At 46.4% G+C, this 57,671-nt stretch carries 52 protein-coding genes (1 of these 52 running past the window's edge); 29 read left to right on the forward strand and 23 right to left on the reverse strand.

Going from position 1 to position 57,671, the window contains the following annotated elements; translation table 11 throughout:
• Positions 1–265: 265 nt before the first annotated feature.
• The 8 genes from B2X65_RS16670 to tsaA form a co-directional block, all read right to left on the reverse strand.
• A complete protein-coding gene (locus tag B2X65_RS16670; protein WP_290614566.1) occupies positions 266–1,657 on the reverse strand; it encodes a GAF domain-containing sensor histidine kinase in 1,392 nt (463 codons plus the stop codon).
• A gap of 129 nt (positions 1,658–1,786) precedes the next feature.
• Positions 1,787–2,200, reverse strand: coding sequence for a DUF6691 family protein (locus B2X65_RS16675; protein ID WP_290614568.1), 414 nt, complete (start codon positions 2,198–2,200; stop codon positions 1,787–1,789).
• A 14-nt stretch (positions 2,201–2,214) separates the two neighbouring features.
• Positions 2,215–2,616: a YeeE/YedE family protein gene (locus tag B2X65_RS16680; protein WP_290614570.1), complete on the reverse strand. Its 402-nt coding sequence runs from the start codon at positions 2,614–2,616 to the stop codon at positions 2,215–2,217.
• A 9-nt stretch (positions 2,617–2,625) separates the two neighbouring features.
• Positions 2,626–3,039 (reverse strand): rhodanese-like domain-containing protein, encoded by a 414-nt coding sequence (locus B2X65_RS16685; protein WP_290614572.1) that lies wholly within the window; start codon positions 3,037–3,039, stop codon positions 2,626–2,628.
• A gap of 30 nt (positions 3,040–3,069) precedes the next feature.
• Complete coding sequence (locus B2X65_RS16690; RefSeq protein ID WP_290614574.1) at positions 3,070–3,819, reverse strand: sulfite exporter TauE/SafE family protein; 750 nt, start codon at positions 3,817–3,819, stop codon at positions 3,070–3,072.
• A gap of 206 nt (positions 3,820–4,025) precedes the next feature.
• The gene (locus B2X65_RS16695; RefSeq protein WP_290614576.1) at positions 4,026–5,750 is read right to left on the reverse strand and encodes a proline--tRNA ligase; all 1,725 of its coding nucleotides are present in this window, start codon (positions 5,748–5,750) and stop codon (positions 4,026–4,028) included.
• A gap of 50 nt (positions 5,751–5,800) precedes the next feature.
• Positions 5,801–6,859, reverse strand: coding sequence for a Kelch repeat-containing protein (locus B2X65_RS16700; protein ID WP_290614578.1), 1,059 nt, complete (start codon positions 6,857–6,859; stop codon positions 5,801–5,803).
• Positions 6,831–7,538 carry a tRNA (N6-threonylcarbamoyladenosine(37)-N6)-methyltransferase TrmO gene (tsaA, locus tag B2X65_RS16705; protein ID WP_290614580.1) on the reverse strand — a complete coding sequence of 236 codons (708 nt, stop codon included), beginning with the start codon at positions 7,536–7,538 and terminating at the stop codon, positions 6,831–6,833. The genes B2X65_RS16700 and tsaA overlap by 29 nt, the downstream gene beginning before the upstream one ends.
• Before the next feature lie 150 nt (positions 7,539–7,688).
• Here tsaA and purU point away from each other — a divergent pair, with 150 nt between their 5' ends.
• Together purU and B2X65_RS16715 are read left to right on the forward strand one after the other, a co-directional pair.
• Entirely contained in the window at positions 7,689–8,522 is an 834-nt protein-coding gene (purU, locus tag B2X65_RS16710; RefSeq protein WP_290614582.1) for a formyltetrahydrofolate deformylase, read from the forward strand.
• A 93-nt stretch (positions 8,523–8,615) separates the two neighbouring features.
• Positions 8,616–9,149, forward strand: coding sequence for a hypothetical protein (locus B2X65_RS16715; protein WP_290614584.1), 534 nt, complete (start codon positions 8,616–8,618; stop codon positions 9,147–9,149).
• Between the two features lie 19 nt (positions 9,150–9,168).
• Here the strand turns inward: B2X65_RS16715 and can are convergent, their stop codons facing one another.
• On the reverse strand, positions 9,169–9,810 hold the full coding sequence (gene can / locus B2X65_RS16720) for a carbonate dehydratase (protein WP_290614586.1): 642 nt from the start codon (positions 9,808–9,810) through the stop codon (positions 9,169–9,171).
• Between the two features lie 202 nt (positions 9,811–10,012).
• On the opposite strand from can, the gene B2X65_RS16725 reads away from it, so the two are divergent.
• From B2X65_RS16725 to B2X65_RS16735, 3 genes are all read left to right on the forward strand, one after another.
• Positions 10,013–11,437 carry a mannose-1-phosphate guanylyltransferase/mannose-6-phosphate isomerase gene (locus B2X65_RS16725; protein WP_290614588.1) on the forward strand — a complete coding sequence of 475 codons (1,425 nt, stop codon included), beginning with the start codon at positions 10,013–10,015 and terminating at the stop codon, positions 11,435–11,437.
• A gap of 1 nt (position 11,438) precedes the next feature.
• Positions 11,439–12,875 carry a phosphomannomutase CpsG gene (locus B2X65_RS16730; protein ID WP_290614590.1) on the forward strand — a complete coding sequence of 479 codons (1,437 nt, stop codon included), beginning with the start codon at positions 11,439–11,441 and terminating at the stop codon, positions 12,873–12,875.
• Positions 12,876–12,980: 105 nt separating this feature from the next.
• On the forward strand, positions 12,981–13,505 hold the full coding sequence (locus tag B2X65_RS16735; RefSeq protein ID WP_290614592.1) for an H-NS histone family protein: 525 nt from the start codon (positions 12,981–12,983) through the stop codon (positions 13,503–13,505).
• A 114-nt stretch (positions 13,506–13,619) separates the two neighbouring features.
• Here B2X65_RS16735 and B2X65_RS16740 read toward each other — a convergent pair whose 3' ends face one another.
• The gene (locus tag B2X65_RS16740; RefSeq protein ID WP_290614594.1) at positions 13,620–14,363 is read right to left on the reverse strand and encodes a YciK family oxidoreductase; all 744 of its coding nucleotides are present in this window, start codon (positions 14,361–14,363) and stop codon (positions 13,620–13,622) included.
• Positions 14,364–14,602: 239 nt separating this feature from the next.
• Here B2X65_RS16740 and B2X65_RS16745 point away from each other — a divergent pair, with 239 nt between their 5' ends.
• Both B2X65_RS16745 and sohB read left to right on the forward strand, forming a co-directional pair.
• Positions 14,603–17,008: a VolA/Pla-1 family phospholipase gene (locus tag B2X65_RS16745; RefSeq protein ID WP_290614596.1), complete on the forward strand. Its 2,406-nt coding sequence runs from the start codon at positions 14,603–14,605 to the stop codon at positions 17,006–17,008.
• Between the two features lie 101 nt (positions 17,009–17,109).
• On the forward strand, positions 17,110–18,111 hold the full coding sequence (gene sohB / locus B2X65_RS16750) for a protease SohB (RefSeq protein WP_290614598.1): 1,002 nt from the start codon (positions 17,110–17,112) through the stop codon (positions 18,109–18,111).
• A gap of 57 nt (positions 18,112–18,168) precedes the next feature.
• On the opposite strand, the gene B2X65_RS16755 is transcribed toward sohB, so the two are convergent.
• Positions 18,169–19,506, reverse strand: a complete 1,338-nt coding sequence (locus tag B2X65_RS16755; protein WP_290614600.1) for a dicarboxylate/amino acid:cation symporter — start codon at positions 19,504–19,506, stop codon at positions 18,169–18,171.
• Between the two features lie 170 nt (positions 19,507–19,676).
• On the opposite strand from B2X65_RS16755, the gene B2X65_RS16760 reads away from it, so the two are divergent.
• Complete coding sequence (locus B2X65_RS16760) at positions 19,677–21,905, forward strand: Ig-like domain-containing protein (protein ID WP_290614602.1); 2,229 nt, start codon at positions 19,677–19,679, stop codon at positions 21,903–21,905.
• Between the two features lie 86 nt (positions 21,906–21,991).
• Here B2X65_RS16760 and astB read toward each other — a convergent pair whose 3' ends face one another.
• On the reverse strand, positions 21,992–23,332 hold the full coding sequence (gene astB / locus B2X65_RS16765; protein ID WP_290614604.1) for an N-succinylarginine dihydrolase: 1,341 nt from the start codon (positions 23,330–23,332) through the stop codon (positions 21,992–21,994).
• 232 nt (positions 23,333–23,564) lie between these two features.
• Between astB and topA the strand changes: the two genes are divergently transcribed.
• A complete protein-coding gene (gene topA, locus B2X65_RS16770; protein WP_290614606.1) occupies positions 23,565–26,171 on the forward strand; it encodes a type I DNA topoisomerase in 2,607 nt (868 codons plus the stop codon).
• Positions 26,172–26,235: 64 nt separating this feature from the next.
• Here topA and B2X65_RS16775 read toward each other — a convergent pair whose 3' ends face one another.
• Both B2X65_RS16775 and B2X65_RS16780 read right to left on the reverse strand, forming a co-directional pair.
• Positions 26,236–27,000 (reverse strand): hypothetical protein, encoded by a 765-nt coding sequence (locus tag B2X65_RS16775; RefSeq protein ID WP_290614608.1) that lies wholly within the window; start codon positions 26,998–27,000, stop codon positions 26,236–26,238.
• Between the two features lie 74 nt (positions 27,001–27,074).
• Positions 27,075–27,764 carry a sensor histidine kinase gene (locus tag B2X65_RS16780; RefSeq protein ID WP_290614610.1) on the reverse strand — a complete coding sequence of 230 codons (690 nt, stop codon included), beginning with the start codon at positions 27,762–27,764 and terminating at the stop codon, positions 27,075–27,077.
• Between the two features lie 154 nt (positions 27,765–27,918).
• Between B2X65_RS16780 and cysB the strand changes: the two genes are divergently transcribed.
• The 3 genes from cysB to B2X65_RS16795 all read left to right on the forward strand — a co-directional run bounded on the left by cysB (position 27,919) and on the right by B2X65_RS16795 (position 30,671).
• On the forward strand, positions 27,919–28,896 hold the full coding sequence (gene cysB / locus B2X65_RS16785; protein ID WP_290614612.1) for an HTH-type transcriptional regulator CysB: 978 nt from the start codon (positions 27,919–27,921) through the stop codon (positions 28,894–28,896).
• Positions 28,897–28,918: 22 nt separating this feature from the next.
• Positions 28,919–29,773, forward strand: coding sequence for a sterol desaturase family protein (locus tag B2X65_RS16790; RefSeq protein ID WP_290614614.1), 855 nt, complete (start codon positions 28,919–28,921; stop codon positions 29,771–29,773).
• A gap of 73 nt (positions 29,774–29,846) precedes the next feature.
• Positions 29,847–30,671 (forward strand): substrate-binding periplasmic protein, encoded by an 825-nt coding sequence (locus B2X65_RS16795; protein ID WP_290614616.1) that lies wholly within the window; start codon positions 29,847–29,849, stop codon positions 30,669–30,671.
• A 24-nt stretch (positions 30,672–30,695) separates the two neighbouring features.
• On the opposite strand, the gene mutH is transcribed toward B2X65_RS16795, so the two are convergent.
• Positions 30,696–31,412, reverse strand: coding sequence for a DNA mismatch repair endonuclease MutH (gene mutH / locus B2X65_RS16800; protein ID WP_290614618.1), 717 nt, complete (start codon positions 31,410–31,412; stop codon positions 30,696–30,698).
• 368 nt (positions 31,413–31,780) lie between these two features.
• On the opposite strand from mutH, the gene rppH reads away from it, so the two are divergent.
• The 8 genes from rppH to B2X65_RS16840 all read left to right on the forward strand — a co-directional run bounded on the left by rppH (position 31,781) and on the right by B2X65_RS16840 (position 39,269).
• Complete coding sequence (rppH, locus tag B2X65_RS16805; protein WP_290614620.1) at positions 31,781–32,284, forward strand: RNA pyrophosphohydrolase; 504 nt, start codon at positions 31,781–31,783, stop codon at positions 32,282–32,284.
• A 46-nt stretch (positions 32,285–32,330) separates the two neighbouring features.
• Positions 32,331–34,589 carry a phosphoenolpyruvate--protein phosphotransferase gene (gene ptsP / locus B2X65_RS16810; RefSeq protein WP_290614622.1) on the forward strand — a complete coding sequence of 753 codons (2,259 nt, stop codon included), beginning with the start codon at positions 32,331–32,333 and terminating at the stop codon, positions 34,587–34,589.
• A 67-nt stretch (positions 34,590–34,656) separates the two neighbouring features.
• Complete coding sequence (locus B2X65_RS16815; RefSeq protein WP_290614624.1) at positions 34,657–35,451, forward strand: sulfite exporter TauE/SafE family protein; 795 nt, start codon at positions 34,657–34,659, stop codon at positions 35,449–35,451.
• Between the two features lie 53 nt (positions 35,452–35,504).
• On the forward strand, positions 35,505–36,338 hold the full coding sequence (gene lgt, locus B2X65_RS16820; RefSeq protein ID WP_290614625.1) for a prolipoprotein diacylglyceryl transferase: 834 nt from the start codon (positions 35,505–35,507) through the stop codon (positions 36,336–36,338).
• Entirely contained in the window at positions 36,335–37,168 is an 834-nt protein-coding gene (locus B2X65_RS16825; protein ID WP_290614627.1) for a thymidylate synthase, read from the forward strand. The genes lgt and B2X65_RS16825 overlap by 4 nt, the downstream gene beginning before the upstream one ends.
• Before the next feature lie 81 nt (positions 37,169–37,249).
• Positions 37,250–37,873 carry a FlgO family outer membrane protein gene (locus B2X65_RS16830; protein WP_290614629.1) on the forward strand — a complete coding sequence of 208 codons (624 nt, stop codon included), beginning with the start codon at positions 37,250–37,252 and terminating at the stop codon, positions 37,871–37,873.
• On the forward strand, positions 37,870–38,529 hold the full coding sequence (locus tag B2X65_RS16835) for a FlgO family outer membrane protein (RefSeq protein WP_290614631.1): 660 nt from the start codon (positions 37,870–37,872) through the stop codon (positions 38,527–38,529). The genes B2X65_RS16830 and B2X65_RS16835 overlap by 4 nt, the downstream gene beginning before the upstream one ends.
• A 158-nt stretch (positions 38,530–38,687) precedes the next feature.
• Positions 38,688–39,269 (forward strand): FlgO family outer membrane protein, encoded by a 582-nt coding sequence (locus B2X65_RS16840; RefSeq protein ID WP_290614633.1) that lies wholly within the window; start codon positions 38,688–38,690, stop codon positions 39,267–39,269.
• 33 nt (positions 39,270–39,302) lie between these two features.
• Here the strand turns inward: B2X65_RS16840 and B2X65_RS16845 are convergent, their stop codons facing one another.
• Genes B2X65_RS16845 through B2X65_RS16855 form a run of 3 tightly spaced genes read right to left on the reverse strand, consistent with a single transcriptional unit; the run spans position 39,303 to position 43,547 of the window.
• Positions 39,303–40,364, reverse strand: a complete 1,062-nt coding sequence (locus B2X65_RS16845; protein WP_290614634.1) for a lipocalin-like domain-containing protein — start codon at positions 40,362–40,364, stop codon at positions 39,303–39,305.
• A complete protein-coding gene (locus B2X65_RS16850; RefSeq protein WP_290614636.1) occupies positions 40,354–42,894 on the reverse strand; it encodes an FtsX-like permease family protein in 2,541 nt (846 codons plus the stop codon). The genes B2X65_RS16845 and B2X65_RS16850 overlap by 11 nt, the downstream gene beginning before the upstream one ends.
• Positions 42,894–43,547 carry an ABC transporter ATP-binding protein gene (locus B2X65_RS16855; RefSeq protein WP_290614638.1) on the reverse strand — a complete coding sequence of 218 codons (654 nt, stop codon included), beginning with the start codon at positions 43,545–43,547 and terminating at the stop codon, positions 42,894–42,896. The genes B2X65_RS16850 and B2X65_RS16855 overlap by 1 nt, the downstream gene beginning before the upstream one ends.
• A 146-nt stretch (positions 43,548–43,693) precedes the next feature.
• Between B2X65_RS16855 and B2X65_RS16860 the strand changes: the two genes are divergently transcribed.
• The 3 genes from B2X65_RS16860 (at position 43,694) to B2X65_RS16870 (ending at position 46,144) form a co-directional block, all read left to right on the forward strand.
• A complete protein-coding gene (locus tag B2X65_RS16860) occupies positions 43,694–44,479 on the forward strand; it encodes an ankyrin repeat domain-containing protein (RefSeq protein ID WP_290614640.1) in 786 nt (261 codons plus the stop codon).
• Between the two features lie 248 nt (positions 44,480–44,727).
• On the forward strand, positions 44,728–45,252 hold the full coding sequence (abiEi, locus tag B2X65_RS16865; RefSeq protein ID WP_414631431.1) for a type IV toxin-antitoxin system AbiEi family antitoxin: 525 nt from the start codon (positions 44,728–44,730) through the stop codon (positions 45,250–45,252).
• 1 nt (position 45,253) lies between these two features.
• Positions 45,254–46,144, forward strand: a complete 891-nt coding sequence (locus B2X65_RS16870; RefSeq protein WP_290614644.1) for a nucleotidyl transferase AbiEii/AbiGii toxin family protein — start codon at positions 45,254–45,256, stop codon at positions 46,142–46,144.
• Positions 46,145–46,185: 41 nt separating this feature from the next.
• Here B2X65_RS16870 and B2X65_RS16875 read toward each other — a convergent pair whose 3' ends face one another.
• Both B2X65_RS16875 and B2X65_RS16880 read right to left on the reverse strand, forming a co-directional pair.
• The gene (locus B2X65_RS16875) at positions 46,186–46,464 is read right to left on the reverse strand and encodes a hypothetical protein (RefSeq protein WP_290614646.1); all 279 of its coding nucleotides are present in this window, start codon (positions 46,462–46,464) and stop codon (positions 46,186–46,188) included.
• Between the two features lie 135 nt (positions 46,465–46,599).
• Positions 46,600–47,487 (reverse strand): WYL domain-containing protein, encoded by an 888-nt coding sequence (locus B2X65_RS16880; RefSeq protein ID WP_290614648.1) that lies wholly within the window; start codon positions 47,485–47,487, stop codon positions 46,600–46,602.
• A 283-nt stretch (positions 47,488–47,770) separates the two neighbouring features.
• On the opposite strand from B2X65_RS16880, the gene B2X65_RS16885 reads away from it, so the two are divergent.
• The 6 genes from B2X65_RS16885 (at position 47,771) to B2X65_RS16910 (ending at position 54,992) form a co-directional block, all read left to right on the forward strand.
• The gene (locus B2X65_RS16885) at positions 47,771–48,082 is read left to right on the forward strand and encodes a hypothetical protein (RefSeq protein WP_290614650.1); all 312 of its coding nucleotides are present in this window, start codon (positions 47,771–47,773) and stop codon (positions 48,080–48,082) included.
• A gap of 205 nt (positions 48,083–48,287) precedes the next feature.
• Complete coding sequence (locus tag B2X65_RS16890) at positions 48,288–49,115, forward strand: restriction endonuclease (RefSeq protein ID WP_290614652.1); 828 nt, start codon at positions 48,288–48,290, stop codon at positions 49,113–49,115.
• 13 nt (positions 49,116–49,128) lie between these two features.
• A complete protein-coding gene (locus B2X65_RS16895; protein WP_290614654.1) occupies positions 49,129–49,566 on the forward strand; it encodes a group I intron-associated PD-(D/E)XK endonuclease in 438 nt (145 codons plus the stop codon).
• Entirely contained in the window at positions 49,563–50,918 is a 1,356-nt protein-coding gene (locus B2X65_RS16900; protein ID WP_290614656.1) for a Shedu immune nuclease family protein, read from the forward strand. Before B2X65_RS16895 ends, B2X65_RS16900 begins: the two co-directional genes overlap by 4 nt.
• Before the next feature lie 3 nt (positions 50,919–50,921).
• The gene (locus tag B2X65_RS16905) at positions 50,922–52,484 is read left to right on the forward strand and encodes a FeoB-associated Cys-rich membrane protein (RefSeq protein WP_290614658.1); all 1,563 of its coding nucleotides are present in this window, start codon (positions 50,922–50,924) and stop codon (positions 52,482–52,484) included.
• A 420-nt stretch (positions 52,485–52,904) separates the two neighbouring features.
• Complete coding sequence (locus B2X65_RS16910; protein WP_290614660.1) at positions 52,905–54,992, forward strand: hypothetical protein; 2,088 nt, start codon at positions 52,905–52,907, stop codon at positions 54,990–54,992.
• Between the two features lie 323 nt (positions 54,993–55,315).
• Here B2X65_RS16910 and B2X65_RS16915 read toward each other — a convergent pair whose 3' ends face one another.
• From B2X65_RS16915 to B2X65_RS16925, 3 genes are all read right to left on the reverse strand, one after another.
• Complete coding sequence (locus tag B2X65_RS16915; protein ID WP_290614662.1) at positions 55,316–56,857, reverse strand: HNH endonuclease; 1,542 nt, start codon at positions 56,855–56,857, stop codon at positions 55,316–55,318.
• A 2-nt stretch (positions 56,858–56,859) separates the two neighbouring features.
• Positions 56,860–57,456, reverse strand: a complete 597-nt coding sequence (locus tag B2X65_RS16920) for a class I SAM-dependent methyltransferase (protein WP_290614664.1) — start codon at positions 57,454–57,456, stop codon at positions 56,860–56,862.
• A gap of 210 nt (positions 57,457–57,666) precedes the next feature.
• A protein-coding gene (locus tag B2X65_RS16925) for an SOS response-associated peptidase family protein (protein ID WP_290614666.1) crosses the window boundary here: on the reverse strand, positions 57,667–57,671 show its end. Its footprint extends 694 nt past the window's final position; 5 of the gene's 699 nt are visible here — the last part of the coding sequence; its start codon lies beyond the right edge, outside the window; the stop codon is at positions 57,667–57,669.

Here is a 57,671-nt window from a genome sequence, read left to right on the forward strand (position 1 = left end):
TATGCTCGCGGGTTCGAGTCCCGGCAGCGAAGCCATTTATTACTTTTCAAGAACATCAGCTCAAATAATGTAAGCTTACTTAAATACTACGCGGTAGTTCAGTCGGTTGCTCTTAGCGACAAGCTTAGCCGGCCTGTCACGCCCGATCCAGTTATGCTCGCGGGTTCGAGTCCCGGTAGCTCCGCCATTTATTCCTTTTCAACAACATCAGCTCAAATAATGTAAGCTTACTTAAATACTACGCGGTAGTTCAGTCGGTTGCGTGTTACTTTGGTTGCTTTGCGCCCGGACATTTTTCAGGTAAGGTTAAGCGAAAACTGGTTCCTTTACCCATTATAGAATCTACGCTGATAGCGCCACCTAGTGTACTTGCCATCAAATTGTAAACAATAGCCAGCCCCAGACCACTGCCGCCATTACTTCTTTTTGTGGTGTAAAATGGCTCAAAAATACGTTTTTGCTCAGCTTTCTCTATCCCTTTGCCACTGTCCTTTACCGTCAGTTCAACACTGTTTTTCAGGTTTTTAGTAATAGAAAAGACAATTTGGTTGTCACTCTGTCCTGGTTCAAAAGCATGAATACACGCATTGATAACCAGATTGGTAATCACCTGGGCAATGGCACCGGGGTAGGTGGTGATGTTCACCGGTTGGTCACACTCAATAATATGATTTACATTATAGGCTTTAGTATAAGGTTTAAGGGTCGTGACCAGCGTATGAAGATAGTCTGCCAGATTAATGGTCTGAATATCGTAGCTTGATTGATCAACGGCGGTTTTTTTAAAATTAACCACCAGCTCGGCAGAGCGGTTCAGCGTGCGCTCAATCACGCCGTGACTATCACGCAACGCCATAATAGTCGTTTCCAGTTTACTGCGACTCAAAGTATTGCTAATCAGTAACGCCTGAAGTTTATCAGCAAGCTCTATACAGTGTGAGTTGGCGGTAATAGCAATGCCCAGCGGTGTATTGACTTCATGGGCTACGCCAGCGACCAACGTGCCTAAAGACGCCATTTTTTCTGATTCAACCAGTTGAGCCTGAGTGTGCTCTAATTCATGGATATGTTGTTCAAGCTGCTGGGTGCGCTCGACAACTCTTTGTTCAAGTTGTTGATTTAAAACCTCCAGCTGCTGCTGATATTTCTTTTTCTGGTTGGCAGTAAGTGCCCGGCCATACAAATCCGCCAGCGCAGCAACAAAGTGCGTTTCATCATCAGTCCAATGTTTTAACGTGTCTTTTTGTTCACAACAAATGATACCGATCATCTTGCCGCCAAAGCGGATGGGTACATCCAGCATTGACAGAATATTGGCTGGGATAAGGTAATTTTCGGTAAACTCTTTGGTCGCAGGATGGTTGCAAGCATCGTCGGCGCGAATAACACGCTGATGGTCCAGAGCGTTAAAGTAAACGGGTAAATCCTGACGATGAAAGATTGATTTTTCAGTACTTAAGGGTAAGTCGATATCAATCAATTGCTCGCAGGTAATCAGTTCGCGGTTGTCGTCAAAACACCAGAGGCTGACCCGGGAGATTTTCAGCCCGTTTAAGCAGGCTTGCAGTAGCAGCAATTCTGCTGCCTGGCTGTCGCCACTGTCGAGCACCGGGCTTAATGACACATGCAGCAGAATATTTTCAAGCGTTGTATCCACGTCAACCAACTTATTGGTTATGGCAGAGTAAACTGCCTGCTTTATTCAATGTAATCAGTTTTATAGTTACTATAGCAATGAATTAAGCCGGTGACGAACCAGCATCCTATTAATATGCCTGTTGGGATGTTATTTTTTAAGCGGTACTTTTCCTGCGATAAACCAACCAATAATCATCATCGCAACAAAACCAGCGGTGCCACTGCCGGCGGCAGGTAGGGCGGCAATCGCCGGACCAGGGCAATAACCTGCTAAACCCCAGCCAACACCAAAAATAGCCGCCCCGATCAGTAGCGACCTATCCAGCTGTTGTTTCGATGGCAGAGCAAAACCAGTGCTTAGCAGTGGCGCGCCCTTTTTTAACGATAATTTGTAGCCGATGGTATAGACTACCAACGCTGCAGCCATCACAAGCGCCAGGCTGGGATCCCAGTTACCGGTTAAATCTAAAAAGCCCAGTACTTTTTGCGGGTCAATCATTTTTGACACAGCAATACCTGCTGAGATAAGTAAGCCGGACAACAATGCAAAAAACAGTTGCATATAAACCTCACAAATTAAAAGAAACTGGCGACGACGACACCGGTGGCCATAAACATCATGGTTGCAGCAATAGAGCGTGGTGAAAAGCGACCAATTCCGCAAATACCGTGACCGGAAGTACAACCGCTGCCCCATGCCGTGCCAAGACCAACCAGTAAGCCGGCAATCAGGGTTCTGCTGTTAAGGTCGGGCGTACTAAAGCTAAAATCACTGATGGCCAAGCCGACCAATAAAGGGCCGAGTAGCAAGCCCGCTACAAAAGCCAGTCGCCAGCTACGTCCATCACGCTGAAACAGAGCCTGGCTGGCAATGCCTGAAATGCCGGCTATCCGGCCTAAAGTTACCAGCAGTAACAAGGTGCCCAGACCGATAAGGCTGCCGCCAACTAACGCTGATATCGGGGTGAAATTATCCATGCGGCGCCTCTACTTCTGCTGATTACTTTGCGTTGCTAAGTTAGCATCAAGCCAACCTTGCATACCACCGGCTACTGAGTAAACGTCATTAAACCCCATACGCTGCAATGATTCAGCTGCCAGGGCTGAGCGACCTCCGGAGCGGCAAATTAAATATAAGGGCTGTCTGGCTAACTCCGTCAGTGCAACATCGGCGGCACAGCCACTGGCAGCAACTGCAGGATGATTTGCCAGTTGCATTTCCAGTACGCCTCTTGGGTAATTAATGGCTCCGGCAATATGGCCCTGGGCAAACTCAGCGGGCTCCCGCACATCAATCAGTCGTGGCTCAGGGTTTTGCTCCAGGTAGGTTGCCAGTTCAGCAACCGTTACTTCGTTGATATTGTGCTTTGCTTCACTTATAAGTTGCTGTGCTGTTTTCATAACATGCTCCTGTAATAAAATTGACCATCTTTAAAGCACCGACTGGCTCACAACGACGATGGCCATCACCACTAAAAAAAGGGCGAAGCCACGCTGCAGGTTTTCTTTAGGCAGGCGCCGACCTATCCAGCCACCAACATAGCTGCCGACAATGCCGGCGACAATCATTAATGCAATAACAGACCAGTCAAACTGTAGTCCCTTAGCGCTGTAAACCATAAAATACTTAGTGAAGCCAACGAATGATTTCATTGCAATAATGAGCAAGCTGGTCGCAACACTGATAGCAATGGGCAGGCCTCCCATGAATACTAAAGCCGGCACGATAAGAAAGCCGCCACCAACACCAACAAAACCGGTAATAGCGCCGACCACAAGGCCATCGGCAATTACTTTGGCTTTATTAAAAACGTGCTTGCCAGCATTATCTTTGAGTTTGCTGTGCCACATGAACCACGCTGCGATAAGCATCAATAGCGCAAATACCAGCAGCTGCCAACGGCTATCAACGAGGGTGCCTACCCAGGCGCCACCATAGGTGCCCAGCATACCCGGTACGCCAAACCATAGAACATGACGCCAGCTAATCAGTCTTTTCATACCGTTGTGCACTGAACCAAATAAACTGATGCCGGCAACGATAAGTAAGGAAGAAGCTATAGCCAGCTCTGCCGACATGCCAACGAGGTACAATAGTACTGGTACTGTCAGAATAGAGCCGCCCGAGCCAAACAGGCCAAGGCTTAAACCAATAATCAATGCTCCAAATAAAGCCAGCACATCGCCCCCATATAGCAAAAAAGAATAAACATATAACTGAATTTAATTCTAAAGGGTTTTAAGGCATTCAGCAATTAAAATTTAGTATAATCTAATTTAATGGCTATGCAGAATTTTTTACAGCGGCAGAATATGGAAGGAATAAGGGAGAAGCAGACTGAGCTTAGCGTATAAAGTTAAGCGCAGTCTGTTTTAGGGTATAAGTATCAGCGACTTAATTTTTGCTGAATTTCAGTAATAACATTTGCGATATCAAGCATCATTTTTTCACCGCTGCGGCGGTTTTTATATTCAACCTGTTGGTTATCCAGATTTCGCTCACCTATTACGATAGTATGAGGTATGCCAACCAGTTCCATGTCAGCAAACATGACTCCGGGACGCTCCCGGCGATCATCAAATAAAACCTCAATGCCTGCCTCGGTTAACTGCTGATATAGCTGTTCAGTAACTTCAGCGATGCGCACTGATTTGTGCATATTCATTGGGATCAGGGCGACCTGAAATGGCGCTATGGCATCAGGCCAGATAATGCCAAAGTCATCGTGATTTTGTTCAATGGCAGCGGCAACAATCCGGGATACACCGACACCATAGCAGCCCATCGTCATGGTTTGATGTTTGCCTTCTTCGTTCAATACTCCGGCCTTAAGTGCTTTTGAGTATTTTTCACCCAATTGAAAAATATGGCCAACTTCAATACCGCGTTTAATGATGAGCTTACCCGCACCGCAGGGGCTGGGATCGCCAGCCACAATGTTACGAATATCTGCAATCTCATATTCAGTGATATCACGCGCCCAGTTAACACCGCTAAGATGATAACCATCTTTATTGGCACCGGTAACAAAATCGGCAAGATGGGCGGCGCTGCGATCCGCCACAACGCGGATGTTTAACCCTACCGGGCCCACGGAACCCGGACCCGCGCCGCACAGTGACCGGATTTGCTCATCGGTCGCAAATTGCAGCGGGCTGGCAACACCTGCCAGCTTTTCGGCTTTAAGCTCGTTTAATTCATGATCGCCACGCACCACTAATGCAATCAGTTGCTGCTTGCCATGCTCATCCGCTTTTGCAAGTACAAACAACGTTTTAGCAATGGTTGCCGCTGCAATATTTAATAGTGCAGCAACCTCGGCTACCGTACCTGCTGCCGGAGTTTCAATTTTAGTTAATGCTTTTTCAGCCGCCGGTTTGCTGCCTTCTGGTGCCAATGCTTCAGCCATTTCAATATTGGCGGCATAGTCGCTGCTGTCAGAAAATGCGATGGCATCTTCACCTGATTCAGCCAACACATGAAACTCATGTGAAACGCTGCCACCAATAGCACCGCTGTCTGCCTGCACGGGCCGGTAATCCAGGCCCAGCCGATTAAAAATATTGCAGTATGCACGGTACATGGCATCGTAAGTTTGTTGCAAACTATCCTGACCCAGGTGGAAAGAATAAGCATCCTTCATCAAAAATTCACGGGCCCGCATTACACCAAAACGCGGCCGGCGTTCGTCCCGGAATTTTGTTTGGATCTGATACACATTCAGCGGCAATTGTTTATAGCTGGTAATTTCGCGACGAACCAGATCAGTAATGACTTCTTCATGAGTCGGACCTAACACATAATCGCGTTGATGACGGTCTTTAAATCGCAACAATTCGGCGTCCATTGTTTCCCAGCGACCAGACTCCTGCCACAGCTCAGCAGGTTGCACCATTGGCAGTAATACCTCTATTGCCCCGGCTTTATTCATTTCCTGACGTACAATTTCTTCAACTTTACGCAACACGCGGACACCTGTCGGCAGATAGCTGAACATACCGGTGCCAAGCCGGCGGATCATGCCGGCTCTTAACATCAGTTTATGACTGATAATTTCGGCGTCGGAAGGCGTTTCCTTTACCGTTGATAATAAATACTGGCTGGTGCGCATGCTGCTCTCAAAAAAGTAGTCAAAAAATTGCCATCATTCTAGCAAGTCATTTAGTCAGGCAGAAGTTGAATCTGATGTTTTATTGGCTTATTTGTCACTTGCTGGTCTTCGAGCATGCCACCTATCGTATAAAGGACGCCGTCAATATTCAGCAAAGTTCGGCTATCCATGATGGCACGGCTCTGTGCTGCCGTGTGCCACTGTTGCCGGCTAACCGAATATATCCAAACCTCCGCACTGGGTGCCGTAGGGCGGCCCTGATAACTAATCCCGTTGAAAATATAGGCAGACTGGCTACCGCCAACAAATACGATAACCTGCTCGCCATTTAACTCAGTACCGGTAGCTGCCATCCTAAAGCGCGCCTTGCCGGTAGGATGGGGTACTTGCTGCCAGGCTATTTCATTCGCTTTAACGCCAATAATGCCTTGCCAGCAGGCGGGTTCCATCACAAAGGTACGTGGTGTAGCGACTGGGTATTCTACGGCAACGCCATCGCACAGCAGCAGGGTATTGCCAACAATACCTCCCGCTAAGCCCGAGACGGGTTTACCCGGATACGGAGTCGCCTGTGACCAGCGCTGAGTAAAATTATCGAACAGTTGCATCAGATTGATATTACCATGGTCACTCCAGCCGCTTGCCAGGTAGATGTAGCGGTTCTGATACGGCAATGCGACGGCATCATCTACCGGTACCGGTATATCATTAATCCGGGTGTAACGCCGGGTAACCGGGTCAAGCCGATAACTGTCAGCTGCAGTTTGCTTGCTGCCATCAGCATTAATGGTAAAACCACCGAACAGGAAAAAATTATTATTTAGTGCCACCATACTGGCACCGGCACGACCCGTAAGCCGCTGCTGGCTTGGCACTGCCGGTAATTCGGTCCAGCCAAATTCATCCAGGGTATGCATCCATACTTTGTTATGCAGATCAGTGCTTTGTTTGCCAGGACCCATGCCCAGAGCACTGACGATATAGGTTTTGCCTCGTACGGTGGTGCTTGCCACACTATTATTGCTTACCGGCTCAGGTAAGTCGGGTATCGCAATGCTACTGGCTGTAGCCGTCAGCAAACTAAGGTAGCTGAGAGATTTCAGTAACATGGTTGTGGTCTCCATTGACAGTCCATTTAATATTAAAGTGGTACAGCGTCATACCGTAATGTTGTTCAGCATCGCGTTGTTTTTTATAGGATGGCCGGGGATCCTGTTTTAATACTTTTTCTATAAGTAACGCTAATTCCGGATGCTTTTTCTGAGCCAGGCAAAATGCGTTGGCTTGCTCACTAAAAGTAACCGCCATCCCGGTTTGTGGTGCGCTGTCAGCAAAGCCACCAGCCGCTTCAGGCAGGGCATCAGCATAGGGTAAATACGGTTTAATGTCTAAAATGGGCGTACCATCCAGCAAATCTATACCGCTAAGCTCCAGCACCAGATTACTATTACGCCGGTAAACCCTTTCCAGTTTAACGACGGACAGGCCAATTGGATTAGGTCTGAACGTTGCCCGGGTGGCAAAAACGCCTTTTCGGGCGTTGCCCCCCAGCCGCGGCGGTCTGACTAAAGGCGACCAGCCCTTGCTGGCGGTTTCATGAAATACGAAAACCAGCCACAAATGACTGAATGCCTCAATGCCGCGCACAATATCATCTTCTGCATAGGGCGGCGCCAGTACCAGTCTGCCTCTTGCTTCGGCAATTAAACCGGGTTGACGGGGAATCGCAAACTTTTGTTTATAAGGCGACTCGACAGTACCTATTACCTGAAACTGAAAAGAACTCATTTTGGTCTACACACCGCCAGCATGATCAATCGGGCATTATGCAGTTGCAATTGCGAAACAACAAGCGCAAGCAAAGACGTCTGAATATCTTTGACGCTAGATGGTTATTGCGCAAGAATAACGTAGCCAATGTTAATTTAAGAGTAAAAGATGGAACGAAAAACCCTGTTAACAGAATGCCCTGACTCAAAAGGGCTTATCGCTCAAATTACCAATATTTGTTACAAGCATCAGCTTAATATTATTCGCAATACCGAATATGTTGACCCGGTAACAGGCCAGTTTTATATGCGAACCGTGCTGGAAGGAGTATTCAATGACACCACGTTACTATTCGATCTGGACCGTGCATTACCGCCCGGCAGTCGCCGCAGCTTGTTAAGTGATGGTGCCAAAAAAGTGGTAATACTCGTTACCAGAGAAGCGCACTGCCTGGGCGATATTTTAATTAAGGTATTTGATGGCTCGCTGGCGTTAGATATCGCCGCAATTGTCGGTAATTATCCACAGCTGAGCAGCCTGGCTGACAAGTTTGAGATCCCTTATCACTATATCAGCCATCAGGGGCTTGGTCGCGCCGAGCATGAACAGCAGCTTCTGGCAACCATAGCACCCTATCAACCCGATTATTTAGTGCTTGCCAAGTTTATGCGAATTCTGACTGCCGATTTTGTCGCACAGTACCGCAACAGAATTATCAATATACATCATAGCTTTTTACCGGCCTTTATTGGTGCAAACCCTTATCAGCAAGCGTTTGAACGTGGGGTGAAAATTATTGGCGCCACCGCGCATTTTGTGAATGAACAGTTAGATGAAGGCCCGATTATTGAACAGATGGTTCGCACTGTCGATCATAACTTCAGTGCTGACGATATGGCCAAAGCGGGTCGGGATGTTGAAAAAGCGGCCTTAAGCAGAGCCTTGCAGCTGGTGGTTGAAAATCGGGTGCTGGTGCATGGCAATAAAACGGTGGTGCTGTAACGGGCGTTTACATTGTGCATATTATCTTTAATACTGGAGCAAATCGTTACACGTTAGCCAAGTCGTTACACGATAACAAAAAGGAACATGGTTATGAAAATACTGCTGTTGTTGTGCAGCATGCTATTTACAGCAGCTATTGGGGCTGCAGAAACCGGCGCACTGCACCCTAAATTAGAGGTATTCAGACCTTATCTTGGTCAATACTGGCAAGGTAACCTTGCCGAGCCTGGCAGCACTAAGGCGGTTATTGATCGCTCTCACTGGTTCCGGGCATTAAATGGCCAGGCAATAAAAACGGTGCACTCTATTAATCATGGTGAGTATGGTGGCGAGTCTTTTATTTTTTGGGACGAAGCTAAAAACAGTCTGGCGTACTATTATTTTACAACGGCTGGATTTTATACCTATGGCACGATGCAATTTAATCCGCAAAGTGGCGAAATTACCGCGCTGGAAAATGTTGAGAACAACCAGAACGGCATTACACAGGTTAAATCACACAGTAAAATTATGCCTGATGGTACTCTGGAGGTTCGCTCGACCTATTTACAGAATGAGCAATGGGTGCAAGGACACAGTGCGGTATATCAACCCGTTGCACCTCAGGAAATCATTTTTAAATAGCTGGCTACGCAGCTTACTATCAGCTTTCAAGCGGGTCCATAGCATAGATGTCGTCTATTTTATCGGCACAAGAGTGACTGACCCGCAGATCTTTAACTCTGCCATTGCGCAAACTGTATACCCAGCCATGGATAGCCAGAGGTTGTCCCCGTTCCCAGGCTTCCTGCACAAAGCTGGTATGACATAAATTGCGTACCTGCTCCATCACATTCAGTTCAATTAAACGGTTAAGTCGTTCATTGTCATCGGCATAACTGTCAACTTCTTCGCGATGCATGGCGTAAACGTCTTTCACATTGCGCAACCAGTTGTCTACAAAGCCAACCCGTTGTTTCATCATGGCCGCTTTAACACCACCACAGCCATAATGTCCCACGACCAAAATATGTTTTACTTTTAAAATATCAATCGCATACTGCAAAACCGATAAGCAGTTCATATCAGAATGCAACACTAAATTGGCGACATTTCGGTGAACAAACAGCTCGCCAGGCAACAGACCGACAATTTCATTGGCCGGAACTCTACTGTCAGAGCAGCCAATCCATAAATACTCCGGTGCCTGTTGTTCTGATAGTTGTTTAAAAAAACCCGGTTGCTCACGTTCGATCCGATCGGCCCAGTTTTTATTGTTAATAAATAAATCTTTAAATTTTGGCATAACACTGATCCTGCTAAAAAGTTCGCGTTAAGATAGCCGATTCTACCTTATTTAAGAGCACCGACCACCCTAATTTAGTTCTGATGGTTCAGGTTGTCATTGATATTAACGGTCATATTCGGGGTGACGTTTGCTAAAAAAGCTGGCTATACTAAGCGCTGTCAGTCATTTTTTCTTATGGAAAGTATCGCAAGGAGTTGCAATGATCCCGGTAATCTTATCTGGCGGGTCGGGTACCCGGCTCTGGCCTTTGTCACGTGCAAAAAAACCTAAACAATTTCTGTCCTTGGTTAACGAAAAAAGTATGCTGCAAAATACCTTGCTGCGCTTGAGGGGCCTTGAACAGCTGGCACCACCCATAGTAGTTTGCAATGAAGATCATCGGTTTATGGTAGCTGAGCAGCTGCGCGAGCTGAAGATTGGTGACGCCTGCATTATGCTTGAGCCGGTGGGCCGTAATACGGCGCCTGCTATTGCGATAGCGGCTATTCAGGCCATGCAGTTGCAGCAACAGCAACAAGATCCGGTGTTACTTGTGTTGGCGGCTGATCATGTTATTCAGGATATTCCTGCATTTCAGCAAGCGGTAATGGAAGCTCAGCTGGCAGCTGAAGCGGGAAAATTAGTCACCTTTGGCATCGTGCCGGTGTCAGCACATACCGGGTATGGCTATATCAGACATAGTCAGCAAAATATTGATCAGATACCTAATACTTATCAGGTCACTGAGTTTAAAGAAAAGCCCGACAGAAAAACGGCAGAACATTATCTGGCATCAGGCGAATACTGCTGGAACAGCGGCATGTTTATGTTCAAAGCCAGCAGCTTGTTGGCTGAGCTTGAAAAATTTGCACCAGAGATTGTAAAAGCATGTCGGTTAGCGGTGACCACTGCCAGTCAGGATTTAGATTTCGTCAGGGTAGACAATGAAGCATTTAGCACCAGCCCGGCCGACTCGCTGGATTATGCCGTGCTGGAGAAGTCTGACAATACCGTAATGGTGCCACTTAACGCGGGCTGGAGTGATGTTGGCAGTTATGACGCGCTTTGGGATGTGATGGCAAAAGATGCCGAGGGCAATGCCTGTCGGGGTGATGTAATGCTGGAGGCAACCCGCAACAGTTATATCAACGCCGAAGAGAAACTGGTCGCCGTTATTGGTTTAGACAATGTGATAGTAGTAGAAACCAAAGACGCGGTTTTGGTGGCAAACAAAAATGATATTCAACAAGTAAAAAGTATTGTGCAACGACTACAAAGTTATGGCCGCAGCGAAGTGGATTTGCATCGGGAAGTGTTCCGGCCCTGGGGCAAATATGACTCAGTTGATCAGGGAAAGCGCTACCAGGTAAAACATATTACGGTAAAACCCGGCGCAAAATTGTCGGTACAAAAACATCATCATCGGGCAGAGCACTGGGTAGTGGTAAGTGGCACTGCGTTGGTTAGAAACGGTGATGAAGAATTTATGGTTACTGAGAATGAGTCGACCTTTATACCGATTGGGGTTGTTCATTCGCTGGAAAATCCCGGTAAAATTCCACTGGAATTAATTGAAGTTCAGTCTGGCAGTTACCTTGGGGAAGACGACATAGTACGTTTTGCCGATAAGTATGGCCGGGAGTAATATGAACTCACTATCCTGCTTTAAAGCATATGACATTCGGGGCAAACTGGGTGAGGAGTTAAATGAGCAAATTGCCTACAGCATTGGTCGTGCCTATGCCAGAGTCATTAAACCGGCTACGGTTGCAGTCGGGGGCGACATACGCCATAGCTCAGAGTCGCTTAAATTAGCGCTGACGCTGGGCTTACTTACCGAAGGTGTTGATGTCCTTGATTTAGGCATGACCGGGACTGAAGAAATCTATTTCGCCGCACAACATCTGGCTATTGATGGCGCCATTGAAGTGACCGCCAGCCATAACCCTATTGACTACAACGGCATGAAGTTAGTCAAAGCTCAGTCCAGGCCAATAAGCGGTGACAGTGGGCTTTTTGCTATTCGTGATGAAACTGCGCGGTTACAATCGGAATTATTTTCGCCATCGGCGTTGGCGACATTAACCCTGCAAAGTAAAACACTGGCAGCTAATGAAAAATGGCATTCTGGCAACGCGAGCTACCAGAAAAGTAGTATTCTAAAACCCTATATTAAGCATTTGCTCAGCTATATCACCCCCGTCAATATTCAACCACTAAAGCTGGTTGTTAATTCGGGTAATGGTGCTGCAGGGCATGTCGTGGATGCGCTGGAGCAAGCTTTCGTTGAGCATGCTATCCCGATACATTTTGTAAAAATACATCATCAGCCAGACGGCAGTTTCCCGAATGGTATCCCAAACCCGTTGCTGATTGAAAATCGTCAGGCAACTTCAGATGCAGTGCGCCAGCATCAGGCCAATTTTGGTATCGCCTGGGATGGCGATTTTGATCGTTGTTTTCTATTTGATGAGCAAGGGCATTTCATCGAAGGCTATTATATTGTTGGGTTGCTGGCTGCGGCGTTTTTAAAAAAAGAACCCGGTGCCAAAATTATTCATGACCCACGTTTATACTGGAATACTGAAGCGGTATGTCGGCAATATAATGGTAAGGCAATATGCAGTAAAACAGGCCACGCTTTCATAAAAGAAAGAATGCGTAAAGAAGATGCCGTTTATGGTGGGGAAATGAGTGCCCATCATTATTTTCGTGACTTTTCATATTGTGACAGTGGTATGATCCCCTGGCTACTTGTAGCAGAGTTATTATCATTATCAGGTAAAAAATTATCACAATTGGTACAGCAAATGATTGCTGACTATCCCTCTTCCGGTGAACTAAATTTTAATATTGCTAACCCTCTGCAGGTAATTTCTAAATTAGCAGAGCGCTATGCACAAGAGGCTGCTGAGATTGATGATATTGATGGGTTAAGTATGAAGTTTGCTGATTGGCGTTTTAATCTTCGCGTGTCTAATACAGAAAACGTCGTTAGATTAAACGTTGAAACTAACGCTGATATTAAGTTAATGGAGCAAAAGACAGCTGAATTAAAATCTTTATTAACTGAGCCTGAATAGATGTAGTTTTTTTATAATTATATCTTGAGTTAAAAGTCTTTGGCTGCTTTATTTAGTCGCTTAAATTGCTTATTCTTTATGAAATTTTATGTAAAGGAGCGAATCGTGTCTTTATTATTAGATAAAAAAGAGTTAAAAAAAGCCGCCAAAGAATTAAACCTGGTTAAACTTACCGATGTTATTGAAACCCTGAATGGCGTTTTGGCAGAGCGTCAGCAAGAAGTGGAATTAATTGCGCAGCTAGAGGGAATGGCTAAAGCGCAGGGGTACACCATGGAGCAGCTTGGCTACAAACAAAGCAGTGATGTTGTGGTAGCAGAGAGCTCAGACAGCGGCAGTTCAAAAAGGCCAGTGAAGCCAAAGTTTAAAACGATAAACAAAGACAGTCAGTTTTTTTATGTCGAAAATGGTCAGCTTCAGCTGTTACGCACGCATACGATGAAGAAAGGTTTGCAGCAACGTGGTATTCAGGTAGTACCACTTGCCAAGGTAGATAAAAAATTCGCCAAGGATATCGATAAGCTTATTGCCGATGCCACCGCGCAGGCTGTTGAGAATTTTAATAGTAAAGTTGCCATCTGGAATGAATGGGCAGTGGCTAACGGTGGCGAGATATTAGAGAAACGCTGAGCGAATAAATTGCGGTAGCACTATTAGCATTAGCACTATTATCCAGTAGTACTCTTAACAATAAAAAACCGGCGTTAACGCCGGTTTTTTTAATTTAGTCCGTTGACGCTTGTGTTACTTTGGTTGTGCATCCAGTGATTTTCCATTTTCAGATTTACTGTCATCGGCCATTAAATACACATAAAGCCACATTAAATCTTCCGGTGTTTTTAAACGCATCGGATCTTCTCCCGGGTAGGCTTTCGCGCGCATGGCGGTGCGGGTTGCGCCCGGATTAATACAATTAACCCGAATGGAGCTGCCAGCATATTCATCAGCCATGACCTGCATCAACCCCTCTGTTGCAAATTTTGATACGGCATAAGGACCCCAGTACGCACGGCCAACGCGGCCCACGCCAGATGAAGTGAATACGACAGAGGCCGCCGGCGCTTTTTTAAGAACCGGTATTAATGCCTGAGTCATTAACATGGCAGCGGTGACGTTTATTTGCATAATGTCATGCCAACTTGCCAGATTAATGTGCTCGAAGGGGCTAAGCACACCCAGCAAGCCTGCATTGTGCAGCACGCCGTCGAGTTTACCGAACTCACGCGCTATGGTGGTCGCCATGTCGTTATAATGAGAGGATGTAGCGCCTTTCAAATCAAGTGGCACTATTGCTGGTTCTGCGCCGCCTGCCGCAATAATTTCATCGTATACCGCTTCAAGCTTTTTTACTGTTTTCCCAAGCAAAATAACGGTTGCGCCATATTTGGCGTATGTGAGCGCAGCAGACCGACCAATGCCATCACCGGCGCCGGTGACTAAAATAACTTTATTTTGTAACGCCGCTGCCGGCGCGTTGTAGTTATTCATAAAATCTAACCTGTTAGCATTGAAAAACGGCGCAAGCATACGCTTAAAACAACTATTTTGCATCTTTCTTGCTACCAACTGTATTTTTGCGCTAGCGATCTGTCAGACTTTGAGTTAACTTTAACTGGTCGTAGCTGTTCGCAAAGAACAGCCACTTTAAACGAAAAAGAATTCGTAATAAGCAAAGCAAGGTTTTGCTTTGCAATAAAAAAATAAAGCGTTTAGGACGGGGAGAAATTATGAAAAAGCTTGCTATTAGTATCGCTGTTGCGGCGGCGGTCGGTCTGGCTGGTTGCGGTGATTCGTTGGAAGATTTAAAACAAGAAGCTGCACAACCAGGTGGAACAGTTGTACCTGCATCACGAGTGATTTTTGACCCAACCGCAAGTCGGGTATCGGTACCAAACGATTTACTGTTCCAGGGAACCACTGACGGTACATTAACATTGGACAGTGGCGCTAACCCAGATTACACCAACCCTCAGGTGGCTTTAGGTGCGCTTGATGGCTGGTCAACCCAGAATCCATTTGCCATTGACCTAAGCTTTCCGCCAGGTGTAACGCTCAATGCGGATACTGCACAAGCCCCAGGCGCAGTGCGGGTATTTAAAGCATTAATGGGTGATCCGGCATCACCTGAAGCCGCCTGTACCTCAGTACCGCGTGGTGCTGCGTGTCAAATTGTGGAAGAACTGCAATTTGGGCAAGACTTTGTTACCGCCGGGCGTGGTAACAGCGTTGCGGTTATTCCGTTAAAGCCATTAGATAACGCAACAACTTATTTGCTGGCACTTACCGACGTATTGCAAGATAGTACTGGTGAGTCAATTAAGCCCTCGACAACTTATGAGCTGGTTAAACAGGATATTACCACCTTACCGTTAGCCAGTGCTTCTCAGCGTGCATTGCAAGGTGTGATCAATAGCTTTGAAAATGTCATGGCCAGAGACGAAGGTGTTAATAAAGACAATATTATTTACACTGCTGCCATTACCACGCAGTCAGTAGGCGCTGTATTATCAACGTTAAAGCAGTTAATGGCCTCACCGACACCAACAGGCTATGGTCCGTCTGCTTTAGTTGTTAACAATACGGGTTTAACGGTATCGCAATTAAACCCTGCTTTTGCTGGCAGTCCGGCATTTGCGATAACCCGTTATTACACCGGTACATTAACCCTGCCTTATTATCTGGGCATGCCTACGGAAGCGAACCCGAGGGCACCGCTCAATGCACGCTGGATGGCCCGTTGTGACAGTGGTGCGACACTGGCTGCTTTGCCTGCTTCGATGAAACCTGAGAGCCCAGTATCTGAAAATGATGGCGCTTGCCAGGCGTTTAGTGGCGGTGCATTGCGCGATTTAGGTGTTGACCCTGCGCGTCACCTGACCAAGTTCAATACCATTCCTAAGATCAACAGTTATCAGGCGGTTGATGTGCAGATGACCGTGCCAGATGCGAACGTTATCACGATGCCTGAAGCCGGTTGGCCGGTTGTTATTTTGCAACATGGTATCACCTCGCGTCGCTCGGATATGCTGGCCATTACCGGCACGTTGGCGTCGCAAGGTTTTGCTACAGTGGCAATTGACCATCCGCTGCATGGCGATCGTGGTTTTACCGCTGAAGTTCAGAATGCTGAGGGGCAGACGTCAACCCTGACCTTCAACGCTTCGACAAACTCTGCAACTGACTATATGAACCTGTCTAACTTGCTGGTTACCCGTGATAACTTACGGCAAAGTATTGCAGATATGCTGGCGTTGCGTTTAGCACTTAACTTTATACAGGGTGTTGATTTAGATACCAGTCGGGTGCAGTTTTTAGGTCATTCGCTCGGTGGCATAACTGGCACGTCTATGGTGGCGCTGGCAAATACCAGTACTGGTAACGCGCAGTTAGATGCACTTTACAGTGTTGAAACCGCCGCACTGGCAATGCCTGGTGGCGCGGTCGCTAACTTCCTGCTTGACTCAGCAGCCTTTGGTCCGTTGATTAAAGCAAGCGTAATGCTAGGTGCTGGTGGTGAGCTTACCAGTCAATTTGTCACTTATGTTGCTACTAATACCAATTGTGGCGTGCCAACGGCAGCAACTGCAGCTAGCTATCCTGCATGTGCTGCACCTGTGGTTAATGCTTACCTGATGACTTTAACTGAACCCGCTAATGCGGCTCAGCAAGCGCGGGTATCGGCAACTCTGAGCCAGTTTGCATTTGCGGCGCAGACGGTAACTGACGCCGGCGACCCAAATAACTATGCTGAGCGTATGGTAAATAGTGAAACGCCAGTATACATGATTGAAGTCGTGGGCGACGGTATGGACAACCTGCCTGATCAGGTTATTCCTAATGGTTTCTTCAACCCATTAGCAGCGCTGGCTGCTGGTAGAATGCCATTAGCGGGTACTGAGCCTTTAGCCCGCTTACTAGGTGCCGATGCTATTCCTGCAGCTGCGGGCGGCTGGAGCCTTGAAGGTGGCAATGCTATTGCAAGGTTTAATGCTGGTAACCATAGCTCTATTTTAAGCCCGGCGGGTAGCCCGGCAGCAACTCAGGAGATGCAAACGCAAAGCGTAACCTTCTTCTTAAACAGAGGTCAGGCAGTGTTGGTATCTAACCCTGCCGTGTTAGCTAGCGGAAACTAACTGAGTAAGCTATAACAAAGCCCGGCGGCTTTATGCGCCGGGCTTTTTCTTTTTATTAATCAGAATAGAATGAGCGTATTTAATCAGACAGGAGTGTTACTTTGGCATTTTTAATGGAATATGGCATGTTTTTGGCTAAAGCAGCCACTATTGTTTTTGCGATAGGGTTAGTTGTTGGCATTGTGGTAAATGCCAGCCATAAACCGAAAGCGAAGAAAGGTCAGCTGGAGTTTACCGATTTGAGTAAACATTACCGGTTGCAAACAGCAGAGTTACAACAACGATTGCTGGATAAAAAAGGGTTTAAGCAATGGCAGAAATTGCAACAAAAGGAACTGAAACAACAATCTGTCGCGTTGCCGTGTTTGTTTGTACTTGAGTTCAATGGTTCCATGGACGCCAGGGAAACTGAGTCATTGCGGGAAGAGGTGTCAGCCGTTCTTGCGATCGCCAAGCAAGATGATGAAGTGGTACTGCGGCTGGAGAGCGGGGGCGGGGTAGTGCATGGTTATGGATTGGCGGCCTCGCAGCTTGACAGGCTGCGCCAGCAGAATATCTCCCTGACTGTCGCGGTAGATAAAGTGGCGGCCAGCGGCGGCTATATGATGGCGTGCATCGGCACAAAAATTATTGCTGCACCCTTCGCTATACTGGGCTCAATTGGTGTGATTGCTCAGCTGCCAAACTTTCATAAATTATTACAGAAAAATTATGTCGATTTTGAGCAATTTACCGCAGGTGAGTTTAAACGGACCGTAACCTTGTTCGGTGAAAATACCGATAAGGGCAGGCAAAAGTTTCAGCAGGAACTGGAAGAGACTCATGGTTTATTCAAGCGCTTTGTCGAGCAGCACCGACCACAGCTCGATGTATCTCAGGTTGCAACGGGCGAACATTGGTTTGGTTATCAGGCACTTGATTTGCAATTAGTTGATGAAATCCAAACCAGTGACGACTATCTGATGACGAAATTGTCAAGCCATAGGGTGTTTAAGGTAACCTATCAGCTTAAAAAAGGCCTGGCTGAGAAAGTGGGTATGGGCTCAGCCAATGTGCTGTCGCTCTGGTGGCAGAAACTGGTACAGCAGAGTTGGCTACGCTAATGTTCCAGCGCATAAAAAAACAGGCCTTATAGGCCTGTTTTTTTTGAATACCACGTGTTATTGGCGTAAATGATGGAAATCGACTTTTTCGTCTTTCATGCCGGCATTAACATCATCAAATGTTGCCTGATCAAATTGTTTTTCACTTTTACCAACAATACAAGAGACCATCGCATCACCGGTCACATTTACCGCGGTCCGGGTCATATCCAGTAGCCTGTCAACGCCAATAATTAAGGCAATACCTTCCACTGGCAAGCCGACTTGTTGCAACACCATCGCCAGCATAATTAAGCCAACGCCAGGGACACCCGCGGTGCCAATAGAAGCCAGTGTTGCAGTCAGAATCACCATCAGATAATCAGCAACGGTCAGATCAACCAGGTAAACCTGGGCGATAAACACCGTGGCCACGCCCTGCATAATCGCCGTACCATCCATGTTAATAGTGGCACCCAGCGGCACAGTAAAGGACGCTATGCTATTTTTCACCCCAAGTTTCTTAGTAACGGTTTCCATAGTCACAGGCATAGTCGCGTTGCTGCTGGACGTACTAAAGCCGAATAACGCTGCGTCGCGCATTTTACGCAGAAAGATAAACGGATTTAAACCGGTTAGTAGCTTCAGGATAATGCTGTAACTGAACAAGCCGTGGAAAATGAGAACCGTCAGCACCACGCCAAAGTACATGGCCAGACTTTTAATGGTTTCAAAACCCAGGGTGGTAAATAACTTTGCCATCAGGAAGAACACGCCATAGGGCGCCAGGTTCATCAGAATGGTCACCAGTTTCATTATCACTTCACTAAGGTCATTAAACACCGCTGCCAGCCTTTCGCCGGGCTTACCGCTCAACGCCATTGCTAAACCAAACAACACGGCAAAGACAATAACCTGCAACATATTACCCTGAGCCATCGACTCGATAGGGTTACTGGGAAAAATATCGATAAACACCTGAGCAAGGGAGGGCGCTTCAGACACATCGAAATTAGCATCAGATTGGCGCTCAACCCCTTTACCCGGGCCAACCACCAAGGCAGCGGTCATCGCCAGACTGATGGCGATAGCAGTGGTAATAAGATATAAGCCAATCGTTTTACCGCCCAGTCGTCCCAGGGTAGAGGTATCTGATAATGAACAGGTACCGCAAACCAGTGAGACAAAAACTAACGGCACAACAAGCATTTTCAAGCTGGCGATAAAAATTTCACCGCCAGCATGAAAAACACCGTCTATAAAAAAAGCTTTCAGCGGTAATGCCATGCCAAACAATGTGAGCACCCGCTCTTCCTGTCCGGCTAAAATAGCTTTAAAAAAGAAACCCACTAAGATACCGGCAACCATGCCGATAACGATACGGGCAGTTAATCCCAACTTTCTATTATTGCTCATTGTTTTAGTGATATATCGGTGCTGAATGGTCACAAGACTATCAGTTTGCGACGCTATTGGGCAGGCTTGATAAAAATTTTTTTGAAAATTGCTGTGACGTAGTGATAATTAATGGTTTAAGATGCAATTAACAAAAACTATATATAAAAAAACAGTTAGGGAGAGTTTTCATGCGAAACATCCGGCAACTACTCGTTGCATTAATGATTACATCGCTCGCCGCCTGCGGTGGCGGCGGTACCTTGGACAATAGCGGCGGCGATGGCGGCGGTGGTTCAGGTGGCAATACTCCGGTATTTACCCTTGCGCTTACCCTGACTAATGCTGCAGGAACTGAGACAAATAATTTATCGCAAGATACGCCACTAGTTGTAACGGCTACTTTAAGTGCAACAAATGATGGCAATGTATCAAACCGTCTAATCAGTTTTGACGTGTCTGGTGATGGGCTTGCTTTGCTGGGTAACGATGCGGGCTCAGCATCAACCAACGCAGCTGGCGTAGCGACAATCCCCCTGAATGTGGGTAATCGCTCTGGCGCAGGCCAGGTGACGGCGACCTTTGGTGAAATATCGGCCAGTGCGGTATTTAATTCTGCAGGTGACGGCGGTGATGATGTTGATGTAACGATCGGCAGTATTCGTTTAATCGCGGACAAACTTCTGCTTGGTTCGGGCGCGTCAGATAAAGTTGAGCTGAGTGCGTTGGTTCGTGATACAAACAACGTTACTTTGGCCGGTGTACCAGTGACCTTCTCTGCTGACTCTGGTGAAATTACTATCGTTGATACCGTCACCGGTACTAACGGTATTGCCAAAGCAACCCTGACTACCCTGTCCGATAGCAACAATCGTGATATTACGGTTATTGCCAGAGTGCAGCAGCAAACGGCTGAACTGGTAGTTGACGTGGTTGGAACTAATCTGCAAATTGCTGCTCCTGCCGCGGTTGTGTTAAACGACAGTGCCACAATTGATGTGTTTGTTACTGATTCAAGTGGTAATGGTATTCAGGGTGTCGTACTTGATGTCAGCTCTGCCTTGGGTAACAGCTTAAGTGAAACCAATCCGGTGACAGTTGGATCGGGCGGCAAAGCTTCATTTACCTACACCGGCGTTAACAGCGGTGTTGATACCTTAACGGTCACAGCCCTTGGTATTTCCAGCAGTGTTGAGCTTAATGTCAGTCCTGATACCTTTGTTTTTGAGCAAATAAACGGTGAAGAAAATGAAGTCGTAGAGATACCGTTAAATACTGCACAGGCGTTGGGTGTACAGTGGCTGATTGATGCGTCACCCAATGTGGGTGAGTCGGTAAGTTTTGCTACCTCTCGCGGCTTTATTGCAACAACTGCTGCAGGCTTAGTAGATGAGCACGTTACCGTGTCACAGACTACCGATGCTGCTGGTGAAGCAGAAGTGTTTGTACAGTCTGGCTTTGCCGGGTTGGCGACCATTGCTGCTCAGGGTGGTGATGCAGAAAGCAGTGTTAATGCGCAAAAAATTGTTGAGTTTGTGGCAACGACACCAACCAAGGTAGAAGTGCAGGCTTTTCCGGCTCAGGTTGGCTTGGGCGAAACCAGTGCGGTTCGCGCTATTGTCCGGGATGCCAACAATAATCCGGTTAAAAACCAGAATGTGGTATTTACTCTGGATAATGCCGCTGGCGGCCAATTGAGTGCGGTACTGGCCCGGACTAACTCACAAGGGGTTGCTTCTACTGTATTCACTGCAGATAGCACCACTGGTGGTGGTGTCGCAGGCCTGAACCTTGTGGTTAAAGGTGCGTTAGCAGCGAACGATTCGATCGTCGGTGAAACCGATATAGCAGTGGGTCGCAGAACATTGTTCTTTCGCTTTGGTACCGGTAACGTAATTACCAAACCGAACGACAGTACTTATGCAAAAGAGTTTTCAATCATTGTTACTGACAGCTCAGGTAATCCGGTTCCTAATCAACAATTAAACGTTGCAGTTGTTCCGTTATCTTACTCCAAAGGCGTATGGGTTAAATCACCTACACCACCTGCTGCATTCAGAAACTGGGCGGCTGAAGTATCGATTACCTGTCCGAATGAGGATGTAAATCTGGATGGTATTCTGGAAGTTTCAGAAGATACCAATGGTGATGGTGAGATTACCCCGGGTAACCGTGCCACAGTGCCTGCAACAGTGACTGCAGATGACAGTGGTATTGCGGTATTCAGTATCCAGTATCCGCAAGACGTGGGTGCCTGGATGGACGTGCGGCTGCAAGTATCAGGAACTGCGTCTGGTACGGAAAACGTGGCTTCACGTAATTATGGTTTACCGGTAGCGAGTGAAGATGTTACTACTGAGACATCGCCACCACCAAGTAATCCTTTCGGAACGGTTGGTAACTGTACTGTTACTGATTAATCTGGATACGTTATCGTGATGATGCCCGCCATAGTGCGGGCAGAAAAAAACCGCCAGCAGGCGGTTTTTTTATAAGTTGTTTTCAACTACCGTTGGAACTGATAAACCGAGCCCAGTGCTAATATCTGGGTTAATTCATCCAGTGCTGCCCGGGATTCCGCCAGCAACTGCGGATCGGCTAAATCAGCTTCAGAAATCTGATCGCGGTAATGTTTATCCACCCAGCTATTTAATGTGGTAAACAGCGTATCGTTCATCAGTACATTAGGATTCACTGCCTGACGCTCCTGCTCACTTAGTGCTACCCGTAATCGTAAACAGGCTGGGCCACCGCCATTGCGCATGCTTTGTTTAACGTCATAGTAATGCACGTGCTTAATCGGCGTGCCGCGGCCGGTAAGCTCTGCCAGATAGCGGCCTACTGTCGGGCTGTCCTGGCATTCGGTAGGGGCAATAATCGCCATCTCGCCGTTTGCCAGCGTAACAACCTGCGTATTAAACAAATAGGTGTTGATGGCTTCTTGTACCGACACATCATTGTCATTAACTTCTATCAGGAACAGCTCACTGTCATTACCAAACTTACGTTTAAGCTCATCCAGTTTGCTTTGCGTATCGACAAAGGCTTGCTGGTGATAAAACAGCACATTCTGATTACCTACCGCGATAACATCGTTATGGAACACGCCCTGATCAATCACCTCGGGGTTTTGTTGCATATAGACAACGTGTTCATCACTTAAACCGTGTAAACGGGCTACCGCTTCACATGCTTCGAGCGTGTGTCTGGCAGGAAAACGTTTAGGTGCTGCTTTGCTTTGATCGAAGGCATAACGACCAAACACAAACATCTCCACACCTTTTTTGCCGTAGTCACTGCATAATCTGGTATGATTCGCCGCACCTTCGTCCCCGAAATGATCGTTATCGGGTAAATGCTGGTGATGGGCAAAATGTTTTGAGTCCGAAAACATCGCTTGTAATATTCTGCCAGTAGTCTGAGGTTCAAGTGAACGGTGGAACTTATTGGTTAAGTTTGCCGGGGTAAAATGCACTTTGTGATCGGCACTATCGGCACTGGGTGAAATTGTCGCGGCATTAGCGGTCCACATACTGGATGCGGAACACACCGCCCGAAATACCGCAGGGGCTTGCTTTGCTGCCGTCGCAATGACGTCACTGTCTGAACCGGTAAAACCAAGTCGGCGTAAGGTATAGACATCGGGACGCTCTTGTGGCGCCAGTACACCTTGTACTAAACCTAAGTCATGCAGAGCCTTCATTTTCTGCAAACCTTGCTTAGCAGCTTGTTTTGGACTCGAAGTGTTGTTAGCGTTAGATAAAGAGGCAACATTGCCGACTGACAAACCGGCATAGTTGTGTGTTGGTCCTACCAGACCATCGAAATTTGCTTCAAAGTACTTCATTTTTGCTTTATATCCTTCTGTTGGAAGGGGCACTGTTTTTATTGTTTTTGCGGCCGCTTATGTTTTTTTTATGCTTCATTTATGAGTTGGCTATCAAATAGCCGCTGGGTCTGTAAAATGACCCGGATTGCATAATAATGAGTTTATTCACTTGTCACAACTGCGGTTTGCGGATATATGTTAAAAAAGGGCGGCCAAAAGGCAGCTTCAGTTTGGGAATTCAGGTTTTAAGATGGCGAAATCACTGGTAATAGTCGAATCACCGGCAAAAGCAAAGACAATTAACAAATATTTAGGTAACGACTACGTCGTTAAATCGAGTGTAGGCCATATCCGCGATCTGCCTACCAGCAGTAGCAAAGATAAAAGCCGGACTACCGATAAAAGCCTGAGTAAAGAACAGAAAGAGTATAAAGCCCTGGTTGACCGGATGGGGATCGATCCGGCACATGGCTGGCAAGCCCGTTACGAAATTTTGCCCGGTAAAGAGAAGGTAGTCAAAGAACTGAAAGCCCTGGCAGATAAGGCGGATACGGTATATCTGGCAACGGATTTGGACCGTGAGGGTGAAGCAATAGCCTGGCATTTACAGGAAATTATTGGTGGCGAACCTGAGAAGTTTAAGCGGGTTGTGTTTAATGAAATTACCAAGTCTGCCATTACCAATGCCTTTGTTGAACCCGGGCAGGTAAATGTTGATCAGGTAAACGCCCAGCAGGCCCGCCGGTTTTTAGACCGGGTAGTGGGGTTTATGGTGTCGCCACTGCTATGGAAAAAAGTTGCACGAGGCTTATCGGCTGGGCGGGTGCAATCCGTTGCTGTACGCTTAGTGGTTGAGCGTGAACGTGAGATCAAGGCATTTGTGCCTGAAGAATACTGGACCCTTGCCGCCGATACCTTAACTGAAGCCAGTAAACCATTGCTACTGGATGTAGTACGTGAGAATGGCAAGGCGTTTAAGCCTGTCAACAAGCAGCAAGCAGATGCTGCAGTTAAACGGTTACAAGACGCGACCTTTGAGATAAAAGAACGTGAAGACAAGCCCAGCAGCAGTAAGCCTCAGGCTCCCTTTATCACCTCAACCTTACAACAGGCAGCAAGTACCCGTTTAGGTTATGGTGTTAAGAAGACCATGATGCTGGCACAGCGCCTGTATGAAGCTGGCCATATTACCTATATGCGTACTGACTCGACTAATCTTAGTACAGAGGCGGTTGGGGCCTGTCGTGATTACATCACCAAGAAATTTGGTAAAGAGTATCTGACTGCTGAACCAATAAGTTACGGCAGTAAGGCGAATGCCCAGGAAGCGCATGAAGCGGTTCGCCCTTCAAATGTAACCGTATTAGCCAGTGATTTAGCCGATATGGAAGCCGATGCCCGCAAATTGTATGAGTTGATCTGGCGCCAGTTTGTGGCATGTCAAATGCCACCAGCGCAATACGATGTCACCAATATTACGGTCGCCGCAGCAGATTTTGAATTAAAAGCCAAAGGCAGAGTATTACGCTTCGATGGCTGGACCAGAGTGCAACCTGCAGTGAAACGTAAAGGTGAAGAAGACAGCGAATTGCCCGATGTTAAACCGGGTCAGCAATTGCAATTACAGCAATTGCAAAGCGCGCAGCACTTTACCAAACCGGCGGCCCGATTCAGCGAGGCCAGTCTGGTTAAAGAATTAGAAAAGCGCGGTATTGGCCGGCCTTCTACTTATGCTGCAATTATTTCTACCATTCAGGACAGAGGCTATGTCCGGGTGGACAACAAACGGTTTTATGCCGAGAAAATGGGTGAAATCGTTACCGATCGGCTGGTAGAAAATTTCGATGATTTAATGAATTACGATTTTACCGCCAACATGGAGTTAACCCTGGATGACATCGCCAAAGGACAACGACAGTGGCGAAAAGAACTGGACAATTTTTACACGGGTTTCTCCGGTAAATTAAAAACCGCCGAGCAGGACCCCGAACAGGGCGGTATGCGTGCCAACCAGTTCGTGCTAACCGACATCGACTGCCCAAGCTGCGGTCGGAAAATGGGGATCCGCACGGCTTCTACCGGTGTATTTCTGGGGTGCTCAGGTTATAACCTGCCGCCTAAAGAGCGTTGTACCACGACCATGAACTTGCTGCCGGGTGATGAGGCAGTAAAAGTAACGGATGATGATGAGCTTGAAACCGAAGCGTTGCGTCAGAAAAAACGCTGCACAAAGTGTGGCACCGCCATGGACAGCTACCTGATTGACGAACAGCGTAAGTTGCATGTGTGTGGTAATAATCCCGAGTGTGATGGTTATGAGTTAGAAACCGGGAACTTCAAAATAAAAGGTTATGAAGGCCCGCTGATTGAGTGCGACAAATGCGGCAGTGATATGCAGCTGAAATCAGGACGATTTGGTAAATATTTTGGCTGTACTAACAGTGAATGTAAAAACACCCGTAAATTGTTGCGAAGTGGTGAAGCGGCACCCCCTAAAGAAGATCCGGTTCATTTGCCCGAATTAAAATGTGAAAAGTCTGACGCCCATTTTGTGTTACGTGATGGTGCAGCAGGCGTCTTTCTGGCGGCATCAACCTTTCCTAAATCCCGGGAAACCAGAGCACCACTGGTCAGTGAGCTGAAAACATTTCGGGATCGGATATCTGAAAAATTCTATTATCTGGCAGATGCGCCGCTCAAAGACAAAGACGGCAACCCCAGTATTGTAAGGTGGAGTCGCAAAACCTTACAACAGTATGTTATGACCGAAAAAGACGGCAAAGCAACGGGTTGGGCTGCCTGGTATGAAAAAGGCAAGTGGGTAGTATCAACCAAAGATAAACCTGCAGCCAAGTAATACGCTGCTGGCATAAAAAATGGCACCGCAGGGTGCCATTTTTTATTTATTCTTTATTTACAGCTTACCATTTACGTTTAGGTGCAAATAACTCGTCGATATCTTTGTTCTCTTTTTCTTCTTTCTTTTCCCGATCTCTGAGATTACCCGCTTTTAATTCGGTCGCAATATCTTCCAGAGTTTGCACTACTTCGGCTTTACGACTGATCACATACTCATCGGGATGCGTGCTGCCATTTAGCGAGGTAAGCGCTTTTTCAAAATATTGGCGGGATGAGCCAAGCATGTTGTTGCTGCGAGCTTGCTTACCACGTTTAATCTGGCTTTCGACATTAATACGTAATTGCAAAATTTCTAAGCGCTTGTCTTCGGCAACCACAGTAGAGGTATCAATGTTGCCTCTGGCATGCTCACTGCGAAGCGTCGTGCGTAATTTCTTGATGCCCCGAATAAGACCTATCAGCTGTTGATCATTATCCGGTAGGGTTAGGTTGTCAGACGTTACCTGGTCGGCGGCGACGGGTTCTTTTAATCTGTTTTCGATTTCCTGCAACCGTTGTTTCATTTCCCGGGTGCCTTGCTCCAGTTCTACCATGCCACGCAGGGAGAATGCACTGCGTTTTAGCAACATATTGGCAAGCGCCGGGGTAAACGGCACATTTGCATTGTTGGCTAACATATCGTCGGTATCATCCAGCATATGACGTAACTTGGTATATTCAGCACGTTTAAGAGCCGCTATCCGGGCTTTGTGTTGTTGTACCACGTTGACGACAACAGCAATAATCACCAAAGCTACAATAAGCGAGATGATAATAGGTAACAGCATGCAGACCTCTGAACGTATACGCGTTTATAAATGATAGTAATCTGATTTGATGATAATGAACAGTTTTCTGCAAATCAGGGCAACGTTAAACTAAAGCTTCCACCAGATAATTCGCTGTTATTCTGTAATGATACCTGCCCACGCTGGTTTTTATTATGATGCGCTCGGGCAATTAATTTAGCAAAAAAAATACCAAGACCGGTATGGCCATGTCGTAAATCAAGTTTTTGCATATCAGGGTTAGCGTTATCCAGCATAAAATCAGGAAAGCCGGGCCCGTCATCAACTACCTGAACTTGCAGCAACCCCTGTATAACCTCAGCGCGTAATACTATGCGTCGATTGCTATAGCGCAGCGCATTAGCGATAGCATCATTAAGTACATTCAACACCAGATCGCGGTCAAAAAACCAGTTTAAATCGTGCTCAACCTGAATGATAAATTCAATGTCTTGCTGCATAGCAAAATACTGATTTCTTAACAGCAGCTCTTCGAACAGTTCGCTCAGGTAATGCTGATCAATTTGCACCGGGAGTTGCTGTCGATCCAGCCGATACAGTGACAGCAATTGCAGTAAATTGGAATTAAGCCGGTTTGCTTCATAATTTAACCTGGCCAGTTCTGCCCGGGCATCATCAGACAATTTTTCACCTTCGGCCTGAATTAGCTCAGCAGACTGTATCACCATACACAATGAATTTTTCATATCATGAACACTGCAGGCCAATACGGTGGCAAAGTCAATTTCTAGGTTGCTTGGCATAATGACTCCGGGGTTTGACGATAACGCCTGTCAGTAAATTGTTAATTTTTTTTGCTACTAAAAGTTATAGCATTTCCATTTATAAAAATTAGTTGGAATATCTGGCAAGACGGGTATATTGAACGGTGATCATTCTTTACCGGACCTGGGCCAGATGAAATTACAGCAATTGCGTTACATTGTTGAGGTGCTTAACCATAACTTAAATGTGTCGGCAACGGCAGAGAGTCTTTATACCTCGCAGCCAGGGATCAGTAAACAGGTAAGAATGCTGGAGGATGAACTGGGTATTCAGGTGTTTGGCCGCAGCGGCAAGCATTTAACTCATGTTACGCCAGCAGGTCGTGATGTTATTGAAATAGCGCAGCAAATTCTGGCTAAAGTCGAAAGCATTAAGGCGGTTGCCAAAGAACATACGTTACCTGATCAGGGAAAGTTAAATATTGCCACGACTCACACTCAGGCCCGTTATGCGTTGCCTCCCGTGATCAGTGGTTTTATGCAGAAATACCCTAAAGTGTCGCTGCATATGCATCAGGGCTCACCACAACAAATTTCTGAGGCCGCCTCACGCGGTGAAGCCGATTTTGCCATCGCCACCGAAGCCTTGCATTTGTATGGTGATTTAGTGATGTTGCCGTGTTATCACTGGAATCGCAGCGTCATTGTCCGGCAAGACCACCCACTGGCGCAACTGGGGCGTAAAATTGCCGTAGAAGATGTAGCCCAGCATCCTATTGTCACCTATGTCTTTGGCTTTACCGGCCGTTCAGAGCTTGACCGCGCTTTTGCCGCGAAAGGCTTAGAGCCACGTATTGTGTTCACGGCCACCGATGCTGACGTACTTAAAACCTATGTCCGGTTAGGCCTGGGCGTCGGCGTCATAGCGTCGATGGCGATTGATCCGCAATTAGACAAAGATCTGGTTGCCCTGGATGCCAGACATTTGTTTGAAGCTTCAACCACTAAGATTGGCTTTAGAAAAGGCGCCTTTTTACGGACCTATATGTATGATTTTATCCAGCGCTTTGCACCGCATCTGACAAAGGACGTGGTAGAGCGGGCAAATTTACTGCGAAATCAGGAAGAGATAGACCTGATGTTTGATAAATTTGAATTGCCAGTGCGCTAAATGGGTTGCGGAATGAAAGCTAATGCCGCCAGTTGAATTAATTTTATTACTGCTAAGCCCGGTGTTTTTAATCTGCGTGCTGCTGGAGTGGCGTTTCGCTGTGCTGCGCCAGAATAACTGGTATCAATGGCGTGATACGCTGGCAAATGCCATGCTGGCACTGCTGCATCAGGGCGCAGATATGTTGGCATTGTTACTACTTATGCCCTTTTTTTACTGGTTACATCAGTTTCGTCTGTTCACTATTGAGCTCACAGCGCTAAACCTGCTGCTGGCGTTTATTCTTCAAGACTTTCTGTATTATTGGTTTCATCGTGGCTCGCACCATATTCGCTGGTTATGGGCATCGCATGTGGCGCATCACAGCTCTCGTTTAATGAATTTCAGTACCGCGTTTCGCCAAAGTCTTACTTATCCGATATCGGGTATGTGGGTATTCTGGCTGCCGATGATCCTAATCGGCTATGAGCCACTGCTGGTATTTGCCGTGGTGGCGTTGAATTTAGCGTTTCAGTTTTTTGTACATACTCAGGCTATTGGTAAACTTGGGCCGTTGGAGTACCTTTTTAATACACCGTCGCACCACCGTGTACATCATGCCTGTAATCCACGGTATATCGACCGCAATTTTGCGGGAGTACTGATTATCTGGGACAAGCTATTTGGTACCTTTGTTGCTGAGCATGCGAACGAGCCTTGCCGTTACGGTATCACAGACGATTTTAATTCTACCAACCCACTAACCATTACCTTTTATGAATGGCGGCGGATGTGGCAGGAGCTGCGTAGTAAAGATCGGTCGCAGAGCGCCTGGCAGGTATTGCTGAAAATGCCGGCTAAGTTGCAAACTAGCCCCACTGAAAAAACTTCCGAATAACTTACGGTACCAGCGGGCAAAAATATCAGGTTGCACTAAGCTTGAATAAAGTCATAACACCCTGAGGTGATTTATGAAGTCGATTAAGCTTCTGTTGTCCCTGATGATGCTGTTAACCCTTATGTCCTGCAAACCGGTATCCGAACCTGAGTTAGCTGTGCCTGCTGAACCGATGGCACAACGCATGTCGGCCGTACCACCACAATGCGCGTTAACCATGGGGTTCGATGCCTGGGAGCCCTACCAATATATGACCGTAGGTAACACCGTTACTGGCCTGGATGTGGAGCTGGTCAGGGCAATTGCCGCTGAAATGCAGTGTGAACTAAATATTGTGCAGGGCAGCTGGGTTGAATTGCTGGGTTTACTTAAAGAGGGCGAGATAGATTTTGTGCTGGGGGCGTCAATTACCGAAGATCGGCAAGACTTCGCCTATTTCTCTGAACCGTACCGGCAAGAGCAATTTTCGTTATATGTGCGTGCTGACGATGTTGGCTTAGACGTGGCGAGCATTCAGGCGTTTATCAACGCCGGGCACAAGCTTGGTATTGTTAACGAGTACTACTACGGTGATGAAATTGCTGAATTGTATGCTTCTGCGAAGTTCAGACCGCAGTTTGTTGGTGCTATTATCAGTGAGATGAACATGGCCCGGCTGCTGGATGAAGAAATTGATGGCTTTCTGGAAGACAGTTTTGTTGCTGCCTCAATATTACGGCGCAAAGGGTTAGACGAGCTGATTAAACCGCATCATATTACGCTGGGAAACAATGATGTCTATGTGATGTTCAGCAAAGCTTCTGTTGAAGAGGAGTTGGTAGCAGAGTTTAATCGCGGCCTGGCGGCGATTAAACAAAACGGCTTATATCAGCAAATTGTTTTGCGCTACCAGGATTAGTGGTTTCATGTCGGCGCAGCCAGGTTAAGTTGGCGCAGCCAGGTTAAAGTGGCGACATAAAATTGCCGTGGTAAAACTGGCTTTCAGATAAAAGCCGCGTGGCAGCGTCTGAATAGGTTCACCACTGGCGCCGATCGCCGCAGTTAATGCATTACTGTCGGCTGCTTTTGGTCTCAATTGCAATACTTTGCCATGGGCGCCACGGATCTTATCAATACCGCCCAGGGTAATGAGTTCCATCAATTCTTCCCAGTCCTGTTGCAGCGCCTGCTGTTCAGCGGCGGAGGGTTGCCACAAAAATGCTGATCCGATAATGCGTTCTGGCAGCGGTATTTGTCGTTCGGCCAAAATGGGTACCCAGAGTACATGTTGTAATTTCTGGCAAATCCATGATTGCTGCCAGCTTTGGCTGGTAATGCCGGTCAGGGGCGCCACACAAACATAAGTACTTTCCAGTGGTTTACCACTTTGATCAATGGGCAGGGTTTTTAATTCAATCCCCAGCGCCGGGAAATCGGGCAGTGCTTTGGAACCCGCTTCGGCCCCTAACGCTAATTCAATTAGCTGACCAACCCAGCCTTTATCCCGTCTTAAATCTGCAGGTATCGTAACCTTAAGCTGCGCAGCCAGCTGACCAAGCGTCAGGCCCGCAATGTTCTGGCTGCGCAGTAATAATTGTTCAGCGGTTTTTAGCGGAGAATGTTTCAAAAGTTCGTTGCCGTAAGATGCGGTTGCAGTCACGACTTACCCTAGCACCTTTCGGCTACTGACGCTGCTTAAAAACGCAGCAAACTAACTTATGCACAAGCAATAAAAAGCCAGGAATTAGCAGCGTAGCTTATAACGTATTGTATATATTCAATTAAGCTGAAATATTTCGGTTAATATTTTGACATGCCAGACCCTTATCCCATAGTCTTGCGCACCTTAACAACAGTTTTATCCACAGAGTCTGTGAAGAAGTTCACATAAGTGGCTGGTGAGGGTTCGTAAATGTGGATAACTTTGTAAGGGCGCTTTATAAATGGCTGATAAAATTCCGTTTGCTGTAAGTGCGACTTTGTGAAAGAATCTTTGTTATAGCAGAAATAGACTCGCTAGAGGTTTGTGTGATCGATGCCGAAGGTTTTCGGGCCAATGTCGGCATAGTGATTTGTAACACCCAGGGACAGGTGTTTTGGGCGAAAAGGTACGGTCAGCATTCCTGGCAATATCCACAGGGTGGCATTGATGACGGCGAAACGCCAGAACAAGCCATGTTTCGCGAACTGCATGAGGAAGTTGGGCTTCGGCCAGAAGATGTAGAAATAATCAGTGTGACCAAACACTGGTTGCGCTATAAGCTTCCAAAACGGTTAATTCGCAAAGACAGTAACCCAGTGTGTATCGGGCAAAAGCAAAAGTGGTTTTTATTGCGTTTGACCTGTCGGGAAGAAGATGTAAATCTGGCTGTAACAACGCATCCTGAGTTTGATAACTGGCGCTGGGTCAGTTATTGGTATCCGGTGCGTCAGGTCGTGGCTTTTAAGCGAGAAGTGTATCGTAAAGTCATGCGCGAGTTTGCCCCGGTTGCTTTGCCATTTACCCGCAAAGATGTAAAGAAAAAATACTAAGAAGAAATATTAAATTTGCTAAAACCGACAGTACAATGAGGTTCTTATGCTAAGCCAGTTGCGGCGGATTGTTCAGGATGTGGCTCAGGAGCCAGCTCTAGACAATGCTCTGGCTGGTCTGGTATCAAGTATTAAAGTCGCCCTGGCCACCGAGTGTTGTTCAGTTTATCTGGCTGATTATCAGCAACAGCATTTTATGCTGATGGCAACTGACGGCCTGAACCAGGACGCCGTAGGTAAAGTTGCTATTGGCTTTTCTGAAGGGCTGATTGGTTGGGTAGGTCAACGGGAAGAGCCGATAAACCTGGCGCAAGCTCAATTACATCCTCGCTTTAGGGTAACCCCTGAAGTCAGTGAAGACCGCTTTTCTGCTTTTCTCGGATGCCCGATAATCCATCACCGCAAGGTGCTTGGGGTGCTGACTATTCAGCAGTCTGCAGAGCGGGTGTTCAGTGAAGATGAAGAATCTTTTCTGGTTACCCTGGGGGCTCAGTTGGCGTCCGTGCTGGCCAATGCTGAAATGCGTGACGCGGCCAGTCAGCGGCCATCCAGTATGGCGCAATCCGGTCAGCTGGCAGGGTTGCCCGGCGCGCCTGGTATGGCGATTGGCGAAGCTTATGTCTTGCAGCCCTCCAGTGATTTTGATGCCATTTCCCTGAAAAAATCTGATGAACCCGAAAAAGAACTGGCGTTGTTTTATCGGGCAGTCAAAATTACCAAAGCAGAATTTAACCGCTTAGCAGAGCGGATGGCAGGTCATATTCCAGCTGATGCGCTGGCTATTTTTGATGTGTATCATCAGTTGCTTGATGCTGCCAGCCTGGGCAATGAAATTGAGCAGCAAATTGCCGAGGGCTGGTGTGCTAAAAGTGCGCTAAAGCGGGTGGTTGAGAAATTTGCCCGTCAGTTTGACGACATGGACGATCCTTATCTGCGGGAACGAGGCACTGATATCCGCGATTTAGGGCAGCGGGTGCTGAATAACCTACTGGATTCTGAGCAACGTAAAGTAAAGTTACCCCAGCGCGTTGTCTTGGTTGCTGACAATGTCACGGCGACGATGCTGGCAGAAGTGCCGCGGGAACAACTGGTAGCCATTGTCAGTTTGCGCGGTTCGGTAAACTCACATGCGGCCATTATGGCAAGAGCGCTGGGTATACCGGCCGTTATGGGGGTTAATGAACTTCCATTATTACACTGGCAAAACCAGCAGGTCATTGTAGATGGCTACGAGGGGCACATTCTTTTGTCGCCGGTCGAAGCCATTTGCATCGAATACCGGCGCCTGATCAATGAAGATGCAGAGCTCAGTGCCCGCTATCAACAGGAAGTGGCACTACCTTCCCAGTCGGCCTGTGGCAGGCCATTTAAGCTAATGGTCAATTGCGGCCTGGCCATTGAGCTGGAAACCAGCAACGCGGAATATACTGACGGCGTAGGCCTGTACCGCACTGAATTTCCTTTCATTATGCGAAATCGCTTCCCAACCGAGCAGGAGCAAGTTGAGCTTTATCACAAAGTATTAAGCGGGTATGCCGGCAAAACAGTGGTAATGCGCACGCTGGATGTTGGCGGTGACAAGGCCTTACCGTACTTCAGTATTGTTGAAGAGAACCCGTTTTTGGGCTGGCGCGGTATCCGACTGACCCTGGATCACCCTGAGATTTTTCTGGTGCAAATCCGCGCCATGTTAAAAGCCAATATTGAGCTGGATAACTTACACATTTTATTGCCAATGATTTCTGATCTGGCGGAAGTGGATGAAGCCATCCGCTTGATCAGGCAAGCGAGCTTTGAAGTGAGCGATGAGTTAAATATTGCCCTGCCAAAACCGAAAATAGGCGTGATGATTGAAGTGCCATCTATTATGTATCAGCTACCGGAACTGGCAGCGAGGGTAGATTTTTGCTCAGTAGGTACCAATGATCTCACTCAATACCTGCTGGCGGTAGACAGAAACAATGCCCGGGTGGCCAACTTGTATGATGCGCTGCATCCTTCTGTATTGCGTGCACTCAATCAGTTAGCAACTCAGGCCCGGCAATTGCAATTTCCCATTAGCATTTGTGGCGAACTCGGTGGTGAACCCGCCGGGGTGTTAGTGCTCGCGGCGATGGGCTACAGCCGTTTTAGTATGAATAACAGTAATCTGGCAAAAATTAAATGGTTGTTACGCCGGGTTAATGTGGCAGAGTTGGAAGCGTTGTTACCTGAGGTACTGGCATGCCAGTCGCCCAAGCAAGTCAAACAGCAGGTTCAGCGGTTTCTGGAACATAAACAGTTGCTTAGTCAGTTACGCGCTTAACCTGAATTGAGTTAATTTACTATGCCGGTCGCTGGCTGGCATAACAGCAGTAATATCGAGATATCCTTTGTTAACAATTATTCTGATCTCTGCACTTATAGGTTGTCTGGCCGGGTTTCTGGCCGGATTATTAGGCATTGGTGGCGGACTGGTTATCGTGCCGGTGCTGGTCGTTTTGTTGCCGTTGCTCGGCGTTGTTGGTATCGATAACGTGATGGTCGTCGCTGTCGCCACGTCTTTAGCCTCTATTATTATCACCTCTGGTTCGTCCATTCGTGCGCATCATAAACGCAGTAATGTCAGCTGGGCGCTGGCCGGTGCAGTGATGTTGGGCGCGGGTATCGGTGCCGGTATGATTGGCCTGGTTGCTCATCATATTAATGGGGCTACGTTGAGAATAATATTTGGGGTTGCCGTTTTCTTGCTGGCACTGCGAATGCTGGGGTCACGCAGTGTAATAGGCCGCGCCCAGTTACCGGCTAAGCCTGTGCTTGGCGCCATAGCCGCAGTGCTTGGTGCTATTTCAGGTTTACTGGGGATAGGTGGCGGCGCCCTGGTCGTGCCGGTACTCAATTATTTTTCCGTCGATATGCGCCGGGCAATAGGTTGCGCAGCAGCAAGTGGTATCGCTATTGCTGTAATGGGCACCCTGGGGTATGTTATCGCCGGCTGGCAGCACTACCGGTTAACTGACGGTTTTATTGGCTATATTTACCTGCCGGCACTAATTGGCATTGTCTCAACCTCCATTTTTACGGCGACGCTCGGTGCTGCCATGACACAGCGTTTACCCGTATTAACCATTAAGCGGGTGTTCGGCGTTTTTCTGATGATAGTCGCTGCCAGAATGGTATTTAGCTAGCCTGCCATATCTGGTGGTGAACAGGTTTATAATGATGTTTTTAAAGGATAATAATGACAAGCTCCTACCTTAATTTTCCTGATATAGACCCGGTGCTGGTGTCAATTGGCCCGCTATTTGGCTATGGGCCATTAAATATTCACTGGTACGGCGTAATGTATGCCGTCGCGTTTGGTCTGGCATACTGGTTGGCCAGCCGTGCCGCCGCAAAACCGGGTTCAGGCTGGACCAAAGAGCAGGTTAGTGATCTGCTTTTCTATGGTTTCCTGGGTGTTATTGTTGGTGGCCGCTTCGGCTATGTGTTTTTTTACAACTTCGAACAGTTACTGGCTGAACCCCTATATTTATTTAAAACCTGGGAAGGGGGCATGTCCTTTCATGGCGGCCTGCTGGGCGTATTGCTGGCAATGGCCTGGTTCGCCAGGCGTTATCAAAAATCTTATCTGGAACTGGGAGATTTTGTGGCGCCTCTTATTCCGCTGGGATTAGCCGCTGGCCGGCTTGGTAATTTTATCAACGCTGAGCTATGGGGGCGCACCACTGACGTGTCATGGGCTATGGTTTTCCCCAACGCCGGCGTCATGCCCCGTCATCCTTCGCAGCTGTATCATGTAGCATTAGAAGGGTTTTTGCTGTTTGTTATTATCATACTGGTCCGGCGCTTTAAGCCAGCAACTGGCACCCTGGGTGGCGTGTTTTTACTGGGTTATGGTGTATTCCGGTTTTTCGTGGAGTTTTTCCGCGAACCCGATGCGCATCTGCGTCATGTGGCAGACGCGGGCTTAACCATGGGCCAATGGTTGTGTCTGCCAATGATAGCGGCAGGGCTTGGCCTGATCATTTATGTCAATTGCCGGCCAGCAATACCAGCACGGGGAACAAAATGAAACAATATCTTGATTTAATGCGCCATGTCCTGGAACACGGCCATAAAAAAACGGACCGTACCGGCACTGGCACCGTCAGTGTATTTGGCTATCAGATGCGCTTCGATTTGCAGCAGGGCTTCCCGCTCATCACCACCAAAAAGTGTCATTTGCGCTCAATTATCCATGAGTTACTGTGGTTTTTAAAAGGTGAAACCAATATTGGTTACCTGCAGGATAATGGCGTATCCATCTGGAACGAGTGGGCCACTGAAAGTGGTGAACTTGGCCCGGTATATGGTGCTCAGTGGCGAAGCTGGACCAGCCATGAAGGCCAGGTCATTGACCAGATAAGTCAGGTGATCAGTGATATCAAACGTACCCCGGATTCGCGCCGGTTAATTGTCAGTGCCTGGAACCCGGCAGTGTTACCTGACACCCAGTTTTCCCCCAAACAAAACGCCGCCATGGGCAAGCAGGCTTTGCCACCGTGTCATACCTTATTTCAGTTTTACGTCAATGATGGTCGTCTGTCTTGTCAGTTGTATCAACGTAGTGCCGATATATTCCTGGGCGTGCCGTTTAACATCGCCAGCTATGCGCTGTTAACCTTAATGGTAGCTCAGGTTTGTGGTCTTAAACCCGGTGATTTTGTGCATACCTTTGGTGACGCTCATTTGTATTCGAACCATTTAGAACAGGTTAACACCCAGCTGGCGCGCGAGCCTTATCCGATGCCAACTATGCGCTTAAACCCAGATGTTAAAGATATATTTGGTTTTAAGATTGATGATTTTACCTTAGATAACTACCAGGCACATCCGCATATTAAGGCGCCAGTGGCGATTTAATGACGTATTCATCACTAACTTTATGGCCTGGTTCTTGCTTTAAGCTGTTAAAGGCATTCTGGCTGTAAAAATGAGGTGGATATGAAGTGGCTATTGTTGGTGGCCCCAAGCCTGCTAACGGCGGTGCTGCTAAGCGGATGCGTCAGTCCGGCGGTTGCTGTTGCAACAAAATCGACGGAGACCGAGCTTAGCCAGCACCCCCTTGGCTTTTATACCGAGCGACTAGCCAGGCAATTATTTGCCCAGTTAGATGACAGCCCGTTGTGGCTTACCCGGCCGCAAATTGCCGTTAGCAGTTTTTTGCCGGCAACCGCACTTAGCCTGCACCATGCAAATAGTGAGCAACGGGACTTTGCCAACCAACTCAGTGAAAGCATGCTGGCGCACAGCCGCCAGTTTGGTTATGCAGTATACGAATACCGGTTGAGCAACGAGGTGGTGCTTGCGGGCGAATACGAACAGGCGTTAACCCGCCAGCTGAACGAAATTAACCGTAAGGGCAGCGCTAACACCTTGCTTACGGGCACTTACACCTTGCAACAAGATGCCGTTATTGTAAATGCACGGCTTATTCATATCCCATCGAAACAAGTCCTGGCTGCCGTTACAGATTATATTCCGGCAAATGTGCTGTGGAGCACGCAACAAGTGAACAAGCGCGGCGCCATGTTTTATCGGCAAAGTCCGGCAGGAGATAATAAATGAAGCGGTTAACCACCTTAGCGATAGTATCAGCAATAGTAACGCTGTTTAGCGGTTGTGTAGCACCTGAGCGGACCATCACGGTAACCGGCCAGGATGACGATGAGACTGCAGACAGAGCGCAGCGCATAGCTCAGATGCAAAGTTCGGTGTCGCCAGCCAGCAGTAATTATAGTCATGCAACGCAGCAACCGTTATTGACGGTAAATGATTACGTTCGCAATTTAGTCCATGAGCTGATGGCGCTGCAGCACAATCTGGACAGTGACAGCCAGCTGGGGGTTACCGATTTCAGTTATGTCGATTCTGCGCACGATCAGGGCACGGTGTTTAGCAATCATTTAAGCGAAGCCATGATTTACGATTTACATAAATTTGGTGTGCCGGTACTGGATTACAAAGTAACAGACTATATCCGGGTGACCGAAAGCGGTGATTTTGTGCTCAGTCGTAATTTTGAAGAATTGTCAGACGAAGTGGCCATTCGCTACGTGGTTACCGGCACTTTAACCACCCATCAGCAAGGGGTGCTGGTAAATGCCCGTCTGGTTCAAATTGATAATAAGCGGGTGGTATCGGCTGCCCGTACTTTTATTCCCCGTCATATTGTGCAAGCGGTTATTTCCCGTCAGGGCGAGCAGGTAATGCGCATTAAATAGGTTTAAACCGGCAGTTTGTATTAACTTGGTTTTGCTAAAGAAACGTGATGTAGCGCCGATATACTGAAACAGACGTTCAGTATATCGGGCCTATCATGTTAAAAAAATGCTTCCTAATCGCCATTTGCGCCGCTGTTTTAAGTCTAAGCGGCTGCAGCATGTTACCTTTTAGCCAAAATAACCCTCAGCACAGTCAACACTCGCCTCTGGCAACTTCCTATATCATTGCTGAACCCGTCGCCAATAACCAGCAAGCTGAACCCAACTCTGCTCTGGCAACCTATCCTGCAAGCACCCGGCTCTACGCCAGTCATAAGCAGCTGGATGACTATGTGGCTCAGCTGGCGATGCAGCTTTATCAGAATAGCAGCAAGTCGTTTTCGGACTACCGGATTGCGGTGGCAGGCTTTGCTGATTTGACACCGGCGCGTGACGCCTTGCAGCCACTTGGCAACGCCCTGGCTGAGCGCTTTTTACAGCAAATGCCCCGTTATGGCGTAACCATGGTTGATCATAAACTGACCGGTGGCATCAAACTTACGCCAGACGGTGATGCCGTATTTAGCAATCGCGCAGGGCAGGTGGCTGCTACTCAGCAAATAGATTATGTTTTAAGCGGTACTGTGCAGCATAGCCAGCGTGGCGCACAGGTTAATGTGCGGATAATGGACTTAAAAAGTAAAACGGTACTGGCCAGTGCCAGTCAGCTTATTCCGCAGTTTGTTTTGGACAACAATTAGCCTTACTGGAAAAATCGAAAACACGCTGGCAGTTTAATAACCGGTCATTTCCAGGTAGCCCTTACCTGAATGGCTGCCGGTAAACTGGATGGGCCCCTCCCAGTAGGCAATATCGGTTGCCATCCAGGCGTTTGGATTAAGTGCCTGAGTGCGCAAGTCTATGCCAAAATCTTCTACGGTTAGCTGCCATGCTACAGGCAGCTCTCTATTTGCCACGCTATGGTGGCGGATAGGGCGCATCTGTATTTGTTGTGGTTTTAATGATTCAGTAGTGCCATCGGCACGAATGTAAGTTCCGGCATAATAATCATCTGCGTGTGCATGGCGCAGCCGAAACAGCATCAGCTTGTCTCCCTGATCCAGATGCAGGGAAAACCAATCCCAGCCTTGCTGATCTGCCGACAGTGGTTGACTGCTCCACTCTCTGTCGAGCCAGGCATCCCCCTTAACGCTAACGTGTTCATCGCCAATCTGAATGGAACCGGACACCGCTAAAAACGGCAGGCTAAGATAATAGGAGGCTTGTCCCCCGGCTGATTTTACGCTAAAGCCTTGCTCACCGTGTAACACCTCCGGGCCAACGCGGCTTAAGGTCAGGGTATAATTGAATTCCCTGGTGCTGGCAGTTAACGTAAAGTCGGTTGCATCTGCATCCACTGCACTAACAGACCAGTTATCTATCCATGCAGAGAATGGGCTTATCACAACACCTGCCTGGCCAACCCCGCCGCGGGCATAGCTTTGGGCAAACAGGTGTTGGTTGGCGCGGGTTAAGCCAACATGTCCCAACCAGCGCTGCTGGTTCGCCCAGCCCTCCTGCTGCGGTGCCGGCGAGTCTGCCATCCGAAACAGGGTCCACTGAATACCAAGCAACTCCCCTGTTTCGCTTTGCAGGTTTGCGGTGATGTACCACCATTCAATGCGATACTCCGGGTGTTGATTGAGGGCATCGGGATAGCGAATTTCAATACCTGGTTCAACCTGTGCAAAGCCGGTGGCATCGGATCCCAGCCCGGCAAAACCCTGCTCAGGCAGCGAAGGTTCACTGCATGCCACTAGCAACAGCAACAACAATAAAACGCCTCTATTGATCATCACGAAAGCCTTTTAATAACTCACCGGGTGAGCTGAACTGTAGTTTTAACACCGGGACAATCGCGGCTAACAATGCACTAAACAGCGCCGCCAGCGTTAAGTAAAACCATTGCATTGGGAAAATTTGCCACGGCAGCGCCCAGCCAAAAGCACGGACATTAATTACGGCCACTAAACAGTAGCTGATAATAAGTCCTAATGGGATCGCAAGTAACGCTGTTATAAAGGCTAATAGCAGTAATCTGAGCAATTCGGTTATCACTAATTGCCGCCGTGACACCCCACAAGCCCAAATGGGCGCAATCTGGCTCAGGCGCATTGTTGATAACGTTAACAGACTACTAAACAGCGCAATGGCTGCAATGGCCAGTACCAGTAAATTGAGTGCAGAAGTGGCAGCGAAAGTGCGTTCAAACAGTTGTAATGAATAGCGCTTAACACCTTGCTGGTCAATGACCTGGGTCTGGGTAAAAGAGAACTCGTCAGTCAGTGCCCGAATAAGTGGCTCAACGTCTGGTGGGGCAACCCGCAGTGCAAAGCTGCCGCGCTTTGCATCTGGCCAGTATTGATTAAGGGTAGCAAGCGACAGCATTACCTGGCCCTTAGGGTTGCCATAATCGCTGAATATGGCGCCAATGGTAAAGTCAGTTTGTGGCAAGCCCGCTAAAGGCAGGGTATCGCCTATGTTAAGCGCTAGCTGTCGAGCCAGTTGCTCATTAATCAGTACTGCTGCCCCTGATGCCATATCCTGCCAGGCTTGCGGTGTTTTGCTCAGCAAAGGCCAGTGATCAGTGTAGGTGCTGTGGATCTGAATGCCCCGAAGTTCAACCGGCATACTATTCAGTTGTATCTCTGTACCTGCAGAGGGCAGAATGGCGGTAACCTTAGGGTATTGGCTAAGCCAATGCATAACTTGCTGAGCCTGTGTTTCATTGTCGACCCGGACATAGACTTCAGCAGCCAGACGCTGATCCAACCAGCCAGTAAAGGTGTTGCGAAAGCCATCGACCATGCCGCCAACACCGATGCTGGTCGACAAAGCAAGCAGCAATGCCACTAATGCAACGCTTAAGTGCGGGACTTGCATACGCGCATCTGCCCACAGCCACTGTGCAGTGGCAGAGTCCGGAGAGAATGCCCGGGCGTAGCGCTGACCCAGTGTTAAAAGGGCATCTAATATCACCGGCATTAACAGCGCTGCACTTAGAAAAATTAAGGCTAATAGCAAGAATCCGCTGAGTAAGGAGGTACCTAGCCATGCCATTAACAGCGCCAGGCTTGCGCCAATAAGGCCTGCGACCATTAATCGGTTACGCTGTATCAGTTGACTCGGCGATGACATCGACGGGTTTAAGTAACCATTATCAGGCTTGATAAGTTTAAGTAGCGGCACAGTTGCGGCAAGCAGGGTGCCGCCCCATGCCATTAGTATGCCCTGTAGATACCAACGCCATGAAAGGTGTAATTTATCTGAAAGCTCAGCGCCATACAGCCCGTTTAAACTGGCAGAAAGATCAGGTAACAATAAGGTCGCTATCCAATAACCGAACAGTAAACCTGGTAAAGCGATAAGACCGCTGAGTAATAATAGCTCCACCAATAACCAGGCCAAAAGCTCACGCTGACTGACCCCACAACTGAATAAAATTCGGCGCAATGCTAACCGCTGGGTCAACGCTAAGTGAATGGCGGAGTAGACCATCAGTAACCCTACTAAGAATGCCAGCAAACTTAATGCAGTCAGGTTCAGATGAAAACTTGCTGTTAAACGCGAAATATCATGATCGCTTTGCGGCAGAATAACACGAAGTCGTTTGGCGGGTTCTGCCGGGAGCGTGACGTGCTCAGAGTGCTCAGAGTGCTCAGAGCGCTCGAAATGCTCAGAGCGCTCTAATAACAGTCTGGAAAATTGCCCCGGCATGTTAAGCCAGTACTGAGCCAGATAAATATCGGTAATAAGCTCGTTATCCGCTAACGTTGCACTGACTTGAATGCGCACTTTTTTACCCTGCGGATTATAAGGAAAGCCCGAGGTGTCGGTATTGCTCAGCATGGGTTTAATACGCTCAAAGGTGGCAGGCGATACCCAAACTTCCCAGGGCGGCGTTAAAAAGCGATGTAAAACCAGGTTGTCAGGTAAGCCGCTGGCGCCTTTAGCGGCTTCACCCAAACCTGGCAAGGTCATCGGTTCAATACCAATAATACTAAACGTAGCATTATCGGCACCAAGACTCAGTGTCCCTTCTACCAGCGGGCTAACGTTCCAGCCTGAGCGGCGAAGTTGAATATAATCCAATTCGCTAATAGGCTGCGCTGTTGCACTGACAATCTGCGGCTGGTTAATATTATTAAATCGCGCCGCGGCCTGCTCGTAACTAAAGCGTGCCTGCTGGTTCAGCGCTTGCACGCCGCTCCACAAAGCAGTGGCAGCCAGCAAGCCTAAAATAAGGGTGCCAAGCTGCACAGGATGGCGCAACCAGTGGCTCAGTAACGCATGTAACACCCACCATGACGGCAGCCTTAATTGCATTAGGTTAAATGCCCCTGGCGCAACGTCATTGCACGCTCAAGCCGGGCTGCCAGCAGGGCGCTGTGGGTCACCATCAGCAAGCTGCTTTTTGTCTCCTTAACCAGCGCCAGCATCAGGGTCATAACCTGCTCAGCATTCGCTTCATCCAGGCTGCCGGTCGGCTCATCGGCAAATAACAAGGGGGTGCGAGCTGCCAATGCCCGACCAATCGCTACCCGTTGCTGCTGGCCACCGGACAGTTGCGCCGGATAACGTGTTAGCAGGGTTTCCAGGCCCAGCGTTGACACAAGATTGTGCAGCCACTCGGTGTCGAGGGTGCCGGCAAGTCTGGCCTGAAACGCTAAATTATCTGCAATGGTTAAACTCGGAATTAAATTAAGTTGCTGAAAAATAACCCCGACATAGTTGCGCCTAAGCAGGGCACGGTCACTATCATTTAATTGCATAATATCTTGGTTATTGATCAGAACCTGCCCTTTATCAGCCTGTTCAAGGCCTGCCAGGATATGCAGTAATGTTGATTTGCCACAGCCTGATTCACCCATCAAGGCCACGCTTTCACCTGCCTTAATGTCGAAACTCAGGTCGCTAAACAGCGGCAAGGGGCCTTGTGGCGTCTGATGTGATTTTGCTAAACGGGTAACCTGGAGCATGTATTTGTCCTACAGTCGGGGCCGGCTTGCCTGAGCCTGAGCCTGAGCCTGGTACAGGTATTATGGACAATAGCGCAGTAGGGATCACTGGTTTTATCGTCTTGCTGCTATGATATGGGTAGCATGTGCAAAGCCTTGAGGACATCATGTTAAAATTTCTTATTAAGATAACCGTACCGTCTCTTGTCATTGGTTCAATACTTATATCTGGTTGCAGTGTTGCTAATAAGCTCGTCGATACTCAGAACGAATATGAGCGCGCAGTGACAAAGGGGATTTTGATTCACATGGATTTAGAGACTATGTTCCCGTCAACTAAACTGCGCGAGTTGGCAAAAGCTGCCGGCAAAGGTCAAACATCGACCATTGATAAATTGATTGATGAGGGGGTAGACGTTAACGCTAAAGGTAGCCAGAACGCGACAGCGTTGTTTTGGTCAATGCGAAATGAAAAAGGTTTTGAGTACTTACTGGCTAAAGGAGCCGATCCAAACGTCGTTTTTGCTGATGGCGGCACCGTAATGCACTGGACCGCAAGAAAAGACAAATGCAATATGCTTATATCTGCACTGGCTTACGGAGGTAATCCAAACCTTAAAGGAGGTATGTTCGACGGTTCTCCCGCGTTTGCTACGATTACTGCAGGGAGAAATAATGGTGTACCTGCGTGTTTAGATGTATTGCTAAAAAGTGGTGCTGATATTGAATTTCGTGATAAATATGGAAAAACACTGCTGTTACTTGCCACCGATCTCGCAAGATTTGATATTGCTTTGTATTTATTGGACCAGGGCGCCAATAAAAATGCGACAGACTCGGATGGCCGAAGTGTCATTTCGCTACTTAACTCTTATCAGGATGCATTTGCAAAGGGCAGTGCGACAGAAGAAAATTGGCGCAAACTTAAAAGCCGGCTAAGTACTGTCGATTAACAAAGTACTGTCGATTAACTAAGTACTTTCGATTAACAAAGTACTTTCGACTAAATAGCACAACTGTCTTTTGGCTGCCACCTCAGGAATTGAACCTTCAAGTAAACCCTGCCTTAGCGGCGATATTTTCATCAGTTTAGGTCAACATACTCTTACTTAAAAGGTTATTTTTTGTTTACCTTGCCTTGTCATCGCTGCCAATTTGGTCCACACTATATTACATTTATGGTTATATAGTGTAGACCTTCGTGAGAAAGACTGACAAATTACTCGCTGTTTTCGCTAAAGCGGTTAACGCGGGAGGCGGCATTCATAGCGCTGCGGAGCTCGCGTTTATGTTAGATGAGCCATATACATCTGCATTCACCAAGTTTCTTGCTGATGGTGTCAAAAAGGGCATTTTAAGAAGAGTCGTTACCGGGCAGTTTGAAAGCACATTAACTCCACCAGCACCTGCAACCGCTATCTACAAAATCATCAAAAAGATGCGTAGTGGAGTACTGAACTACATCAGCTTAGAAAGCCAGCTAAGCCACACAGGGGATATTTCTCAAGTGATTATGGGAAGAGTGACAGTTATGACGAAGGGCAGAAGTGGCACTTTCTCTACGCCGTACGGAGTTATTGAGTTTGTTCATACCAAAAAACCACTCAGTAAAATTGCGGAAAATGTTTACTTTGATCCAGAGGTTAGCATGTACAGAGCTACAGCAGAACAAGCCATAGCCGATCTTAAAAGCTGCAACCGCAATATCCATATGTTGGAGGGGTAATATGTTAAAACAACAAATAAGACAAATTGTTGATGCCAACCCTGGCTACGCTGCCATTACTCCGGTTATTGAAAAAGAAATCCTGCATCATGACATTATGGACGTCATGATAAAACAAGGGGCTATGCAGCGTCTAACGTTTATAGGCGGCACGTCGCTGCGCATGTGCTATAACAGTTCGCGTCTGTCTGAAGATCTTGATTTTAATGGTGGCCATGATTTTAAGCCATCCCACTTTGACGGTTTAGAGCTTGAGATCCAGCAGTACATCCAAAATAAGTATGAAACCAACGTATGGGTGAACAAGCCTGTTGAGGATAAACAGGGGGACACGTCTTCCTGGACTATCAGTATTGTTAAAGAAGCCAACAGACCAGACTTGCCACGTCAAAAAATGCATATAGACGTTTGCGCAATTCCATCGTTTGATGTTGAGAAAAGGCCATTACTGAATCACTACAACATTGTTGTACCAACGGAAGGGATCTTAATTCCGGTGCAATCACTTAAAGAAATATTGGCTGACAAATTGATTGCTTTAGCCTACCGGGCGCGCAGAATTAAACCCCGTGATATATGGGATATTATTTGGATAAAGCAGCGCGGCGTTGAGCTGTCACATGCTTTAGTTGACGATAAGCTAGAAGCAAGAGGCAAGATTAAAGCCGATTTCATTAAGGCACTTAGTACTCAAATTGAAAAGCTACAGCAAGATACTCAAGTGCGCGACGATTTTAACATGGAGATGAGCCGTTTTATTCCTCTTCAGATTAAAGAACGAACGATTGATAATCCTGGTTATTGGGCCTATGTGCAGGCTGAGGTCACTGCAACTTCAAGCTCCCTGCTCAAGCCTGACTCATTAAATAATAAGTTTAATATGGGCTATTGATCCTAGAATAAGCCTAAAGGTAACTCACGATAGTGTAGTAATCAGCTAACTCTCAGCTCAACGCCGTGTAGTTGAAACAGGGCGACATCGCGGTTAAACCATTGCTTAAACGGCGTTGTGTCATAACCGTGCATTTCGGCAAGTTGTGCATAGCGCACTGCGGTATGCAGTAAATCGGCATAACGCCACACTCTGCCATAAGCCACAACATGCAGGGTTGGCTGCTCGCCTAAAATGCTAATGGCCTGCATCACTTTGTGTAAATAACGCAGTTCATTGGTTTGTTGCTCGGTAACGACATGCTGATTATTCTGACTCATGCTTAAGGCTCCTGATTCCACACCCTGAGCTTAGGTTGTCGGCCGCGCGATGAAAAGCATTAATCCGTTGGGCAGAATTTAACCTGTACGCTTACGTTACAGGTTAAAGTTACAGGTTTAAGTTACAGGTTAAACTTAAAACGCATGCCGCTTAACCTCATCCAAATTCGCCACCATAATTTGCTGCGCCTCCGGGCGCGCTTCTATTTTGGCTAAGTCCAGGTTTAGCGCCTGCACCGCATAGGGCACCAGCGCAGACCGAACAGAAATGATTCGTTTGCCGTCGGTCATATTGTAATCTTCAGCAATAATGGCCTGTTGGTAGTCACTTAAGCGCGAATCAGGCACCAGCACGATATCCACTTTGCTGTTCCAGCGTGTATCTTGCGCTTTGGTCTTATCGGCATCGCCTTCAATGCCATTTATGCCGCGAAACCGGCTAAGCACAAAATCCCGAAAATCGCGGTTCTTTTCGCAATAGGCTCGCACATGCCAACGCAGTGGCGTACACACTAAGGTGTGCGGGGCAATAATGCGACTTTCTTCATCCGGACTGGTTAGCGATACATAGCCCATATCGATTTTTTTACCATCGCGGGCGGCTTGTACCAGTGTGCGCAGAATGTCCGGGTTTACCTGGCGTAGTGGCGATGTCAGCATTTCAGTATGGGCAAAGCCCAAATCGAGTTGGCTAAAGGTGTGAGCGAAATCTTTGGTGCTGGCCAGGGCATGCAGGTATTCATCGGCCAGGCCGCTAGTCACTTTTGGGGTAAAAGTAGCAGAGGGTTTATAGCCTTTTAACTTAGCGTCATACTCCAGGTTGCCCGGTGCCACATCACGTAAATAGCCATTAATATCTTTCGATGCCTGCTGGCGGGCAATACCAAAGCTGTTGCATAAATGGTTAGTAGTAAGCCTCCCTTCCCATAGCGCCACTATTTCAATCAGCCGGTAGCGCATTAACAGCTCCCAGCGAATGGGCCAGCCAATTGTCGTGTTTGCCAAACCGTTATTACCTGTCATTAAATCGTTCATATGCGAATAAGTACCTATAGTGCAATTTAAGTTATTTCGGTACTTATTTACATCCTGTTTTGTTATTTAAAAAATAACCTGCCTGAAAAACATACACTGAGCATCTAAACAGTATGGCGTGATTTTAGAAACTCCCTAAGATGTGTTGCAAGGGATGACATGTCACTTACAGTGACATAGTAAATGGACAAGGCTGCAGGACGTGGCCAACAGGATATAACAAGGACAAGCTGGCAGGGATGCCATTTTTTCAAAGGCCGGAGGGATAGCAATGAACTACGCACAACGGGAATTGTTTTTAATAACGCTGAAGCAGCAATTTAGCGATATTTTCCTGGCTAGCAAAGCCGGTAAAGACACCGCAGAACTGCGTTTTCGCGCGCAGGGGTTTATACATGCCGGTGAGCTTCTTGAGATTTGCAGCCGGCACGAAGTGCAGCAGTTGATGGAGCAGGTACACCTTGAAGTGTTTGGGGTCACCATAGCCGAGCACAAACCCAGCGAGCAGGCGCGCCGCCAGCAGGCGTTAAAGCTTGGGGATTATGATTACTTTGATGAGCCGGCGTTAAACCGACTTCGCTAGGCTCATTGCCTTAAGGCAAGAAGTTAAGTAAACCGAGTAACGTTTTCTTATTGCAAACTTGAATGCAGTACACTAAAGTCGGTACAAATTGATTGCTGTAGTTAAGGATAACTAATTTGAAAGATAAGGAAAAAATTGCTGTGTTCATTTGTTTTTCAATAGCCATGTTTCCGAAGTCTCCGTCGATGATTTTGGGGCACTCCTGATGGGCAGCCGTCGCAAATCCAGCTTGATAGAAGATCTCTATGGCATCGCCAGTTTCTTGCCGTGGTGGCTCAGTATTTCCATGGCAATTGGGTTTTATTTTTATCTAGATAGCCTAGCGGCAATGCCAGTAATTGATCCTCAAAAGCCAACGGCACATGTCACCGGTTCGTTGGTCTATTACTGTGCTTACTGGGGGCGGTATTTACTGCCGGTAATTTTTGTGTTTGGCGCTGTGACATCACTCAAGGCAAAAGCTAAACGGGTATCGCTACTTAACAATGTCCGATACGACTCTGCACCACAGCAAGGTGCACTTGCGGCAATAAGCTGGCGTGAGTTTGAAATGTTGGTAGGGCAGTTTTTCCGTGAAAAGGGCTATAAAGTTACTGAAACTGTAGAGGGGGCTGACGGCGGTGTCGATTTACATCTTACCGCAGATGATTCTAAAATCTACCTGGTGCAATGCAAACATTGGAAAGCCAGCAAAGTACCAGTAAATATTGTGCGAGAACTATACGGTGTCATGATGGCAAAAAGTGCTGTGGGGGCTTTTGTGGTTACCTCTGGCCAATTTACTGACGATGCTCAGGCTTTTGCTAATGGTAAAAATATTAAATTGATTGATGGCCGGTTACTTGCCAGTGCAATAAAAGGGCAAGACACACAGCAAAATAAACCGAGAATTAGCACCGTGGCTTCTGCTATTAACTGCCCGGTTTGCAGCAGTGATATGGTGCTGCGTACTGCTAAAAAAGGCCAAAATGCTGGTAACCAGTTTTATGGCTGCTCAAGGTATCCTTCTTGTCGTGGCACTAAAGTGGCGTAGCCCGGAAATAAGCATGGAACAGCATTACCTCAAATCGTCTTACCGCGAAAAACTGATAGAACATCTGTTTATCGGTGAGCTCATTAAGCTGTCTTGGCTACGTGGTAACTGCAGCCTGGAAATTGCCAAACCTGAAGTGGACAACCAAGGCTATGACCTTATAGCCGAAGAAAACGGTGTGCTGCGCCATATTCAGCTAAAAACAGCAAAATTGGATGCCAAAGCATCGTATCAAAAAGTCCATATTGCCTTGGCTAATAAACCATCTGGTTGTGTGCTGTGGATATTCTTTGATGAGGCTACCATACAATTAGGGCCTTTCTTATTTTTTGGCGGCGAACCGGGTGAAAAACTACTAGACATATCACAGTTTAAAGTAGCCAAACACACCAAAGGCAATAAAGATGGTGTAAAAGCCGAACGGCCTGAGATACGAAAGGAGGGCATATGACTAGGTTACTACCCGAAGACTTCATCCCTGAAAAGCTGAATATCGAGATTGCAGAGGTCTTTCCAAATTGCACTAGAGTCTTTTACTTACCTACTCAGGCAGAGTTAAACTTTCTGGGGAAGGAAAACGAAACTCCAGACCAGAATAAAAAGTTAATTATTGAGTTTAATGGCCAAGACGGGTATGTCGCGCTATACCCAATTTTCACTTTGCTAACCCACCCTAAGTATTTGCAGCAAAAGTACGAAGGGATTCAGTGCATAACGCTTCTTCTCGACGTTAGACAAGCACCTTACGATAAAGAAGAAGTCGTAGAGACTCTTTCAAGTTTACCCAAAGGGTTCATTCAAGACATTCGTTTCGGAGTGGGCTTGGTAAAGGACTATCGGTTTATCATTTCTGCTGTTGAAGAGCAAACACCTTATAGTGAAATGGTAATAGGGAATGAGGAAACAGGGAATTCTCAGAACGGCTATTTTTACCTTAACTGGAAAGATTTTGATGAAATGCGCCGTACTTGTGACCGCCTCACACGCCGGGCTCGACTCGCAGCTCAGCTGTCAAAGTCTACAGCAGTGTATAACCAACTAGCATATCGATTAGGAAACCAGCAAAAACCATTACCGGTCAGTACCGATGCTATCAGTAAAATGTTGCAAATAAAAATAACTGATACTGACAAACACGCTGCAATGAAATTGGTTGTAGAAGACCGTTCTACAATTAAACAAACCGATCCCATCACGTTGACCAAGTTAAAAAATGACATCGAGCTGGTATCTTTGGAGCTGCTGATATCAGCTTTCGAAAAATTGCTTGCTACACAAACGAAAGAAGATACCTGGCAGCGATTATTTAACGAAAATCCCTTTATTTTAAGCCTTGCCTTTGGCTATCCAGCAGTAAAAATTTCAGATCAGGCAAGTGTAGGCGGTAAAAAGTTATCGGGGGACAGTGACAAAATCACCGATTATTTGATTAAAAATGGTGTAACTAATAATTTAGCTCTGATTGAAATCAAAAAACCTTCGTCAGCTTTACTGAACAAAAGTGCCTACAGAGGCTCAGTTTACTGTGCATCAACAGAGCTTACCGGTTCATTGACACAAGTGTTGGATCAGTGTTATCAACTACAAAAGAACATAGCTTTAATAAAAGATAACAACAAAATTTTCGACATTGAGTCTTATGCAGTAAATTGCATATTGGTGATTGGTATGATGCCAAGCGATGATGACAAAAAGAAATCTTTTGAGATGTTCCGCCGCAACTCTAAGAATGTACACATCATCACGTTCGATGAGTTACTGTTCAAATTAAAGCAATTGCATGATTTTCTGATTGAACGTTAGATTATGGCCGCAAAGATAGCTTGGGCAATTGACCAAATTGGGGCTTACCGGCATGTGCGTGATGTACAAAATGGTAAAGCATGTAATTGTACCTGCCTTCATTGCGGAGACCGCTTAATTGCCTGCCACCCTGACCCAAAAAAGAAGACAGCCTATTTCGCACATTACAACGGAAGTATCTGTAGTGGTGAATCTGTCCTGCACAAGCTTGCTAAAAAGGTATTAGAAGAGTTAGCAGAACGACAATGTAGCATAAGGCTTCCTCCTTATTACGCAGAGGCTGTTGGTGAAGATAGCATTGGCTCACCTGTATATTCATCTTATGACATACCACTGCCGATTTTGAAAATGCAGCAAGCAGTTTCTGAGCAAGCTATGGGTTCGGTGATAATGGACTCAGTAACTACCAATGCTGAAGGCGATAAGTTTGGAATAGAAATTTATGTACGTAATAGGAAGACTGACGCAGACAAACTCAAGTTTGAAGAGTTGCCTGTAGAGGTGATGGAAATAGACCTTAGTAACATATCGTGGAGTATCGAACGGGAGGACCTTGAAAAGCTTTTGTTAAATGGTGCGAATCGCAGATGGTTGAATAATTTGGGTCAAAAACATGCTAAAGCTTTGGCTGAACATAAATTGCCACACTTAACAGCTTTAAGAAATCAGCAAATAACAAACGTTTTCGACAAGTTGACAAAACAAACCATAGCCAATTCCTCAGTATGTGCTATTCCGATTAAAACCTTGGCTTCAAATCCTCAACTACTTAACAATAACACGCATTTTAGTCTGAAAAAGCGTATCAGTGTTAGAAATATAAGGCATGCTAATAACGATCTGCTAGGAAGCTGGGGTGAGCTTATAGCAGACGTTATAGTGGATGATAAACTTAACGGAAAAAAACCAATTCCGATTATATTTATACCTAGAGGTACAGTAAAACAGCGATCTTCCCCCAATATCATATTTAGACTGACATGGGACTCTGATGCAGAAATATTTAGTCTTAAGCCGACCTTACGTGGCGTAAAAAAATGGCGAATTAAACTGGAGGATTTAGCGTCATCTGAAGCTGAGAAGCGCAATCTCTCTTATGAAGCAATCAGTGTTGAGCGATATCAATTTCTGAAAGAGCTCAGGTCGAAACCTCACGAAAGGGTAAATTTACTGACAGAGCGCTATAGCGTGAAAATTGGACCGAATGATACTGCAGCAGAAGGTTGGGAGCTTCCTGACAAGCTTTGGGCTCCTTTATTTATTGAGTTTACCTTATTTAAATTTCGGGGCAGAACCGTAGAAGTAAACCAGTTAGTTGATGATGATACTTTGGACCGCGTACTCAATTTGAGTTTGACCTACAAATCTAAAGCTCGGCGAGCTAGCGCCATAAGAAAGCTTCTTGATTTTTTAAAGGTATTGCATGTTGTAGGCAATGTAGAGCCCTTGTCATTCTGTCAAATTGGGAAAAAGGGCCCAAATAGGTTTGCACTACCTCATGACATATCAGATAGGACAAATATCAAAAAATTGCTCAATTATTATCCGCGACCGCTGATTCAATGAGTTTTTGGGTGTGATAGTAGCTCTCTCCTAAAGAAATTTTCATTAATAGTGCAAAACCATATTAAGACCTATATTGGAAACTTAGCCAATTTAAATTACTATGAGATAATTAATTAATCTTCAGCTTATCAGTGGATGCGCGTGGCTATGCAAAGGGCGTTTATGAAGTTGGAGTTTGGAAAGCACTAGAAGAATCGTAAACGTTGCAGCAGCCACACCGTCTCGGAGTGATTGCTGTATAGATCAGAATGGAAACACTTTTGTCAGCTTGTCTGGCGTATCAGCAGTGAGTAACTCTTTAAACAATGTGGCCAGGTAATCATGCGGCTCAAGGGGGCACGTAAATTTAAGCCTCGCTGATGATGAAATCAAACTTTGCAATTGTGTACGGATGCCGGAAAATTAAAGGGCAAGGAAAACATGCCAAGCAAAAAAAAGTGTTTCCTGAGTAATAAAAGTCTCTTGATTAAAACTATTCGAGAAGATAGAAACTGGCACAATACAGAGGAGTCTCAAGACTTTGAAATATTATCTCTGCCCGGACCTAATAAAAAAACTATCGCCCATTTGGTTTTAAGGTGCAATCAAAACTGGATACATACAGAAGCAGCATCTAGAGACGATGTTCTTTCTCTAACTGGTGAGATAGGTAGAACGGTCGCCGAATTCTTAATTGATGATCATTTACTACCAAATGATCACAAATTGCTTAACGATAAAAGCTGGCTTTCGAAAATCTATTACGGTCATTCAACATTTGCTCATATCATTGCCTCTCGTTCAAGTCTATGGGGAGAGAGTAATCCAGCTGCTCAAGACTTCAGTATCTTGACTCTAGGCAGAGGTAGACCTGATCATCTCAGCACCGTCGCACATGTCCTAGCCAGATGGAATCATAGCTGGGGATTAACTGCGGCGGCACAAAATCTAAACGTGTTAAAGCTTACTGATATTAACGGAGTTAGTGTTGCTCATGTTCTGGCAGAGTTCAATAAATCTTGGGTACAGACTGATGTAGCTTTTGAAAAAAGCATACTATCTATAGTTGATGACAATCATAAATCCGTTGCTAGCATTCTTTGCTCGGCTGATGAAAGTTGGATTTTTAATGCTATTGGGAAGACTAAAAGTATATTTATAAAATACGGGTATAGAATATCTAGGGTAATCGCTTCAAATCTACCTGACTTTTTCAATTTCCATAGTGTTTTTAGCCTTGATGAAGTTAAAAAAGACTCTAGCATTCCCGTCAATCAGGGACTTAAACTGATCAGGGATGAAAGCCAGCGCACTATTATAACTTCGATGTCATTTAAAAATCCTGCATTAGCACTAGATCTATGTATAAGATATAGCAGCTTTTACACTAACAATGATTGTGTGACTGGCATGCCTATTATCCATATACTGGCTTTAAAAAAAGCATTCACCCATGCTTATTTCTTTGAGAAAATGCAAAGCTACCACTTGGTTTTTGATATTTATAGAAGAGCAACTTTATTAGAAGTTTTTCTTTGGAATTTAGATGAGTCAATTAGACTGGAATTTTTAAAAAAGCAGATAGCAAGCTTCAAGAAATACGAGAATTACAGCTTAAACGACACAAGACAGTTATATTTTGAAACATTAATTAAAATTTCTGCTATATATGATGAAAATTGGATTTACTCTGAGTATTCGAAAGATGATTATTTTTTAACTAAACGATACTTAGGTGGGACGATAGCTCATTTTTTAGCTGCAACATCAATAGACTGGTTATCGACGGTGGGCTTGTTAAATAATGAGGTACTATTTGCTTTAAGCGACTATGGTAAGACTGTTGTAGAGGAGATTTACGATTCGAAAAACTGGCCTAAATACCAGGGCACATATGACATCTGTTCGCTTAATTTGACGTTAAGAAATGACATTAAAGTTATAGAGCTTGTTTGTTCAAAGCGTGATTGGAATTACACACTTGTTGACGGTTATGCGCAGCTTTTTCCTTTGAAATTATCATCATCGCTAACCGTTGGTGAGGCAATATTAGAGTCTGACAATGTTCATTTCAATCCTAAGCATATTATGGACTGTAACGTTGGTTTTTCTTGGTTTCACGATTTGCTATCTTCAGACTCTTGGCGAAGCAGCCTTGAATCACCTGCCAAGCTTAGTAAAACATTTTCTGTTGCGTTATCTAGTTTCTACAGTGGTAGTTGTATTTTTGCTGATAGTGAATTTTTAAAATTGATAAATGCTTGCCTTCCTAAACTTGACTTTGATGCTATCGATGAAAGTCTGTCAATGAAGTTGTTGTGTACTGAATTTGATGGTGTGCCCCTTTATAAAACGGTTTTAAATAAGCGCGGAATCTCCGGTTCCGGTTGTATTTTTGAAGCTGTGATATTAGATAAATTCTTTTTTGAAAATTTTGATATTGGCGATGGTAATGCTGAGAGAGAGCTTTATGATAAATTACGAGATCTAGCGAAGATATGTACAAATTTATCCACAGGTATTCACTAAAGTGCACTCCAGATTGGCTACTAAGTGAGCATAACAATGCTGTTATCAATCGAAATTGATATGGTTTGTTGTGGTTTACTGACCATTGAATTAATACTAAATATTAGTAAGGACGTTAAGCAGTAATTAACGTCGAGTGTTGCGCATTGCTAAAAGCATCGACTTTGCCGAGGAAGCGAAAAATGGGTCGGAGTTAATAATCACCGCCCCTTTGCAAGGCGCTGAAACAAAAAAGGTTAATCTGTCGTTTTTAATTTCCCCCTTTTTTCGGAATAGACTACTACTTCCATAAATCCGATGATAAAAAATAAAGTCGGCAAATATCAGTCAACAACAGCTTTCAGCCGGGCAAAGGTTCGCATGCTTTCATTTGCTATTAGCACAGGGTAGTCTGGGTTTTTGGCAATCAGATGGTATTGGCCATTCACGTCTTTTTTAACATCGCGCAGTAGATACTGGTTATCACCACTTTCATCCTGTCGTTCAATTGCTACCGTACAATTTTGCAATGAACCGGCACTCTCGGGGCTGATAAGCTCGAGCAATAACAACTGGCCGTCCAGTATAGGGTGTTTACCACCGTTCATGGAATTGCCGCTAGCGTGGGCCAGGAAATGCTTATCAGGGTTAAGAGTGCCAAAACCAGCAGGCGCATTAACGTATTCTGCGTTGCTGTCATCACCGGTTTTAAAGCGGCCGCAGGCGATTTTGATATTGGGGAAATAGCGTAACTGCAGCGGACTGATACTTACTTGGTCATCCTCGTCTGCTAGAGAAAATACCTCATTTGCAGCCGTAACTTTAGTTGGCGCGATATATGAAGTAGTTACTTGCGTGCTACCGGCAATGACAAACTCGTCTTTACTTAGCCAGAGTTTAGCGCCGTTGGCTTGTGCAACAGAGTAAGCCCAGTCACTTACTGCGCGAGATTTTTCTGCATCACAATAAAAGTAGGCTGCCAGTTCAGTACTTAACACTCTTTCGAATTTATGCAGGTTTTGTTCTTGCCAGTTATCCCGGTGTTGCTGCGCCGCAAGATAATCGCGCTTGCTGTTGTTGCAGTTGCTGTGGGTAGCAACAAAGTTATGGCCTAAATCGGTAGAGTAGCGGGCAAAGGGGATAAAGTGATCAACTTCTGCACTGTTGGCATCTTTTAAAGGTTTGTTGCAATAAAAGCACAAGCCGCGTTGTATTTCTATCAGCACCGGTCGGGCTTTATTTAATGCGTTTCTGTCGACCCCAAACAGAAATTCGTGTAGCTGACTTTGTGCCCCCAGCAGTTTCTGATTGTCTTTGATACTTTGTATTTTCTGTAGCCAGGCATTTTTAGCCAGGTATACCACCAGATCGTAAAAGCGACGAAAAGAGTAGGCGATGCCTGGGTTAAGTTTAATAAATTTACCGTTGTCTTGATGCGGGTATAGAAAACACTCTGGCTGTTTTGCTAAAACTTGTAGCCGCCATAATGGGCCGTTTTTAAGCGTTGCCAGCGTGGCACGATAAATTTGTTTCCAATACATGCTTTGCTTTAACTGGCGAATATTGCGGATGTTGTTTTGCTGGCACTCGAACAATACGCTGATGACTTTGGATTGCGTGCCTGAGTTTTGTTTAAGTAGCGCAGCATCGCCATTGTGGTCAGCAGCGAAAGGCATTGCGTGGTGCCAGTACAGCAGAATAAATTTGTCGACCAGTGCATCCAGTGTGATTACCAGCTCGCTGTCGGGTTGCTGCAGTGGGTGCTCTACACAAATATCCGCAATAGCATGAAGCAAGGCAAACTTATAGGTAGCGACAAACTCACCTTCATTTAGCATACGCTGAATGTAGCCAATAAAATCCAGTTGTTGCTGCATACCCGCCATATTTAGCTACCGTTCCTGAATAACAGGGCATTAAGCCAGGTTTCGTGGTTACGTTCAGGGCGTTTATCCTGCGTGAGCCACATCTTGTTCAGCGTCAGCCCGTTTACATCGTTTATTAAAGCGGTAAGTCGTGCTTCATTCATATCAGTAAAATACCTGCCATGGTCTTGGCGCTCGGTATCACCATATTTAAACGAGGCATAAAGCACACCGTCTGGCTTTAATGCTTGCTGTAATAAGCCAAATACTGTGGCCAAGTTATTATTGGCAACATGCAGCAAGCTGGCGCAGCACCATATGCCATCGTATTTTTCGTGCTGGTTTAACTGTTCAAAACGCTGCACCGCAACAGCTTGGTGCAGGCGTGCGCTGGCAAGTCGAGCCAGTTCTGCACTGGCGTCAAAGGCGCTAACCGTAAAACCTAGTTGTTTAAAATAAACTGCATCACGGCCGCTACCACAGCCAGCATCGAGAATATGACCAGCGGCTTTTAGCCGTGGCAGAAACTCGGCATACAAGGCTGTCATGTCTATATCGTCAGTTGCAGCAGCAAAGTCTGCGGCGTTTTGGTTGTAGTAATTTATTGTTTCTAATGACATTTATTTGGCCATAATTCCGCAACAAGCGCTTTGATACTACCTATGTTCTGAGCGATTTCAAAGCGTAGAATCCATTTTTTACTCACAAATGTTTATTAATAAACGAGACTGCCCGTTGCTCGTTTTTAGCCTAACTCACGAACAGATTGTCTTAACTCAACCAGCAGGCGTTCCTTATAAAATAAAGCCTGTGTATGTCACTAATGACACTTAAC

This window comes from Arsukibacterium sp. UBA3155 (assembly GCA_002364615.1).
Taxonomy (GTDB): domain Bacteria; phylum Pseudomonadota; class Gammaproteobacteria; order Enterobacterales; family Alteromonadaceae; genus Alishewanella.

What these genes read in the sequence shown, in the direction of transcription:
- cysB (WP_290614612.1), top strand. Translation starts at nt 27,919, where the DNA reads ATGAAATTACAGCAATTGCGTTACATTGTTGAGGTGCTTAACCATAAC.
- B2X65_RS16675 (WP_290614568.1), bottom strand. Translation starts at nt 2,200, where the DNA reads ATGCAACTGTTTTTTGCATTGTTGTCCGGCTTACTTATCTCAGCAGGT.
- ptsP (WP_290614622.1), top strand. Translation starts at nt 32,331, where the DNA reads ATGCTAAGCCAGTTGCGGCGGATTGTTCAGGATGTGGCTCAGGAGCCA.
- lgt (WP_290614625.1), top strand. Translation starts at nt 35,505, where the DNA reads ATGACAAGCTCCTACCTTAATTTTCCTGATATAGACCCGGTGCTGGTG.
- B2X65_RS16895 (WP_290614654.1), top strand. Translation starts at nt 49,129, where the DNA reads ATGGAACAGCATTACCTCAAATCGTCTTACCGCGAAAAACTGATAGAA.
- B2X65_RS16680 (WP_290614570.1), bottom strand. Translation starts at nt 2,616, where the DNA reads ATGGATAATTTCACCCCGATATCAGCGTTAGTTGGCGGCAGCCTTATC.
- B2X65_RS16835 (WP_290614631.1), top strand. Translation starts at nt 37,870, where the DNA reads ATGAAGCGGTTAACCACCTTAGCGATAGTATCAGCAATAGTAACGCTG.
- can (WP_290614586.1), bottom strand. Translation starts at nt 9,810, where the DNA reads ATGCCAAAATTTAAAGATTTATTTATTAACAATAAAAACTGGGCCGAT.
- B2X65_RS16840 (WP_290614633.1), top strand. Translation starts at nt 38,688, where the DNA reads ATGTTACCTTTTAGCCAAAATAACCCTCAGCACAGTCAACACTCGCCT.
- B2X65_RS16905 (WP_290614658.1), top strand. Translation starts at nt 50,922, where the DNA reads ATGGCCGCAAAGATAGCTTGGGCAATTGACCAAATTGGGGCTTACCGG.
- B2X65_RS16740 (WP_290614594.1), bottom strand. Translation starts at nt 14,363, where the DNA reads ATGAATAACTACAACGCGCCGGCAGCGGCGTTACAAAATAAAGTTATT.
- B2X65_RS16890 (WP_290614652.1), top strand. Translation starts at nt 48,288, where the DNA reads ATGGGCAGCCGTCGCAAATCCAGCTTGATAGAAGATCTCTATGGCATC.
- B2X65_RS16825 (WP_290614627.1), top strand. Translation starts at nt 36,335, where the DNA reads ATGAAACAATATCTTGATTTAATGCGCCATGTCCTGGAACACGGCCAT.
- B2X65_RS16860 (WP_290614640.1), top strand. Translation starts at nt 43,694, where the DNA reads ATGTTAAAATTTCTTATTAAGATAACCGTACCGTCTCTTGTCATTGGT.
- astB (WP_290614604.1), bottom strand. Translation starts at nt 23,332, where the DNA reads ATGAAGTACTTTGAAGCAAATTTCGATGGTCTGGTAGGACCAACACAC.
- B2X65_RS16830 (WP_290614629.1), top strand. Translation starts at nt 37,250, where the DNA reads ATGAAGTGGCTATTGTTGGTGGCCCCAAGCCTGCTAACGGCGGTGCTG.
- B2X65_RS16900 (WP_290614656.1), top strand. Translation starts at nt 49,563, where the DNA reads ATGACTAGGTTACTACCCGAAGACTTCATCCCTGAAAAGCTGAATATC.
- B2X65_RS16875 (WP_290614646.1), bottom strand. Translation starts at nt 46,464, where the DNA reads ATGAGTCAGAATAATCAGCATGTCGTTACCGAGCAACAAACCAATGAA.
- purU (WP_290614582.1), top strand. Translation starts at nt 7,689, where the DNA reads ATGGAACGAAAAACCCTGTTAACAGAATGCCCTGACTCAAAAGGGCTT.
- B2X65_RS16695 (WP_290614576.1), bottom strand. Translation starts at nt 5,750, where the DNA reads ATGCGCACCAGCCAGTATTTATTATCAACGGTAAAGGAAACGCCTTCC.
- B2X65_RS16885 (WP_290614650.1), top strand. Translation starts at nt 47,771, where the DNA reads ATGAACTACGCACAACGGGAATTGTTTTTAATAACGCTGAAGCAGCAA.
- B2X65_RS16870 (WP_290614644.1), top strand. Translation starts at nt 45,254, where the DNA reads ATGTTAAAACAACAAATAAGACAAATTGTTGATGCCAACCCTGGCTAC.
- B2X65_RS16850 (WP_290614636.1), bottom strand. Translation starts at nt 42,894, where the DNA reads ATGCAATTAAGGCTGCCGTCATGGTGGGTGTTACATGCGTTACTGAGC.
- B2X65_RS16760 (WP_290614602.1), top strand. Translation starts at nt 19,677, where the DNA reads ATGCGAAACATCCGGCAACTACTCGTTGCATTAATGATTACATCGCTC.
- B2X65_RS16845 (WP_290614634.1), bottom strand. Translation starts at nt 40,364, where the DNA reads ATGATCAATAGAGGCGTTTTATTGTTGTTGCTGTTGCTAGTGGCATGC.
- tsaA (WP_290614580.1), bottom strand. Translation starts at nt 7,538, where the DNA reads ATGAGTTCTTTTCAGTTTCAGGTAATAGGTACTGTCGAGTCGCCTTAT.
- B2X65_RS16795 (WP_290614616.1), top strand. Translation starts at nt 29,847, where the DNA reads ATGAAGTCGATTAAGCTTCTGTTGTCCCTGATGATGCTGTTAACCCTT.
- B2X65_RS16780 (WP_290614610.1), bottom strand. Translation starts at nt 27,764, where the DNA reads ATGCCAAGCAACCTAGAAATTGACTTTGCCACCGTATTGGCCTGCAGT.
- topA (WP_290614606.1), top strand. Translation starts at nt 23,565, where the DNA reads ATGGCGAAATCACTGGTAATAGTCGAATCACCGGCAAAAGCAAAGACA.
- B2X65_RS16910 (WP_290614660.1), top strand. Translation starts at nt 52,905, where the DNA reads ATGCCAAGCAAAAAAAAGTGTTTCCTGAGTAATAAAAGTCTCTTGATT.
- B2X65_RS16775 (WP_290614608.1), bottom strand. Translation starts at nt 27,000, where the DNA reads ATGCTGTTACCTATTATCATCTCGCTTATTGTAGCTTTGGTGATTATT.
- B2X65_RS16725 (WP_290614588.1), top strand. Translation starts at nt 10,013, where the DNA reads ATGATCCCGGTAATCTTATCTGGCGGGTCGGGTACCCGGCTCTGGCCT.
- B2X65_RS16685 (WP_290614572.1), bottom strand. Translation starts at nt 3,039, where the DNA reads ATGAAAACAGCACAGCAACTTATAAGTGAAGCAAAGCACAATATCAAC.
- B2X65_RS16915 (WP_290614662.1), bottom strand. Translation starts at nt 56,857, where the DNA reads ATGGCGGGTATGCAGCAACAACTGGATTTTATTGGCTACATTCAGCGT.
- B2X65_RS16880 (WP_290614648.1), bottom strand. Translation starts at nt 47,487, where the DNA reads ATGACAGGTAATAACGGTTTGGCAAACACGACAATTGGCTGGCCCATT.
- B2X65_RS16715 (WP_290614584.1), top strand. Translation starts at nt 8,616, where the DNA reads ATGAAAATACTGCTGTTGTTGTGCAGCATGCTATTTACAGCAGCTATT.
- B2X65_RS16700 (WP_290614578.1), bottom strand. Translation starts at nt 6,859, where the DNA reads ATGTTACTGAAATCTCTCAGCTACCTTAGTTTGCTGACGGCTACAGCC.
- B2X65_RS16730 (WP_290614590.1), top strand. Translation starts at nt 11,439, where the DNA reads ATGAACTCACTATCCTGCTTTAAAGCATATGACATTCGGGGCAAACTG.
- B2X65_RS16745 (WP_290614596.1), top strand. Translation starts at nt 14,603, where the DNA reads ATGAAAAAGCTTGCTATTAGTATCGCTGTTGCGGCGGCGGTCGGTCTG.
- B2X65_RS16855 (WP_290614638.1), bottom strand. Translation starts at nt 43,547, where the DNA reads ATGCTCCAGGTTACCCGTTTAGCAAAATCACATCAGACGCCACAAGGC.
- B2X65_RS16920 (WP_290614664.1), bottom strand. Translation starts at nt 57,456, where the DNA reads ATGTCATTAGAAACAATAAATTACTACAACCAAAACGCCGCAGACTTT.
- B2X65_RS16755 (WP_290614600.1), bottom strand. Translation starts at nt 19,506, where the DNA reads ATGAGCAATAATAGAAAGTTGGGATTAACTGCCCGTATCGTTATCGGC.
- B2X65_RS16790 (WP_290614614.1), top strand. Translation starts at nt 28,919, where the DNA reads ATGCCGCCAGTTGAATTAATTTTATTACTGCTAAGCCCGGTGTTTTTA.